The sequence below is a fragment of the Porphyrobacter sp. TH134 genome (genome assembly GCF_002855495.1).
Taxonomy (GTDB): domain Bacteria; phylum Pseudomonadota; class Alphaproteobacteria; order Sphingomonadales; family Sphingomonadaceae; genus Erythrobacter.
Genome location: NZ_PKRO01000002.1, coordinates 109,136 through 165,332, shown reverse-complemented (window position 1 = coordinate 165,332; position 56,197 = coordinate 109,136). Strand labels below are relative to the sequence as shown.

At 64.6% G+C, this 56,197-nt stretch carries 54 protein-coding genes and 1 tRNA gene (2 of these 55 cut by a window edge); 29 read left to right on the top strand and 26 right to left on the bottom strand.

All coding sequences use genetic code 11. From position 1 onward, the window contains the following. Positions 1 to 599 carry the 3' portion of a DUF418 domain-containing protein gene (locus tag C0V72_RS01895; protein ID WP_233999726.1) on the top strand. 598 nt of this gene lie to the left of the window's left edge, so only the last 599 of its 1,197 coding nucleotides appear in the window; its start codon lies beyond the left edge, outside the window; its stop codon occupies positions 597 to 599. On the opposite strand, the gene C0V72_RS01890 is transcribed toward C0V72_RS01895, so the two are convergent. From C0V72_RS01890 to C0V72_RS01870, 5 genes are read right to left on the bottom strand one after another with little or no spacing between them, the layout of a single operon-like run. After that, positions 596 to 1,753 carry a CaiB/BaiF CoA transferase family protein gene (locus tag C0V72_RS01890; RefSeq protein WP_101791514.1) on the bottom strand — a complete coding sequence of 386 codons (1,158 nt, stop codon included), beginning with the start codon at positions 1,751 to 1,753 and terminating at the stop codon, positions 596 to 598. The two genes, C0V72_RS01895 and C0V72_RS01890, sit on opposite strands and share 4 nt — an antisense overlap. Next, a complete protein-coding gene (locus C0V72_RS01885) occupies positions 1,750 to 2,220 on the bottom strand; it encodes a DUF2269 family protein (RefSeq protein WP_101791513.1) in 471 nt (156 codons plus the stop codon). Before C0V72_RS01885 ends, C0V72_RS01890 begins: the two co-directional genes overlap by 4 nt. Before the next feature lie 12 nt (positions 2,221 to 2,232). Beyond that, a complete protein-coding gene (locus C0V72_RS01880) occupies positions 2,233 to 2,898 on the bottom strand; it encodes a 3-oxoacid CoA-transferase subunit B (protein ID WP_101791512.1) in 666 nt (221 codons plus the stop codon). Beyond that, positions 2,895 to 3,848, bottom strand: a complete 954-nt coding sequence (locus C0V72_RS01875; RefSeq protein ID WP_143704500.1) for a hypothetical protein — start codon at positions 3,846 to 3,848, stop codon at positions 2,895 to 2,897. Before C0V72_RS01875 ends, C0V72_RS01880 begins: the two co-directional genes overlap by 4 nt. Next, positions 3,848 to 4,570 carry a CoA transferase subunit A gene (locus C0V72_RS01870; protein WP_101791510.1) on the bottom strand — a complete coding sequence of 241 codons (723 nt, stop codon included), beginning with the start codon at positions 4,568 to 4,570 and terminating at the stop codon, positions 3,848 to 3,850. The genes C0V72_RS01875 and C0V72_RS01870 overlap by 1 nt, the downstream gene beginning before the upstream one ends. Before the next feature lie 525 nt (positions 4,571 to 5,095). On the opposite strand from C0V72_RS01870, the gene C0V72_RS01865 reads away from it, so the two are divergent. Then, the gene (locus C0V72_RS01865; RefSeq protein WP_101791509.1) at positions 5,096 to 7,402 is read left to right on the top strand and encodes a CDC48 family AAA ATPase; all 2,307 of its coding nucleotides are present in this window, start codon (positions 5,096 to 5,098) and stop codon (positions 7,400 to 7,402) included. 141 nt (positions 7,403 to 7,543) lie between these two features. On the opposite strand, the gene polA is transcribed toward C0V72_RS01865, so the two are convergent. Continuing rightward, entirely contained in the window at positions 7,544 to 10,405 is a 2,862-nt protein-coding gene (gene polA, locus C0V72_RS01860; RefSeq protein ID WP_101791508.1) for a DNA polymerase I, read from the bottom strand. Positions 10,406 to 10,642: 237 nt separating this feature from the next. Between polA and C0V72_RS01855 the strand changes: the two genes are divergently transcribed. Beyond that, positions 10,643 to 10,930, top strand: a complete 288-nt coding sequence (locus C0V72_RS01855) for a hypothetical protein (RefSeq protein WP_101791507.1) — start codon at positions 10,643 to 10,645, stop codon at positions 10,928 to 10,930. Positions 10,931 to 11,032: 102 nt separating this feature from the next. On the opposite strand, the gene C0V72_RS01850 is transcribed toward C0V72_RS01855, so the two are convergent. Further along, on the bottom strand, positions 11,033 to 12,076 hold the full coding sequence (locus C0V72_RS01850; protein ID WP_101791506.1) for a serine hydrolase: 1,044 nt from the start codon (positions 12,074 to 12,076) through the stop codon (positions 11,033 to 11,035). A 271-nt stretch (positions 12,077 to 12,347) separates the two neighbouring features. Between C0V72_RS01850 and C0V72_RS01845 the strand changes: the two genes are divergently transcribed. Together C0V72_RS01845 and C0V72_RS01840 are read left to right on the top strand one after the other, a co-directional pair. Next, the gene (locus C0V72_RS01845) at positions 12,348 to 14,639 is read left to right on the top strand and encodes a DUF305 domain-containing protein (RefSeq protein ID WP_101791505.1); all 2,292 of its coding nucleotides are present in this window, start codon (positions 12,348 to 12,350) and stop codon (positions 14,637 to 14,639) included. 161 nt (positions 14,640 to 14,800) lie between these two features. After that, on the top strand, positions 14,801 to 15,433 hold the full coding sequence (locus tag C0V72_RS01840) for a class I SAM-dependent methyltransferase (protein WP_101791504.1): 633 nt from the start codon (positions 14,801 to 14,803) through the stop codon (positions 15,431 to 15,433). Here the strand turns inward: C0V72_RS01840 and C0V72_RS01835 are convergent. The 7 genes from C0V72_RS01835 to C0V72_RS01805 form a co-directional block, all read right to left on the bottom strand. Beyond that, complete coding sequence (locus C0V72_RS01835) at positions 15,430 to 16,305, bottom strand: sterol desaturase family protein (RefSeq protein ID WP_172438869.1); 876 nt, start codon at positions 16,303 to 16,305, stop codon at positions 15,430 to 15,432. The genes C0V72_RS01840 and C0V72_RS01835 overlap by 4 nt on opposite strands. Positions 16,306 to 16,394: 89 nt before the next feature. Then, complete coding sequence (locus tag C0V72_RS01830) at positions 16,395 to 17,267, bottom strand: MipA/OmpV family protein (protein WP_101791503.1); 873 nt, start codon at positions 17,265 to 17,267, stop codon at positions 16,395 to 16,397. A gap of 160 nt (positions 17,268 to 17,427) precedes the next feature. Beyond that, positions 17,428 to 17,796 (bottom strand): nuclear transport factor 2 family protein, encoded by a 369-nt coding sequence (locus C0V72_RS01825; protein WP_172438868.1) that lies wholly within the window; start codon positions 17,794 to 17,796, stop codon positions 17,428 to 17,430. Between the two features lie 74 nt (positions 17,797 to 17,870). Further along, positions 17,871 to 18,104 (bottom strand): biotin/lipoyl-containing protein, encoded by a 234-nt coding sequence (locus C0V72_RS01820; RefSeq protein WP_101791501.1) that lies wholly within the window; start codon positions 18,102 to 18,104, stop codon positions 17,871 to 17,873. A gap of 126 nt (positions 18,105 to 18,230) precedes the next feature. Then, on the bottom strand, positions 18,231 to 19,217 hold the full coding sequence (locus tag C0V72_RS01815) for an alpha-ketoacid dehydrogenase subunit beta (RefSeq protein ID WP_101791500.1): 987 nt from the start codon (positions 19,215 to 19,217) through the stop codon (positions 18,231 to 18,233). Continuing rightward, positions 19,217 to 20,185: a thiamine pyrophosphate-dependent dehydrogenase E1 component subunit alpha gene (locus tag C0V72_RS01810; protein ID WP_101791499.1), complete on the bottom strand. Its 969-nt coding sequence runs from the start codon at positions 20,183 to 20,185 to the stop codon at positions 19,217 to 19,219. The genes C0V72_RS01815 and C0V72_RS01810 overlap by 1 nt, the downstream gene beginning before the upstream one ends. A gap of 26 nt (positions 20,186 to 20,211) precedes the next feature. Beyond that, entirely contained in the window at positions 20,212 to 20,976 is a 765-nt protein-coding gene (locus tag C0V72_RS01805) for an SDR family NAD(P)-dependent oxidoreductase (RefSeq protein ID WP_101791498.1), read from the bottom strand. A gap of 337 nt (positions 20,977 to 21,313) precedes the next feature. Between C0V72_RS01805 and C0V72_RS01800 the strand changes: the two genes are divergently transcribed. Further along, on the top strand, positions 21,314 to 22,024 hold the full coding sequence (locus tag C0V72_RS01800; protein ID WP_101791497.1) for a hypothetical protein: 711 nt from the start codon (positions 21,314 to 21,316) through the stop codon (positions 22,022 to 22,024). Continuing rightward, positions 22,021 to 22,383, top strand: a complete 363-nt coding sequence (locus C0V72_RS01795; protein ID WP_101791496.1) for a hypothetical protein — start codon at positions 22,021 to 22,023, stop codon at positions 22,381 to 22,383. The genes C0V72_RS01800 and C0V72_RS01795 overlap by 4 nt, the downstream gene beginning before the upstream one ends. Positions 22,384 to 22,665: 282 nt before the next feature. Here the strand turns inward: C0V72_RS01795 and C0V72_RS01790 are convergent. Beyond that, positions 22,666 to 22,740, bottom strand: a tRNA-Thr gene (locus tag C0V72_RS01790). 88 nt (positions 22,741 to 22,828) lie between these two features. Here C0V72_RS01790 and C0V72_RS01785 point away from each other — a divergent pair. The 9 genes from C0V72_RS01785 (at position 22,829) to C0V72_RS01745 (ending at position 31,221) form a co-directional block, all read left to right on the top strand. Continuing rightward, a complete protein-coding gene (locus C0V72_RS01785; RefSeq protein WP_199797764.1) occupies positions 22,829 to 23,035 on the top strand; it encodes a hypothetical protein in 207 nt (68 codons plus the stop codon). A gap of 54 nt (positions 23,036 to 23,089) precedes the next feature. Then, on the top strand, positions 23,090 to 23,776 hold the full coding sequence (gene gpmA / locus C0V72_RS01780) for a 2,3-diphosphoglycerate-dependent phosphoglycerate mutase (protein ID WP_101791495.1): 687 nt from the start codon (positions 23,090 to 23,092) through the stop codon (positions 23,774 to 23,776). After that, positions 23,776 to 24,279 carry a 5-(carboxyamino)imidazole ribonucleotide mutase gene (purE, locus tag C0V72_RS01775; protein ID WP_101791494.1) on the top strand — a complete coding sequence of 168 codons (504 nt, stop codon included), beginning with the start codon at positions 23,776 to 23,778 and terminating at the stop codon, positions 24,277 to 24,279. Before gpmA ends, purE begins: the two co-directional genes overlap by 1 nt. Continuing rightward, the gene (locus C0V72_RS01770) at positions 24,279 to 25,346 is read left to right on the top strand and encodes a 5-(carboxyamino)imidazole ribonucleotide synthase (protein ID WP_101791493.1); all 1,068 of its coding nucleotides are present in this window, start codon (positions 24,279 to 24,281) and stop codon (positions 25,344 to 25,346) included. Before purE ends, C0V72_RS01770 begins: the two co-directional genes overlap by 1 nt. A 97-nt stretch (positions 25,347 to 25,443) precedes the next feature. Then, positions 25,444 to 26,109 carry a dihydrofolate reductase gene (locus C0V72_RS01765; RefSeq protein WP_101791552.1) on the top strand — a complete coding sequence of 222 codons (666 nt, stop codon included), beginning with the start codon at positions 25,444 to 25,446 and terminating at the stop codon, positions 26,107 to 26,109. Positions 26,110 to 26,149: 40 nt separating this feature from the next. Further along, complete coding sequence (locus tag C0V72_RS01760) at positions 26,150 to 27,091, top strand: bifunctional riboflavin kinase/FAD synthetase (protein ID WP_101791492.1); 942 nt, start codon at positions 26,150 to 26,152, stop codon at positions 27,089 to 27,091. A 110-nt stretch (positions 27,092 to 27,201) separates the two neighbouring features. Further along, a complete protein-coding gene (locus tag C0V72_RS01755) occupies positions 27,202 to 30,279 on the top strand; it encodes an isoleucine--tRNA ligase (protein ID WP_101791491.1) in 3,078 nt (1,025 codons plus the stop codon). Next, a complete protein-coding gene (gene lspA, locus C0V72_RS01750) occupies positions 30,276 to 30,812 on the top strand; it encodes a signal peptidase II (RefSeq protein WP_101791490.1) in 537 nt (178 codons plus the stop codon). The genes C0V72_RS01755 and lspA overlap by 4 nt, the downstream gene beginning before the upstream one ends. Beyond that, positions 30,805 to 31,221, top strand: a complete 417-nt coding sequence (locus C0V72_RS01745) for a DUF3035 domain-containing protein (RefSeq protein ID WP_101791489.1) — start codon at positions 30,805 to 30,807, stop codon at positions 31,219 to 31,221. Before lspA ends, C0V72_RS01745 begins: the two co-directional genes overlap by 8 nt. A 131-nt stretch (positions 31,222 to 31,352) precedes the next feature. Here C0V72_RS01745 and C0V72_RS01740 read toward each other — a convergent pair whose 3' ends face one another. Further along, entirely contained in the window at positions 31,353 to 32,657 is a 1,305-nt protein-coding gene (locus C0V72_RS01740; RefSeq protein WP_101791488.1) for a hemolysin family protein, read from the bottom strand. Between the two features lie 195 nt (positions 32,658 to 32,852). On the opposite strand from C0V72_RS01740, the gene C0V72_RS01735 reads away from it, so the two are divergent. Next, on the top strand, positions 32,853 to 33,548 hold the full coding sequence (locus tag C0V72_RS01735) for an OmpA family protein (protein ID WP_101791487.1): 696 nt from the start codon (positions 32,853 to 32,855) through the stop codon (positions 33,546 to 33,548). A 155-nt stretch (positions 33,549 to 33,703) separates the two neighbouring features. Here C0V72_RS01735 and C0V72_RS01730 read toward each other — a convergent pair whose 3' ends face one another. Beyond that, complete coding sequence (locus C0V72_RS01730; RefSeq protein ID WP_101791551.1) at positions 33,704 to 34,480, bottom strand: 3'(2'),5'-bisphosphate nucleotidase CysQ; 777 nt, start codon at positions 34,478 to 34,480, stop codon at positions 33,704 to 33,706. A gap of 113 nt (positions 34,481 to 34,593) precedes the next feature. On the opposite strand from C0V72_RS01730, the gene sucC reads away from it, so the two are divergent. The 5 genes from sucC (at position 34,594) to C0V72_RS01705 (ending at position 39,157) form a co-directional block, all read left to right on the top strand. Continuing rightward, positions 34,594 to 35,793, top strand: a complete 1,200-nt coding sequence (sucC, locus tag C0V72_RS01725) for an ADP-forming succinate--CoA ligase subunit beta (protein ID WP_101791486.1) — start codon at positions 34,594 to 34,596, stop codon at positions 35,791 to 35,793. A gap of 11 nt (positions 35,794 to 35,804) precedes the next feature. Next, entirely contained in the window at positions 35,805 to 36,380 is a 576-nt protein-coding gene (locus C0V72_RS01720; protein WP_101791485.1) for a DUF4274 domain-containing protein, read from the top strand. Between the two features lie 128 nt (positions 36,381 to 36,508). Further along, on the top strand, positions 36,509 to 37,255 hold the full coding sequence (locus tag C0V72_RS01715; protein ID WP_101791484.1) for an electron transfer flavoprotein subunit beta/FixA family protein: 747 nt from the start codon (positions 36,509 to 36,511) through the stop codon (positions 37,253 to 37,255). A gap of 28 nt (positions 37,256 to 37,283) precedes the next feature. Then, a complete protein-coding gene (locus tag C0V72_RS01710; protein WP_101791483.1) occupies positions 37,284 to 38,213 on the top strand; it encodes an electron transfer flavoprotein subunit alpha/FixB family protein in 930 nt (309 codons plus the stop codon). Positions 38,214 to 38,284: 71 nt separating this feature from the next. Then, complete coding sequence (locus C0V72_RS01705) at positions 38,285 to 39,157, top strand: energy transducer TonB (RefSeq protein ID WP_101791482.1); 873 nt, start codon at positions 38,285 to 38,287, stop codon at positions 39,155 to 39,157. Between the two features lie 12 nt (positions 39,158 to 39,169). On the opposite strand, the gene C0V72_RS01700 is transcribed toward C0V72_RS01705, so the two are convergent. The 5 genes from C0V72_RS01700 to C0V72_RS01680 form a co-directional block, all read right to left on the bottom strand. Continuing rightward, complete coding sequence (locus tag C0V72_RS01700) at positions 39,170 to 40,453, bottom strand: DUF445 domain-containing protein (RefSeq protein ID WP_442792541.1); 1,284 nt, start codon at positions 40,451 to 40,453, stop codon at positions 39,170 to 39,172. Positions 40,454 to 40,509: 56 nt separating this feature from the next. Further along, positions 40,510 to 44,061 (bottom strand): efflux RND transporter permease subunit, encoded by a 3,552-nt coding sequence (locus tag C0V72_RS01695; RefSeq protein WP_101791480.1) that lies wholly within the window; start codon positions 44,059 to 44,061, stop codon positions 40,510 to 40,512. 78 nt (positions 44,062 to 44,139) lie between these two features. Next, positions 44,140 to 45,330 (bottom strand): efflux RND transporter periplasmic adaptor subunit, encoded by a 1,191-nt coding sequence (locus C0V72_RS01690; RefSeq protein WP_172438866.1) that lies wholly within the window; start codon positions 45,328 to 45,330, stop codon positions 44,140 to 44,142. A gap of 247 nt (positions 45,331 to 45,577) precedes the next feature. After that, positions 45,578 to 45,877 (bottom strand): CtrA inhibitor SciP, encoded by a 300-nt coding sequence (gene sciP, locus C0V72_RS01685; protein ID WP_101791478.1) that lies wholly within the window; start codon positions 45,875 to 45,877, stop codon positions 45,578 to 45,580. Then, a complete protein-coding gene (locus C0V72_RS01680) occupies positions 45,874 to 46,368 on the bottom strand; it encodes a hypothetical protein (protein WP_143704499.1) in 495 nt (164 codons plus the stop codon). The genes sciP and C0V72_RS01680 overlap by 4 nt, the downstream gene beginning before the upstream one ends. Before the next feature lie 127 nt (positions 46,369 to 46,495). On the opposite strand from C0V72_RS01680, the gene mnmA reads away from it, so the two are divergent. Further along, positions 46,496 to 47,665, top strand: a complete 1,170-nt coding sequence (gene mnmA / locus C0V72_RS01675; RefSeq protein WP_101791476.1) for a tRNA 2-thiouridine(34) synthase MnmA — start codon at positions 46,496 to 46,498, stop codon at positions 47,663 to 47,665. On the opposite strand, the gene C0V72_RS01670 is transcribed toward mnmA, so the two are convergent. After that, the gene (locus C0V72_RS01670; protein WP_101791475.1) at positions 47,662 to 48,030 is read right to left on the bottom strand and encodes a hypothetical protein; all 369 of its coding nucleotides are present in this window, start codon (positions 48,028 to 48,030) and stop codon (positions 47,662 to 47,664) included. The genes mnmA and C0V72_RS01670 overlap by 4 nt on opposite strands. A gap of 35 nt (positions 48,031 to 48,065) precedes the next feature. Between C0V72_RS01670 and C0V72_RS01665 the strand changes: the two genes are divergently transcribed. After that, positions 48,066 to 49,211 (top strand): serine hydrolase domain-containing protein, encoded by a 1,146-nt coding sequence (locus C0V72_RS01665; RefSeq protein WP_101791474.1) that lies wholly within the window; start codon positions 48,066 to 48,068, stop codon positions 49,209 to 49,211. Between the two features lie 34 nt (positions 49,212 to 49,245). Here C0V72_RS01665 and C0V72_RS01660 read toward each other — a convergent pair whose 3' ends face one another. Together C0V72_RS01660 and pdxH are read right to left on the bottom strand one after the other, a co-directional pair. Then, a complete protein-coding gene (locus C0V72_RS01660; protein WP_101791473.1) occupies positions 49,246 to 50,073 on the bottom strand; it encodes a PhzF family phenazine biosynthesis protein in 828 nt (275 codons plus the stop codon). 11 nt (positions 50,074 to 50,084) lie between these two features. Next, entirely contained in the window at positions 50,085 to 50,741 is a 657-nt protein-coding gene (gene pdxH, locus C0V72_RS01655) for a pyridoxamine 5'-phosphate oxidase (protein ID WP_101791472.1), read from the bottom strand. 139 nt (positions 50,742 to 50,880) lie between these two features. Between pdxH and C0V72_RS01650 the strand changes: the two genes are divergently transcribed. The 4 genes from C0V72_RS01650 to C0V72_RS01635 are packed head-to-tail and all read left to right on the top strand — an operon-like array spanning position 50,881 to position 54,604. Then, entirely contained in the window at positions 50,881 to 51,873 is a 993-nt protein-coding gene (locus C0V72_RS01650; RefSeq protein WP_101791471.1) for a DnaJ C-terminal domain-containing protein, read from the top strand. A 15-nt stretch (positions 51,874 to 51,888) separates the two neighbouring features. Then, a complete protein-coding gene (locus C0V72_RS01645) occupies positions 51,889 to 52,758 on the top strand; it encodes a YihY/virulence factor BrkB family protein (protein WP_101791470.1) in 870 nt (289 codons plus the stop codon). After that, positions 52,759 to 53,565, top strand: coding sequence for an enoyl-ACP reductase FabI (fabI, locus tag C0V72_RS01640; protein WP_101791469.1), 807 nt, complete (start codon positions 52,759 to 52,761; stop codon positions 53,563 to 53,565). It abuts the gene before it with no gap. A gap of 25 nt (positions 53,566 to 53,590) precedes the next feature. Next, positions 53,591 to 54,604 carry an NAD-dependent epimerase/dehydratase family protein gene (locus C0V72_RS01635; protein ID WP_101791468.1) on the top strand — a complete coding sequence of 338 codons (1,014 nt, stop codon included), beginning with the start codon at positions 53,591 to 53,593 and terminating at the stop codon, positions 54,602 to 54,604. 6 nt (positions 54,605 to 54,610) lie between these two features. Here the strand turns inward: C0V72_RS01635 and C0V72_RS01630 are convergent, their stop codons facing one another. Continuing rightward, positions 54,611 to 55,177, bottom strand: coding sequence for a hypothetical protein (locus tag C0V72_RS01630; protein WP_101791467.1), 567 nt, complete (start codon positions 55,175 to 55,177; stop codon positions 54,611 to 54,613). 154 nt (positions 55,178 to 55,331) lie between these two features. On the opposite strand from C0V72_RS01630, the gene C0V72_RS01625 reads away from it, so the two are divergent. Further along, a protein-coding gene (locus C0V72_RS01625; protein ID WP_101791466.1) for a nucleotide sugar dehydrogenase crosses the window boundary here: on the top strand, positions 55,332 to 56,197 show its 5' portion. 424 nt of this gene lie beyond the right edge of the window; the window shows 866 of its 1,290 coding nt (coding positions 1–866); the start codon lies at positions 55,332 to 55,334; its stop codon lies off the right edge, out of view.

Below are 56,197 nucleotides of genomic sequence, written 5' to 3'. Positions count from 1 at the left end.
AGGGGTTGTCAGAGCGGGTCGCGCGGCGCGGTCTGGCGATACCGGCGCAGATGAAAGCCGTGGCGGCGTCCCTGCCGATCAATCTGTCGGCGATGGCGCTGGGCATGGCGCTGTGGCGGGGCGGGATGCTGAAGGGGGAATGGCGGACCTTTCACCTGCAACGGATCGCCGGATTCGGGGCGCTGGTGGCGCTGCCGGGGCTGCTAGGGCTGGCGGCATGGCTGGTGGCCGAGGGCTTTCCCGCCGCGCTGGTCGGCCCTGTCGCGCTAATACTGTCAGCCCCGTTCGACATGGCGCTGGCCGTGAGCTATGCCGCGCTGGGGATGGCATTTCTCAATCAGGACAGTGGCTTGACGCGGCGGCTGGCGATGGTGGGGCGGTTGTCGCTGACCAATTATCTGATGACCAGCGCGGTTCTCTCCGCGATCTTTGCCAGCTGGGGCCTCGGCCTGTTTGGCGAAGTTACCCGCTGGCAGGCCTTCGCGCTGGGACTGGTGCCGGTGGCCGCGATGCTGGCGTTGTCGCCCTTATGGGTGGAGCGCTTCGGCCAAGGCCCGTTCGAACGTCTGTGGCGCGCCGGCGCCAAAGCGCTTTCCTAACCATGTTCCCCGTGGATCGGAGAAGGCCGGTCCAGCGCCAGTTCTGCGTCCGAAAAGGTAAAGGGGCTGCGCACCCCAGCCATCCCGCCCAGTTCCACCCGCATCCCGCGCGCGATCACCTGCGGATCGGCAAACACCTCGTCCAGCCGGTTGATCGGCCCCGCCGGAACGCCCGCCGCATGGCATGCATCAAGCAAGCCCTGCTTGGTCCAGCCTGCCGCCGCAGCAGCGATTTCCGCGTCAAGCGCGGCGGCGTTCGCCGTCCGGTCGCCATTGGCGGCAAAACGCGGATCGCGCGTCAGATGGCCCAGCCCCAGCACCACCATCAGCTTGGCGAACAACCCGTCATTCGCCGGTGCAAGGATCACATGCCCGTCGCTCACCGCGAACACGCCGTAAGGTGCCACCTGCGCATGGGCATTGCCCATGCGGGGCGGATTGCCCCCGGTGGTAAAGAAATAGGTCGCCTGATTGGCGAGCAGCCCGACCGAACAATCGAGCAGGCTCATATCGACCTGCTGGCCGCGCCCCGTGCGCGCGCGCATCAGCAGCGCCGCCTGCACGCCATTCGCCGCCCACACGCCGGTCGCCAGATCGCTGATCGAGATGCCCATCTTGACCGGGTGGCCTTCAGGCTCACCCGTCAGCGACATCAGCCCGCTCATGCCTTGGGCGACGAAGTCATACCCCGCCTCGTGCGCGCGTGGCCCGGTCTGGCCGAAGCCGGTGATCGAGCAATAGACCAGCCCCGGATTGGCGGCCGCAAGGCTGGCATAATCGAGCCCGAATTTGGCAAGGCTGCCGGTCTTGAAATTCTCGATGACCACGTCGGCCCCGGCACACAGTTGGCGAACCCGCGCAAGGTCATCCGCCGCGCCGAAGTCGGCGATGATCGAGCGTTTGCCCCGGTTGCAGGCGTGGTAATAGGCCGCCTCGCGGTGAACCTTTCCAGTGGCGTCCACCCGCTCGACCCAAGGCGGCCCCCACAGCCGGGTGCCGTCGCCTTCGGGGCTTTCAACCTTGATGACGTCCGCACCCAGATCGGCAAGGATCTGCCCGCAAAACGGACCAGCCAGCACCCGCGCCAGTTCCACCACCTTGAGGCCCGCCAGCGGCGCCTTGGGGTTGCGCGGGGCGCTCAGCCAATCGGTCACGTTGGCTTCACCACCATCAGCACCAGCACCGCCACCATCGGCACCGTGCTGATGAGGCCCCACGTGATCCAGCGGCGCGACAAGGCGCGGTATTCCGCGGTGACGGTGCCGCCGTCTTCAAACCCGCGGGCCAGCCGGGCTTGCTGCACCTGAATAGGCACCAGAATACCCAGCCAGATCACGCCGGCTGCCACGAACAGCACCTGACTGGCGACCAGCCACACATCTTCAAACAGCGGATAATCCATCACGATCGCCGCGCCATAGCCGCCCAGCATGGTCAGTGCGATCCCCGGCACGGTCAGGCCGAAATCGGTGCCCGTCACCAGCCGCTGCCCGAAACCGATGATCCGCGCATCCTGCGTGCGGTTGGCAAACACCTTCCACACCGCCGTGACCGTGATGTTGCCGACCAGCAGGATCACCCCGGCATGATGCAGGAACAGAAAGGTATTGAAGGCCAGCATCGCCGCGGCAGCTTAGCTTTGCGCCAGCGCCGGGATGTAATGCGCGGTGGTGGTGGCCGCGATATCGGCTTCGGTAACGCCCGGCGCGGTCTCGATCAGGCGGAACGGCGAGGCGTGATCGGGGCGGGCAAACACGGCGAGATTGGTGATGACCATGTCGACCACGCCCGCCCCTGTCAGCGGCAGCGTGCAGGCCGGGATAAACTTCGGTGTCCCATCCTTGGCGGTGTGGTCCATCACCACGATGATCTTCTTGACGCCCGCGACCAGATCCATCGCGCCGCCCATGCCCTTGATCATCTTGCCGGGGATCATCCAGTTAGCGATGTCGCCGTTCTCGGCCACCTCCATCGCGCCCAGCACAGTGAGGTCGATATGACCGCCGCGGATCATCGCAAAGCTGGTCGCGCTGTCAAAATAGGCGCTGTGCGGCAATTCGCTGATGGTCTGCTTGCCCGCATTGATGAGGTCGGCGTCGACCTCGTCATCATAGGGGAAGGGCCCGATGCCCAGCATCCCGTTTTCGCTTTGCAGGGTCACCATCATCCCATCGGGAATGTGGTTGGCCACCAGCGTCGGGATGCCGATGCCGAGATTGACGTAATAGCCATCCTGCAATTCGCGGGCCGCGCGCGCGGCCATCTGGTCGCGGGTCCAGCCGGTCGGAAGTGGGGTCATTGGGCATTCATTCCTTCGGTCGCAAAGGGGGGCTCGATCAGGAACCAGCCTTTGCCAATCACAGGTTCCAGCCCGGCCCCGGCTTCGGGGCTGCGCAGATATTTGAACCGCTCGTCGAAATCGGGGCGTTCGTCCCCGGCGATCGCGATGATGCAGGTGGTGGCCGCAAGGCTCTCCATGCGCTGCTGCTTGGTATTGCTGGTATCAAGCCGGAGCGAGATGATGTCCTGCCCGCGCGGATCCAGCCCGGATTGCTCCAGCGCGCTGCGCATAGCGCCGGATTCGTCCGTCGAAAGGTTGGAAATCCACGCGATCACCACACCCGCCTCGCGCAGGGACGCAAGCGCCTGTGCAAAGCCGGGCGCGGCCCGCGGGGCAGGCGGCACTGCAAACACCCCTCCGACCGGGTCAAGGTCGATCACGGCAACCGTCTGTTCGCTGGCAGCGCAGCGGCGGCGCGCCCCATCAACGGCAACCGGATCGCTGAGCATGGCCGACAGCCTGCCTTCCTCGCCCTCGGCGGCCGTAGCGGCGGCAAGACGGGTGTAGCGGACAAATTCGCTGAATTCGGCAGGCGCGCTCACCGGGGCGGCGGATGGTCCGGGCGCGGTGAACACCGGCGGCAACGTCGTCACGGCAGCGGGGGCAGGTGCGGGTGCGGGCGCGGGCGGGAGTGCGGGCGGCGGCGGGAGCACTGCCGATGACGCTGCAACCGGCGCGGAAACCTGCGGCGGCACAGGCGCGGTCACAGGGGGCAAAACTGCCGTGCGCGCAGCCGGTTCAGCCTCTACTGCGGGCGTTGCTTCAGGCGCAGGATCAGCCGGATTGTCCGTCACCCGTGATCCCACCACCGCCGATCCGGCCAACGCCGGAATCGCGACCGCCACACAACCGGGCAGCGCTGTGCTTGCCAGTGCCAGCAAGGGAACGAATGCAAGCCTGCGATCCATTATGCCGCCTCCCTCTCCCGCACGGTCCGGAACTCGATCTTCTTATCGTAGGGTGCGCCGCAGACAATCCGGTTCACGAATACGCCGGCAAGGTGGATCTGATCGGGATCGAGGCTGCCAGCGGGTACCACTTCTTCCACCTCGGCCACGCAGATCTTGCCGCAGGTCGCGGCGGGCAGATTGAAATTGCGCGCCGTCTTGCGGAAAATCAGGTTGCCGGTGGTATCCGCCTTCCAGGCTTTCACGATGGCAAGGTCCGCCATGATCCCGTGTTCAAGGATGTAGGTCTGCATCACGCCATCGCGGTCGGGGAAGTCCTTGTGCTCCTTGCCCACCGCAACTTCGGTGCCGACCCCGGTGCGGGTGTAGAAGCCCGGGATGCCCGCGCCGCCTGCACGCATCCGCTCGGCCAGCGTGCCCTGCGGACAGAATTCCACCTCAAGCTCTCCGCTGAGATACTGCCGCTCGAACTCCTTGTTCTCGCCGACGTAGGAACTGATCATCTTCTTCACCTGCCGGGTGCGCAGCAGCTTGCCGATGCCTTCGTTGTCGATCCCGGCATTGTTGCTGGCAAAGGTCAGACCCGTAACCCCCGCATCGCGGATGGCGTCGAGCAAGCGTTCCGGCAGGCCGCACAGGCCAAAGCCCCCGGCGGCGATCAGCATGTTGTTGCGAAGAACGCCGTCAAGCGCGCTGGAAGCGTCAGGATAAAGCTTGGACATCGAAAATGGCCTGCATGCTGTGGGTGTTGGTCTCGCGACGAGAATCCCGTCTCCGGGATCTGGCGAGTGATTAGTGCGTTCATGGGGCGCTGTCACGCCCAAGCGAGTCGCCGAGTCGAATCGCCATTCATGTTGCGTCGCAAAACGGTAATAATCGCGAACTCTGCCTAAGATTTAGGCGATTGACTCCTTTTTGAGCAGTTCGGTGCGTCTTTGCGCACAAAATCACACCGTTCCGGACGTTAATTGCGTTCTTTGCAATCAAATGTGTTCCTTTCGCACTTGCACAATTGCACGCCTTGCGCCATTTAGGTCTCGCCTTTCAGGCATCCTCTCCCAAACTTTTCCAGCCCGGCACCTAGTGCCGGGCTTTTTTTATGTGCCGCGCATCCTCGGCAAACCCGCTGGTTGCGTGCCGAGATAGGGCCTTGCGCGGCTGCGGCATGGCTGATTGCATTCCGCCGCCCTGCTTCCTAGCTATCGGTTTCGTTCAAAAAATCGCAAGTTTGCAAGGAAGCGCCCCTAATGGCCGATGCCGAAACCCCCGCCCCGATCCGCACCGTGCGGCTGCAAGTGGCGCCCGCCCGACAGGAGGAATCCGGGGCCGGCATTGCCCGGATGCCGCGCGCCGCCTTCCAGAAACTCGGCATCACCGAAGGCGATGTGGTGGAAGTTCGCGGCAAGCGCACCACCGCCGCCATCGCGATGGCCGCCTATCCCGAAGACGATGCGCTTGACGTGGTGCGGTTGGACGGCCTCCAGCGCGGCAATGCGCAAGGCGGATCGGGTGAGCATGTCGAGATTGCCCGCGGCGAATCGCGCCCGGCCACCCGCGTGGTGTTTGCCCCCGCCCAGCGCGAGATGCGGCTGCAAGGGCCGACCCAGGCGTTGAAGCGCAACTTCTTCCGCCGCCCGCTGGTGGCCGGCGATCTGGTCGCCACCACCGGCCAGCAACCCGTGCAGAACATGCCCGCCGACGTGCGCCAATTGCTGCGTGCGCCGGCCTACGCGCTGACCCAGATCCGCCTCACCGTCGCCTCGACCAGCCCCAAGGGCATCGTCCATATCGACGAGAACACCGAGGTCGAACTGCGCGCCGAGTTTGAAGACCCCAGCCACGGCCGCGCGGTGGTGAACTATGACGATGTCGGCGGGATGGAGGAGACCATCCGGGCCTTGCGCGAAATGGTCGAACTGCCGCTGCGCTATCCCGAACTGTTCATCCGCCTCGGGGTTGAACCGCCCAAGGGCGTGCTGCTCCACGGCCCGCCGGGCACGGGCAAGACCCGCCTGGCGCAGGCCGTAGCGAACGAAAGCGACGCCGAATTCTTCATCATCAACGGCCCGGAAATCATGGGCTCGGGGTATGGCGAAAGCGAAAAGCGCCTGCGCGAGGTGTTCGAAGAAGCGACCCGCGCCGCGCCCGCGATCATCTTTATTGACGAGATCGATTCGATCGCCCCCAAACGCACCCAGGTGCCGGGTGAGGCGGAAAAGCGGCTCGTCGCCCAGCTGCTCACCCTGATGGACGGGCTGGAAAAGCGCGCCAACCTCGTCGTGATCGCGGCCACCAACCGCCCTGACGCCATCGACGAGGCGCTGCGACGTCCGGGCCGGTTCGACCGCGAGATCGTGATCGGCGTCCCCGACCAGCGCGGGCGGCGCGAGATTATCGGGATTCACACCCGCGGCATGCCGCTGGAAAGCGCCGTCGATCTGGATGAACTGGCGCGTGTCACCCACGGCTTTGTCGGCGCGGATATTGCCGCGCTGGCGCGCGAAGCCGCGATCGAGGCCGTGCGCCGGATCATGCCGCGGCTCGATCTGGATGAACGCACCGTCCCGCCCGAAGTGCTCGAAGACCTGTGCGTCAGCCGCGACGATTTCCTCAGCGCCCTGAAGCGCGTTCAGCCTTCGGCGATGCGCGAGGTGATGGTGCAGGTGCCCAATGTGGGCTGGGACGATATCGGCGGTGCGGGCGAGGCGACCGACAAGCTGAAGGAGGGGATCGAGCTGCCGCTCAAAAACCCCGAGGCCTTCCGCCGTCTGGGCATCCGCCCGGCCAAGGGCTTTCTGCTTTATGGCCCGCCCGGCACCGGCAAGACCCTGCTGGCAAAAGCCGTCGCCAAGGAGGCCGAGGCGAATTTCATCTCGATGAAATCCAGCGACCTCCTGTCCAAATGGTACGGCGAAAGCGAACAGCAGATCGCCCGCCTATTCGCCCGCGCCCGCGCGGTGGCACCCTGCGTGCTGTTCATCGACGAGATCGACAGCCTTGTCCCGGCCCGCGGATCAGGCCAGGGCGAGCCGCAGGTGACGGGGCGCGTGGTCAACACCATCCTTGCCGAAATGGACGGGCTGGAGGAACTGCAATCGGTGGTCGTGATCGGCGCGACCAACCGCCCGACGCTGGTGGACCCTGCCCTGCTGCGCCCCGGCCGGTTCGATGAGCTGGTCTATGTCGGCACCCCCGACAAGGCCGGACGCGAGCATATTCTGGGCATTCACACAGGCAAGATGCCGCTGGCCAATGATGTCGATCTGGGAAGCCTCGCGGCGCAGACCGAGCGCTTCACCGGCGCCGATCTCGAAGACCTCGTGCGCCGCGCCGGGCTTGCTGCGCTGCGGCGTCTGGGCGGCGATGTCAGCGAAGTCGCGGCGCAGGACTTCGACGCCGCGCTCAAGGATTCGCGCGCGACGGTGACGGTCGAGATGGAGGACGAGTACAAGAAGATGCGCGGCGAGCTGAAGAAGCGCGCGGCGGCGGTGCAGCCGATCGGGTTCTTCTCGCCCGACATGCTCAAGCCGACGCGGGAGAAGAAGCACGATTGAGCGGGGGTGCTTCGTTCCTGAAATGTTTCACGTGAAACATTGGCCATCGTTCGTCATCCCAGCGAAAGCTGGGACCTAGGGCCTCATAGTGCAGCGCTTGCTGCTCTAGGCCCCAGCGTCTGCTGGGGTGACGATAAACGCCTAATGCGCCGCGTCCCAGCTCATCCCCGTGCCGATGTCCACGCCCAGCGGCACGGTGAGTTCAACCGCGGGCAAGGCCGCCTCGGCCATCACCTGCCGGATGATCGGCGTCGCCGCCTCGACGCGGGCTTCGGGCAGTTCGAACACCAGTTCGTCGTGCACCTGCAACAGCATCCGCACGTCATGCAGCCCGGCATCCGCCAGCGCGGGCAGCATCCGCACCATCGCGCGCTTGATGATGTCGGCGCTGGTGCCCTGAATCGGCGCGTTGATCGCCGCGCGCTCTGACCCCTGCCGTTCGGCCTGGTTCTTGGAATTGATCCGCGGGAACCACGTCTTGCGGCCAAACAAAGTCTCGGAATAGCCCTTGGCCCGCACGCTTTCGAGCGTTTCGTGGATATAGCGCTGGATGCCGGGGAAGCGCTGGAAATAGGTGTCGATCATCGCCTGCGCCTCGTCCGACGACACTTCGAGCCGCCCGGCGAGGCCCCAGCGGCTGATGCCGTAGAGGATCGCGAAGTTGATGGTCTTGGCCCGCGCGCGGGTGTCACGCGTCACCTCGCCGAACATTTCGCGCGCGGTGCGGGCGTGGATGTCCTCGCCTTGGGCGAAGGCTTCTTTCAGGCTGTCGACATCAGCCATATGCGCGGCGAGGCGCAGTTCGATCTGCGAATAGTCCGCCGCCAGCAGCACGTTGCCGGGTTCGGGCACAAAGGCCTCGCGGATCTGCCGGCCGATGGCCGTGCGCACGGGTATGTTCTGCAAGTTGGGATCGGTCGATGACAGCCGCCCGGTCTGCGCGCCGACCAGAGAATAGCTGGTGTGCACCCGCCCCGTTGCGGGGTTGATCGCTTCCTGCAAGGCATCGGTATAGGTCGACTTCAGCTTGGCCAGCTGACGCCATTCCAACACCTTTCGGGCAATCGGCGCGCCCTCGACTGCGAGCTTTTCCAGCACCGAAACGTCGGTCGAATATTGCCCGCTCTTGCCTTTCTTGCCGCCTTTGTAACCCAGCTTGTCAAACAGGACATCGCCCAGCTGCTTGGGGCTGCCGACGGTGAATTCCTGCCCGGCGAGCGCATGGATTTCGCCTTCCAGCCGGCCGATTTCGATGGCGAATTCCTCTGACAATTTTGCCAGCCGCGCCCGGTCGACCCGGATACCTTCACGCTCCATCGCGGCGACCACGGGGATCAGCGGGCGGTCCACCCGTTCGTAAACCTTGCTGCCGCCCTCGATGGCGAGGCGCGGTTTCAGATGCGCATGGAGCCGCCAGGTGACGTCCGCATCCTCGGCGGCATAAGCAGTCGCGCGGTCCAGCGGGACTTCGGCGAAGCCGATCGCCTTTTTGCCGGTGCCGCACAGGTCCTTGAACGGGATCGGGGTATGGCCAAGGTGGCGCTGGGAGAGTTCGTCCATCCCGTGGCCGCCCCCCATGCCATCCTCACCGCGCCCCGCATCCAGATCGAAGCTGATGACCATGGTGTCGTCGATGGGCGCGACCATGATCCCCTGCCGCGCCAGCACGTTCATATCATACTTGCCGTTCTGGAAGATCTTGAGGACCGCCTCATCCTCCAGCAGCGGTTTCAGCGCGGCAATGGCTGCGGCCATCGGCACCTGCTCGGGCTTTTCGGCGAACATGTCGCTGCCGCCCCCCCCGATATTATGGTGACCCAAGGGGATGTAGCACGCATCATTGGGGCCAAGCGCGAGGCTGACCCCGACCAGATCGGCCCGGATCGCATCGAGCGAGCTTGTTTCGGTATCCACCGCGACCGCCTGCGCGGCGCGCGCGCGGGCGACCCAGGCTTCCAGCCGTTCGAGGGTCTGTACCGTTTCATAGGCGGCGTGATCGACAGCGGGAAAATCGGGCAGGGCCTGCCGATTGGCCTCGGCATTACCTTTCGTCCCCGCCGTGCTCGGCTTGGGCGGATTGAGATCGGTGGTGCGCGACGGGCTGCCCGCACCGGCATCCAGCCGCCGCAAGAGCGAGGTAAAGCCATGCTGCGAAAGGAACGCGGCCAGCGGTTCGGGCGGCACCGGGCCGAGTTTCATTTCGTCCAGCGGCTGCGGCAGATCGCAATCCTCTTTCAGCGTGACCAGCACCTTGCTGAGTTCGGCATCGGCCCGGCCTTCGATCAGGCGGTCTTTCAGCTTCGACGGTTTCATTGCAGGCGCCGCATCCAGCGCCGCGGTGAGCGAGCCATGTTCGGCGATCAGCTTCGAGGCTGTCTTGGGCCCGATCCCGTAAATGCCGGGCACATTGTCGACCGCATCACCCATCAGCGCCAGCACGTCACCCACCAGTTCGGGGCCGACGCCGAATTTCTCCTCGACCTCCTCCAGCCAGATGCGCTGGTTCTTCATCGTGTCGAGCATGTCGATGCGCCCACGCCCTTGGGCGCCGTTCACCTCGCCGATCAGCTGCATCAGATCCTTGTCGGACGATACGATGGTGACATCCCACCCCCGTTCCTGCGCGCGGCGGGCATAGGTGGCGATCAGATCGTCCGCCTCCAGCCCCGGCACTTCGATGCAGGGCAGACTGAAGGCGCGGGTGGCATCGCGGATCAGCGGGAATTGCGGGACGAGATCCTCGGGCGGCTCGGGCCGGTTGGCCTTGTAATGTTCATAGAGATCGTTGCGAAAGCTGACCCCGCTCGCATCCAGAATAACCGCAAGATGCGTCGGCCCGTCCGCCGCATCGAGATCGGCGGCCAGCTTCCACAGCATCGTGGTGTAGCCATAGACCGCGCCGACCGGCGTGCCTTCCGGGTTCGTCAGCGGCGGCAGCCGGTGATAGGCCCTGAAGATATAGGACGAGCCATCGACGAGATAGAGGTGCTGCTTTTCCGACATGCCAGCCTGCTAGCAGGCACAAGCCAGCGCGGGTAGAGGCTTGGCGCAGCGAAGGCACCCCCGAGGTGCCGATCAAAATGTGGCAGAATTACGGCAAAATTACGGCTCGGCGCCCTAATTCACTTGTCACCCCTGCGATGTGCCCCTAGATTCAGGTTCGAACCGGGCAAACGCCAGAACCCGGTCGGCGCAGCTTTAACGCTGCGTGTTTTTCGCACACGGAAGGGAAAATATACCATGCGCAAGATCATCCTCGCTGCCTCCATCGCCACCTCGGCTCTCGGCCTTGCTGCCTGCAGCGAAACCACCGAAACCGAAACCGAAGAAGCCGTCGACGCGATGGCCGCCGATGCCGAAGCCAACGCTGACAGCGCGGGCGCAGCCATCGAAGGCGCTGCCACCGACACTGCCGAAAGCGTTGAAGCTGCCGCTGACAGCGCTGCCGACGCCGCCGAAAAGACTGCCGACGACATCGGTGACGCAGCGGCCGACGTTGCTGCCGAAGCCGAAAAGGCTGCCGAATAAGCTAGGGGCGCGCTCTCGCCGGTGCGGCGGGACAGCGCAAAACAAAAAGGGCGGTGCCGCGCGGTGCCGCCCTTTTTGCTGTCCGACCCATTACGCGGCCAATCAGCCGCCAGTGCCGTAAGGCGCGCTGGCCCAGTTGCGGGTTGGGTTTTGCGCCTGAAGGGTTTGGGCGCGCACGGCAAAGCCATCATACAGCGCGCGGGCAATCGCGGCGATCCGCTCCTCGCGGGCAAGCTTGGTGCCCTGCCCGGTGACATAGATCGCCACCGCGATGACGCGGCCATCCGGGCATTCGATCAGGCCGATATCGCTCGACGTGTTGTTCAATGATCCGGTCTTGTGGCTGACCCGCGCTTCCAGCGGGATATGCGCAGGGATCCGGCGCTTGCCCGTGACGGTGCGGCTCATCGCCGATAGCAGCACTTGCCGGCTTTGGTCCGACAGGAAATCACCGCGGTACAGCCCTGCCAGCAGGCGCACCATGGCGCGCGGGGTGGCGGCATCGCGGGTGTCGATATGGACGGCCGGGTTATGCTCGCCGTCATCGCGCACCAGCGTGGCGATGTCGCGGTTGATCGAGAACTCGGCAATTCCCTGACGCCGGATCCAGTCATTGACGACCGCCGGGCCGCCAACCGCCGCCAGCAGCGCATCGGTTGCCGGGTTGGAGGAACGCGTAATCATGATCTCGATCAGATCGATCGCGGGCAGATACTGGCCGGGGCGCACGGGCGCCTTGGCCGACGAATACTTGGCCGAGGCGACCGGCAGCATCAGCGGGAATTCGGAGGTGAGCGAAAAGCGTCCCTGCTCGACCATTTCGAGGAAGGTGCCTGCCACGGCGATCTTGCTGGTCGAAGCCATGGGGAACAGCTGGTCGCCCAGCACCATCACCTCCTCGCCCGTGGCAAGGTCAATCGCGGCCACACCGATGCGTCCCATCGCCGGGTTGGCGAGATCCGCGATGCGCTGTTCAAAGCTGGAGGCGTAGACCGCCTCGAAGCTTTGCGGGCTGCGCGCCTGGGTGCCGAAGGTGTTGTCGAATGTCGCCTGAAGCTCGTCCGGACTGGCTGCCGCCGGGCTGGCAATAGCCGCGAAGGAGGCCGCAAGGCCGGTGAGCGTGACGAGGATGCGAGGGCGTGCCATGCGACGAGGCTACTCCAACAGGGTTGCGGCGAGCTTAACGATGCACTTATCCACGCCTGAATGGCCGCGGCAAGCAGGCAATTGGCCCCATGCGGTGAACGGTGCGCCGCACAAGACCGGGGCGGGCCAGCCGATGGCGAAGGCAGGATGCGGCTGCTCGGCTGATATCGTGGTTTCGTCGAATGGGCCCGCGTCATGGCACCGGCGGGGTTGACTGCGCGGGTTGACGCGGCACTCTAGCGGTCAAGCGTACAACCTAGGGGACTTTACCATGACCGATGCTTTCGCTGCGCGCGCCTCGCGCGGTGTTCTTGCCGCTTTGCTGCTATCCGCCTCGGGCGTGGCCTATGCCCAAAGCGTGCAAATCGTGCAGCCGGGCGCGCCCGGTCAGGCGAGCAAGACCCTGACCGCCGAAGACGCGACCAAGCTGGCGCAGGCAAGCTACACCGCGTCCGATGTCGCCTTCATGCAGCACATGATCGTGCACCACACCCAGGCGCTGGAGATGGCCGTGCTGGTCAAGGAGCGCACCAACACCAAGGAACTGGTGGATATCGCCGGGCGGATCGAATCCAGTCAGGCGGACGAAATCGCCTTCATGAAGGGCTGGCTGGCCGAGCGGGGGGAGCCAGCGGAAGACCCCAAGATGGCAGGCCACGGCGCGCATATGCATCACATGATGGCGGGCATGGCGAGCCCAGATCAGATGGCAGCGCTGGCAGCGGCCAAGGGCGTGGAGTTCGACCGCCAGTTCCTCACCCTGATGATCGCCCACCACGAAGGCGCGGTCGAGATGGTCGAAAAGCTGCTGGATGAAGACGGCACCGCCGCCGATCCGGTGCTGTACCAGTTCGTCGGCGATATCGACAGCGAGCAGACCGGCGAGATCGAACGGATGGACAAGCTGCTCGCCGGCCTGTCCGCCGATCCGCGTTCGGGCCTTGCAGCGGGCTTCGACAATGCGGGCGAGGCGATCCTGAACCTCACCAAGGTCGCGAGCCTCGGCAAGCCTGCGGGCTTCTTCAACCCCGCCAACCCCGCCGACCTGCGCCCGCCCGTCCCGCCCAAGAAAGACGCCAAGAAGGACGGGGACGCCAAGGATGAGGCCAAGCCCGAAGCCGCACCAGCCGTAGCGGCCGCGCCGGATGCAGCCGCAGCCACCCCGCCCGAGCGTGAGGAAGAAGACCTCACCGAATATGCGGAGCGCTCTCCGCTGCTCGATTTCGCCAATACGGACATTGCCTTCTTTAGCGATGTGATGGTCGCAGGCTCGTATCACGGGTTCAACCTCTACAAGCTGGGCGCTGATGGCGTGCCAGCGCTGATGAGCAGCGTGGTCTGCCCCGGCGGGCAGGGCGATGTCTCGGTGGTGGGCAATATCCTTGTGATGAGCGTCGAGCAGACCCGCGGCCGGGTCGATTGCGGGCTGGAAGGCGCGCCGGGCAAGGTCAATGAAGACCGTTTCCGCGGCCTGCGCATCTTCGACATCTCCGATCTTTCGCGTCCGCGTCAGGTCGGCGGAGTGCAGACCTGCCGGGGCAGTCACACCCATTCCATCGTCAGTGCCGATGACACGCGCCTGATCGTCTACAATTCCGGCACCGCCGGGATCCGCGAGACCGAGGAACTGGCCGGTTGCATCGGCGAGGTCCCCGGCGACACCCGCACCGCGCTGTTTTCGGTCGATGTGATCGAGATCCCGCTGGCCGACCCCTCCAAGGCCCGCATCGTCAAATCCCCGCGCGTCTTTGCCGACACCGCGACCGGCGAAATCGCCGGTCTGTGGCGCGGCGGCGACCATGGCGACAACACACAGCGCACCGCGCCGACCGATCACTGCCACGACATCACCGTCTTCCCCGCATTGAAGCTGGCGGCAGGCGCGTGTTCGGGCAATGGCATCCTGTTCGACATCGCCGACCCGCTGAACCCCAAGCGGATCGACGCGGTGACCGACACCACCTTTGCCTATTGGCATTCGGCCACCTTCAACAATGATGGCACCAAGGTGATCTTCACCGACGAATGGGGCGGCGGCGGGCGGCCGCGCTGCAAGGCGTCCGACCCCAAGACCTGGGGCGCCAATGCGGTCTATGACATTGTCGACGGCAAGCTCGTCTTCCGCGCCCATTACAAGATGCCCGCGCCGCAATCCGACAAGGAAAACTGCGTCGCGCACAATGGCTCGATCATCCCGGTGCCGGGCCGCGATCTGTTTGCGCAGGCCTGGTATCAGGGCGGGCTCAGCGTGATGGACTTCACCGACAGCGCCAATCCGAAGGAAATCGCCTATTTCGATCGCGGGCCGATCAACGACAAGCAGATGGTGCTGGGCGGTTACTGGTCGGTCTACTGGTACAATGGCCACATCTACGGCACCGAGATCAGCCGCGGGATCGATGTCTTCGCCCTCGCGCCGAGCGAGCACATGACCGAGGCCGAAATCGCCGCCGCGAAGGCCGCGAAGTACGAAGACAACCGCTTCAATCCGCAAACCCAGACCCGCGTAACGTGGGACGCGGGCGTGATCGAAGCCGCCGAAGCCAGCCGCAAGGGCGGCTGATCCGCCCCTGCTGTCCGCCCACGCGCCATATCGGGGCGTGGGCGCGACAGGGCGCAATTCCGGCCCGTGCAGGTGCTTGCCTATTGGCGGCGAATTTGCGAGTCGGCAGGTTTGCAAATCGGCTCTCATGGCCGGGGCGCGGCGAGAGGTGCTGAACCAGAATGACCGGTTTCAAGCTTGCAAAGGAACGCCGCTCGGTTGTTCTCAAGCGCAAAGCGCAACAGTTTTTCGGGGCCTGGGGCGTCTTCTTTCAGGGGTTCGTGGAAGAGCCGGTGATGGTCGGATCGATCATCCCGTCCTCGCGCTTCACGATCCGCAAGATGCTCGCCCCCGTCGATTGGGACCGGTGCCAGCTGTTTGTCGAATATGGCCCGGGCGTTGGCACCTTCTGCCAGCCGGTGCTCGACCGCTTGCGGCGCGACGGCACGCTGATCGTGATCGACACCAACAAGCTGTTCATCGACTATCTCAACCGCCACATCCGCGACAGCCGCTTCATCGCGGTGCACGGATCGGCTGAGGACGTGGAAGACATCATCCGCGCCCACGGGCACGAGCGGGCCGATTACATCCTGTCAGGCCTGCCGTTTTCCACCCTGCCCGACGGCGTCGGCCCGCGCATCGCCGCCGCCACGCACCGCGCAATCCGTCCGGGCGGGGCGTTTCTGACCTACCAGTTCAGCAAATCGGCCCAGACCTTCACCGAAAAGCATTTCGACCGGATCGAGTGCGGGTTCGAATGGCTCAATATCCTGCCCTGCCGTCTGGTGTGGGGCTGGAAAGAGAAAGATTAGGGCTGCACCTCGGCCCCTGCCCCGGCGCGCTTGTCCAGCCAGGGGCGCAGCGGGAACAGCCACTGCTCCCTGATCGACAAGCGCTTGCGATCATCCTGCCCCACCACTTCGCTCTCGCCCTCCTTGTAGGTGCCGAACACGCGGTCCCACAAAATCACGCTGTTGCCGTAATTGCAGCGCGTGTCCTCGTAAGACAGCGCGGTGTGATGCAGCGAGTGGTTGCGGATGGTGGTGAAGAAATAGCCGTACCAGATCGGCGGATCGGCGCGGACATTGGCATGGGCAAAAGCCGCAATCGCACCTGACGCGGTGATGGCGGCGAACAGGGCGTTGAGGTCCACATCCAGCAGTGCAATCACGCCCAAGCTGATGAGGAACAGCTCGATCGGATTGCCGATGAAACCCTTCATCGCATTCAGCTGTGTGATGTGATGATGCGGCGCATGGGTCAGCCACAGCGGCGTCCAGTTGTGCATCGCCCGGTGCATCCAGTACTGGCCGAATTCAAAGGTGAACATCACCACCAGCACCTGCACCATGAAGGGGCTGTCCGCGAGCCAGGGGGTGGCGATGCCCCAGGCCTGCTTCAGCTCGCCCAGCGGGCCGTTGACCACCGTATCTGTGAAAAACCCGATCACGCCGTAACCGAAGGCGACATAGAACACATCGGTCGCCAGCTCGCGCCGATTGATGCGCCAGCCCTTGTGGCGTTCAAACAGCAGTTCCAGCACCTGCACAAACGCCAGCGTGCCAAGGCCCACCGCCATGATCGCCCAGCCGCCCTCGACCCACGCAGCCGGCGCCAAGGCCCAGAAGGCCCAGATCGCCGCAACGGTTGCGGGCGGCAGCAGGTTGATAAGCGATTGTCTCACCGGATCGGCCCCTATGACTGGCCACCGCTCTATGGCGGCGTCCCGGGCCGTGAGAATACGCCATTGTGCGTAAGCGGTCGAGGGGGCCGCTAGAACGTATAGGTCAGCCCCAGCCCGGCGATGAACTGGTCAGCGCTGCCCGCTTCGGCGACGATCGGGGAGCGCTTGAAATCGCCCAATATCCGGTAATATCCCACCACCGCCACCGCAGTCAGACCCTTGGTGAGATCGCCGGTCAGCGCATGGGTCGCCAGCAGGTTGACCCCGGCACGTTTGAACCCGTCGCCAGCCTCGCCATAGGTGGACAGGCCGCTTGCCGCTGCCGCATCGGGATCGATGTTGAAATAATAATCGCCGAAATCATTGCCGACATATTCGGCCAGCACCGATGCGCCGACAAAGGTCTTGGTGGACAGCGGCGTGCCATATTCGATGGTGGGGGTGACGATATAGCTGCCATGCGCGCCCGCCACATCCCAGCGCGCGTCCACGCGCAGGCTCAACAGATCGTAATCGCTGGTCATCACGCCGGTTTTGGTAATCCCGGCCCAGCCGCCTACCTCTATCGCGGTATCAAGCTTGCCAAGCGCCTTGACCTGCGGGTCCTTGATCAGCGCGGTTCGATCAAGGCGCACCGCGGCCACGGGGCCAAATCCCACATCGATGCTGCGTCCCGGCGCTTCATCACGGATCACATCGGCATAGATCGCCGGCCCCCGCGAGAAAAAGTTGAAACCCGACACCTTCCCGCGCACGACCACTTCAGGGATGATGATGTTCTCGTCCGCACCCTCGTAGCTCGGGACAGAAATGACCCCGGTGCCCAGCGTGAGGAAATCGCCCCCGTCTTCTGCCGAAGTTTCAACCTCCGCCGGCGCACCCTGCGCTTGCAGTTGGGCGGGGATCGCCAGCAACAGAGCCAGGCCAGCGGTGGCCGGGGCCGTCTTTGAGGGGCGTCGCATTCATTCGTCTCCAGTCGCATTAAGGGGACGAGCGAACCCGCGCCGGGCCAACAAGTTGCCGGCCCTGCGCTGATGCGTGCCGGGCGTCGGATCAAATCACAGGGTGACGGCAATAACGGGACGCAAGCGGGGAAAAGGGTTGTCCCGTAGGTCCAACGCATCACGCCCGCGCGGCAACCTCGGCGGCGTCGAAATAGTGGATGCGCAATTCGCGCAGCAGGCCGTCCTCAAAGGTCCCGGCCTCGCAGATGGTCTGGGTGAAGGGGGCGCTGCCGTCCTTGGGGTGCATGGTCAGGCGGATCACCATCACCGCATGGGTCTCGCCCCCGGTGCAATCGAGAATTTCGAGATCGGTGCTGCCCCAAGTGCCATACATGGCGGCGGCGCAGCGTTGCAGCGCGTCACGCCCGCGCCATTCGCCTGCAAAGGGGAGCGAGTTCGCCTCGTAGAGCACGAAATCGGGGTGGATCAGCGCCGCGACCGCGTCCCAATCACGGGTGCCGGCGGTGGCGTAGACGTTAGCCAGCAACTCTCTGGGGGTGAGTCCTTGTTGTCCTACCGGTTCAGCCTGCGGCTGTGCTTCGCGTCCGCTACTTGAGGGCATTACTCGTCGATCGTCCCGATCAAATCGCCGACCTTGTAGACCGCGCCTTCCTCGCCGGTCGGGCGGATGATCCCGCTGGCCTGCGCCTCGATCTCGGTGGTGCTCTTGTCGGTTTCGACGGTGTAGATGATGTCGCCCTTCTCGACGCGTTCGCCGGGGCCGAACATCCATTCGACGAGGGTCATTTCGACAGCGCTCATGCCGAGCTTGGGGATGCGGATTTCCGATGCCATTCTACGCCTGTCCTGCTTGGTTTGAGCTGCAATTAGCCCTTCCCCGTGGGGAAGGGTTGGGATGGGGGTTCCACACCCGCTGATGCCGTACCCCCACCCCCAACCCCTCCCCAAGGGGAGGGGGATTTATGGCTTGCCTACCGATGCCTTGATCTGGGCGACGATGTCCGACTTCTGCGGGATCCACGCCTGTTCGAGGTGGCTGGCGAAGGGCACCGCCGAGAAGGTCCCGCCGATGCGCCGCACCGGGCCCTTGAGGCTGTCCCAGCACTTTTCCTGAATGTTGGCGGCGAGTTCCGCGCCGGTGCCGAAGGGGCGGACGGCCTCGTGCAGGGTCAGCGCGCGGCCGGTCTTGCGGACCGATGCGAGCACGGTCGCCTCGTCGTAAGGGGCGATGGTGCGCAGGTCGATCACCTCGACGCTGATGCCTTCCTTCGCCAGATCATCGGCCACCGCCAGCGCATCCAATACGGTGCGGCCATAGGTGATGATCGAGATATCGGTGCCCTCGCGCGCAATCGCGGCCTTGCCGAGCGGCACGCGGTAGCCCGGGCCCGGGTCCTCGGCCTTGAGGCCATAGCACAGGATGTTCTCGATGAAGATCACCGGGTCATTGGCGTCGATGCTCGCCCGCATCAGCCCGCGCGCATCGGCGGGGTTCGACGGGGTGACGACATGGATGCCGGCGACATGAGCGAACCACGCCTCCAGCATATCCGAGTGCTGCCCGCCGAAGCCGACGCCGACCCCGGTGGTGGTGCGGATCACCATCGGGCACGGGGTCTGCCCGCCGCTCATGAAGCGCAGCTTGGCGGCGTGGTTGACGATCTGGTCCATGCACACGCCGACGAAGTTCATCAGCATGATCTCGGCAATCGGGCGTTGGCCCGCGAGTGCCGCGCCCACCGCCGCGCCGATGATTGCGGTCTCCGAGATCGGCGTGGCGCGGATGCGGTGTTCGCCATACTTCTCGGTGAGGCCCGCAGTGACCTTGAACACGCCCCCGCCCTGCTTGGCGGAAACGTCCTCGCCAAGGCAGAACACGCCCGGATCGTCGGCCATCGCCTCGTCGATTGCGAGGTTCAGCGCCTGGGTCATGGTGATCTGGGCCATCAGGCGGTCTCCTCCAGCACGTCCTTGTAGATTTCGTCGGTATCCGGCAGCGGCGCGGCGAGCGCGCGTTCGACCGCCGCGTTGATCTGGGCGTCGATGTCGGCGACGATCGTGTCCAATTCTTCCTCGGTGAACTGGTGCTCCAGCATCACCTTCCTGAGCTTGGGCAGCGGGTCTTCGGCCTTCATTTCGGCGATGTGTTCGGGCGGCATGTAGCTGAAGTCCGCGCCGAAGAAGTGGCCCATCATGCGGTAGCACATGGCCTCGACCAGCGTGGGCCCTTCGCCCCGGCGGGCGCGGTCGACCGCCTCTTTCACGGCGGGGTAGATCTGGTGGACATCATTGCCGTCAACCGTCACGCCCGGCATCCCGTAGCCCGCCGCGCGCGTGGCGATGCTGGGGCTGTCGGTGTGATCAGCGTAAGCCGTGTGCTCGCCGTAGCGGTTGTTCTGGCACAGGAATATTACGGGGAGCTTATACAGCTGGGCCATGTTCATCGCTTCGTGGAAGCCGCCGATATTGGCCGCGCCGTCGCCGAAGCTCACCAGCGTCACGCGCCCATCGCCGTTGTTCTGGCTCGCCATCGCAAGGCCGTTGGCGATGGGGAGGCCCGAGCCGACCACGCCGGTCGTCACCATAATCCCCGTCTCGGGATCGGTGATGTGCATGGTGCCGCCCTTGCCCTTGCAGGTGCCGGTCGCCTTGCCGAGGCATTCGCCCCACCACTTTTCCATCGGGATGCCCTTGGCGGTCTGTTCGCCCTGCCCGCGATAGGTGCAGACGACGTAGTCCTCTTTCTCCAAGGCCGCCATCGCCGCAGCCGAGACCAGTTCCTGCCCGCGCACGCAGTAATACATCACCGCGACCTTGCCGCCCATCAGCAGCTCGCGGAACTTCTCGTCGGTGCGGTTCACCTTCATCGTGCGGGTGTAGATGTCGAGCAGCGTGTCGCGATCGATTTCGGCCATGGTTTATCGCCTTGCTTGGGGGGAGTTTAGAACTGGACGCGCTGGGTGAACCCGCCATCGACCACGATGTTCGCGCCGGTCATGTAGGGCACCGCGGGGCTCGCCACGAAGACGATCGCCTTGGCGACCTCGACCGGCTCGCCGAAGCGGCCCGTCGGCATCTTGGCGAGGGTCGCATCGTAGAGCGGCTTCATGTGCTCCTCGATGATCTCCCAGTTGCCGCCCTTGTAATAGATCGCGCCCGGCGAAACGGTGTTCACGCGGATGCCCTTGGCCGCATAGGCCTGGCTGAGCTGCGAGGCATAGGTGATCAGCGCGGCCTTCAGCGCGTTGAAGGGGTTGGGCGCGATGAAGGTTTCGAGCGCGGCGGTGGATGACAGCATCACGATGGAACCGGTGCCGGATGCCTCGAGGTAAGGCGTCAGCGTCTCGACCGCGAAGGCCGCGCCCTTCAGGTCCATGTCGAGACACGCCTGCCAGTCCCCGGCCCCGCCGGTGCCCGAGGCGCTCGCGGTGTGAACGAAGATGTCGCACCCGCCCAGTTCCTTCGCGGCCTTTTCGAGCCACGCCTGATAGGCCTCGGTCCCGCTCGCCATGTCGAACACTTCGGCGAACACCTTGCCCGGCCCTGCCGCGTCGATTTCAGCGACGGCGGCGGCGATCTTGTCTTCCTTGCGGGAGAAGAAGGCGACGTCAGCACCCTCAGCCGCGAACAGCTTGAGCGATTGCAGCCCGAGGCCATGCGCCCCGCCGTTCATGATGACCTTCTTGCCCTTCAATCCCAGATCCATCGCGCCTCTCCCCGGCTTATCGTGTTGGGACGAGGGGATAGCCGAGGCAGGGGGCGGGGCGTATCGTCAATTTTGGGGGGTGGGGGGAGTCTTTGTGTTCCGCACGCCGTTCGGCGCGCGAAATCCTCGCTCACACGCCCTGCGGTCGCTGCGCGATCGATGGTCACCGTTGGGGCTGTCTGGTTTTGGGCGACCCGCGCTCGGTTTTTTATGGCTGGAGCTGGGTGGTTTTCTGCCATCCCGCCGCCCCGGGCCGCCCCGGGGCCCCGCTGCTGATTGTTTCTTCATCAAATCATGAGATTACTGCCGTGTCTAGGTTATGGGACGGAGAAACGACATGGCGCGCATTATTCAGGCAGCATGGCTGGCACTCGCCGCGCTTCTGCTACCCGGCTGCTCCTTCGCTGAGAACAAAGCCCCCGACTATCGCTACCGCCTCACAGTCGAGGTCGAGACGCCTGACGGTTTGAAAACCGGGTCAAGCGTCATCGAGGTGCAGCAAACTCTTGTGCGCGCCGGGTCGGTCCCGGCGAACCAGGCGGTCCAGCGGCGGGTGCGCGGGGAAGCGGCGGCGGTTGATCTACCGGGTGACAAGACGCTGTTTGCGCTGCTGCGGTCGGACAATGATCCGAATTGGGCAAGCATGGTTTATGTCCTTCTGGCGCCGCAGGAGAACAAGCCATTCGAAGACGCGCTGGACGATGTCCTCGAAGTCACGGGCAAGCGGACGCTTCCGCGCACATGGCCCGCAGACTTGTGGATCCAAGAACGGTCGGCCTATCCGATGCTGGTGACCTTCGGCGATCCCGCCGATCCGACCAGCGTTGCCAAGGTCGATCCCGATAATCTGGCGGCAACCTTTGGCGAGGGGGTGAAGCTCAAGCGCATCACCGTCGAGCTGACCGATGACCCGGTGACAACCGGGATTGAGGCTCGGCTTCCGCCACCCTCACCCAAAGGATTCTATGTGATGCGGATGGAAGTAGATGGTGAGCAAAGAACAATGCTCCTCGGTCGGTCAGCCTTTTCGAAAGGTACTCAAAAATGAATCGCGACGTCTTCCTCTCGCTTCTGGCCCTCGACGCTTACAACCGCAGTTATGGCCAAACACTAAACGATCTTGAAGTTCCGAATTTCGATACAAATGGCCAGCCCCTCCAAAATGTTCGGATCGGTAACGCCAGAATTATCTCGGATTCCTCATTACTTGGAGAAACCGCTGATGGACGTATCGACGAAGCCGCAGGCTTTTACGCCATCGCCTACGAGTGGAACAACAACGGCATCAATGAGACGGTCATTTCCTATCGGGGAACCAACTTTCCCGACCTGAGCAATTTGACCTCCGAAGCTGCGGAGGCCGCATGGGACGACTCCTCGGCCCGAAACGCATCCTTAGCTTGCTGAACCGCCAAACGGGCAAAGGCAGCGGGACGCCGGGTCAGGCCCGAGGCGGCGATGATGTTGATGTCTTAAACGGGGTCGCAAGCCGAACGGCAGCTATTATTCTGATATCGGCTTAAGCAGACTGCCCAGCGCGCGCGGTCGCCCGCGACCGCAAGCGCGACTGCGCGCCCGCAGGTGCCCGGAACGTCGCGCAGCGATGTGGAGGAATAGCACCGGAGGACGCTCGCACGGAGGTCCGAGCGAAACCGCAAGGACTCCATTCTCGCCCCGCAAGGGCGAGAATGGTGCTGCTGGGGAGGATTGAACTCCCGACCTCACCCTTACCAAGGGTGCGCTCTACCACTGAGCTACAGCAGCGCCGGACAAGGCGCGCCCTATTGTCGCGCGGCCTCGTCTTGTCAAGCAAGGCTTGAAGCACAGCGTTAATAAGGCCAATGCGTTGCCCATGAGTGAACATGCTCGCAAGAATATGTCCCCGGGGAACGACCGTGCAGAACGTCTCGCGGCCAAGCTGCGCGAAAATCTGCGTCGGCGAAAGGCGCAGGCCCGCGCGGCGGCTGGGCCGGGAGCAGGGCCGGAAGCAGGGGCGGCGGGCGATTCGGATGCGCCGGATGCAACGCAGGGCCTTCCCAATTCGTCCGGCGAAAGCTAACCCCCGCGCTCTGTTTGCGTAAAGGGAGCAGGGGCTCGGAACCCCGGAGACAAAATGCCCAAGCTGATCCTTGTCCGCCACGGCCAAAGCCAGTGGAACCTCGAAAACCGCTTCACCGGCTGGTGGGATGTGGACCTGACCGATCAGGGCGTGGCCGAGGCCCGCGCCGCGGGCGCGTTGATGAAGGCCAAAGGCGTGCTGCCGACCGTGGGCTTCACCTCGCTCCAGACCCGCGCGATTCGGACGCTGAACCTCGCACTGGAAGAAGCCGGACGGCTGTGGATCCCGGTGACCAAGGACTGGCATCTGAACGAACGCCACTACGGCGGGCTGACGGGCCTCGACAAGCAGGAAACCCGCGACAAGCACGGCGACGAACAGGTGCTGATCTGGCGCCGCAGCTTCGATGTGCCGCCGCCGGTGCTGGAAGCAGGCAGCGCATTCGATCTGGCCGCAGACCCGCGCTATTCCGGAATTGCGATCCCGAATACCGAAAGCCTCAAGCTGACGATTGAACGCGTGCTGCCCTATTGGGAGAGCGACATCCTGCCGGTGCTCCTCCGCGGCGAGACCGTGATCATCTCGGCCCACGGCAACAGCTTGCGGGCGCTGGTCAAGCACCTGTCGAACATCTCGGACGCGGACATCACCGATCTGGAGATTCCCACCGGCCAGCCGATCATCTACGACTTTGACGGCAGCACAGTGACGGGTGAGCGTTACTATCTGAAGGACGCATGATGGAACAGGCTGGGGGCAAGGTTGCGATCGTGATGGGCAGCCAGTCCGACTGGCCGACCATGAAGGCCGCCGCCGATGTGCTGGACGAGCTGGAAGTGGCCTACGAGGCGCGCATCACCTCGGCCCACCGCACGCCTGACCGGATGGTGGCGTTCGCCAAGGGCGCAGAAGGCGAAGGCTTCAGCGTCATCATCGCAGGGGCCGGCGGCGCGGCGCATCTGCCCGGCATGATCGCCAGCATGACCCACCTGCCGGTGCTGGGCGTGCCGGTGCAATCGAAGGCACTGTCGGGGATGGATAGCCTGCTCTCGATCGTGCAGATGCCCGGCGGCATTCCCGTCGGCACGCTGGCCATCGGCGAGGCGGGCGCGAAGAACGCCGGGCTGCTGGCCGCCGCGATCCTCGCGCTGGGAGACGAGGCGCTGTCGGAACGGTTGCAGGACTGGCGCGCCGCCAAAAGCGCTGCCGTGGCCGAGGTGCCGGCCGGGGAACCTGGCCGTTGATGTTGCCCCCCGGCTCCACCATCGGCATTCTGGGCGGCGGACAGCTGGGCCGGATGATGGCTGTCGCGGCCGTGCAGCTGGGCTACAAGGTCATCGGCTTTGCGCCTGCCGGCGATAATGTCGCGGGCGATGTTTGCGCCGATTTCATCACCGCCGCGTGGGACGATGCCGCTGCGCTCGCCGCCTTTGCGGGGCGCTGTGCTGTGGTGACCTGGGAGTTTGAAAACGTCCCGCTCGGCACGGTTTCCGCGATCCCCCAGCACTTGCTTGCCTGCCCCTCGCGCGCTTTGGAGGTGGCACAGGACCGGCTGAACGAGAAAAACTTCGCTGCCGAGTTCGGCGGCACGCCTGCGCCCTACGCGCGGGTCGAAAGCCCGGCTGACTTCGCGGCGGCCCTGACCAGCATCGGCACCCCCGGCATCCTCAAGACCGCGCGCGATGGCTACGATGGCAAGGGGCAGTGGCGGGTGCGCTCGGCGCTGGAAGCGGGCGGGGTGCCGTTCCCCGGCGTCACCTGCATCTACGAAGGCTTCGTGACCTACGAAACCGAGTTTTCGGTGATCCTGGTGCGCGGTCGGGACGGAACGATTAAATTCTGGGATTCCACGGCAAATCTTCATGAAGGCGGGATGCTCACGCAGTCGATCCTGCCCGCAGGCGCGCTGGTCGAAGCGCAGGTCCCCGCCGCCCGCCAGCTCGCCGCAAAGGTCGCCGATACGCTCGGCTATGTGGGTGTGCTGACCCTCGAGTTCTTCGCCACGCGCGAAGGCCCGGTGTTCAATGAAATGGCGCCGCGGGTCCACAATTCGGGCCACTGGACCATCGAGGGCGCGGCCACCAGCCAGTTCGAAAACCACATCCGCGCGATCTGCGGCCTGCCGCTGGGCGGCACGGCGACCCGCTTTGCCAGCATCGAAATGCGCAATATCGTCGGCGAGGATGCGCTGAAAGCGCATGCGATCCTGAATGAACCGGGCGAGCCGCACCTGCATCTTTACGGCAAGGCCGAAGCGCGCGAGGGGCGCAAGATGGGCCATGTCACCCGTGTCGGGCACGCGCTCAAGTGATTTCCACAGTCTCTCGACACCTTATCACCGACGTCACTCATCGCATTTTCACGAGCTGACTCTTGAAACGAGATTCGAAATAGATTCTATGTCGATAATGTCGGGGAAAAACACAGTGCGCCAACTCACTTCGATTGTCGCGATTGACCTGCGTGGAGCGATCGGGTGTGACAACACTCTACCGTGGCGGCTGAAGAATGACATGGCCTTTTTCCGAGAGAAAACAATCGGAAACACGGTGATTATGGGTCGAAAGACCTACAATTCAATTGGTTCCAAGCCACTCCCTCGCCGCAACAACATTGTGCTATCGCACAACTCAGTGCTTTTTGAGGCAGTGCCAACATGCCAGTTAGTGCTGTCCGTGGACGAAGCTCTGTATCGAGCCGAGCAGAATGCTGACGAAGAGATTTTCGTAATCGGTGGCGCGCAGACTTATGAGCAGTTCGACAGTCTCGTTGATCGCTATCTCGTGACGATTGTTGATCATGAAGTCCCAGACACCGACGCTTTTCTGTCCAGTAGCGTCCTTGAATCGTTTCGCGAGTGGCGTCGTGTAGAAGTAGCAAGCTTCCAAGCCTCTGCAGATCAAGATGAATTTGCCTTTTCAATCTTTGAAGTATCGGCACCCGATGGTGAGGCACGGCGCCGTGCCCGTGAACAAATAATAGAGCGTTATGCGGCGAAGGTGGTGGCTCGTAAGGCACAGCCTAAAAACCCAAAGGCAGCATTGACGATTTCCCAGGACGCATTTGCTTTTTAGAAGCTGCACCAGTGGGTTCCTCTCGGAATAGCAACGTCTAATGCGCTGGCTTGACCACCGCGATCCCGTGCCTGAGCCCTTGCGCGGCGCGATCATCGCGCTTGGCAATTTCGACGGGTTCCACCTTGGCCATCAGGCCGTGGCGGGTGAGGCGATCCGCTGGGCACAAGCCGAGGGCCGCCCCTCGATCATCGCCACCTTCGATCCTCACCCGGTGCGCTTCTTCCGCCCCGATGTGCCGCCCTTCCGGCTGACGACACTCGAACAGCGGCAGGAATTGTATCTTGCCGCAGGCGCGACCGCGATGCTGGTGTTCCATTTCGATGCCGCGCTGGCGGGGACGAGCGCGGAAGATTTCATCACCGCGATCCTGATCGAGCGCTTCGGCGCGCATGGGGTGGTGACGGGCGGCGATTTCACCTTCGGCAGGCAAGCGAAGGGGAACGTCGATCTGCTGCGCCGCCTTGGCGGCGAACTGGGGCTGCAATCGCGCGTGATCGACGCGGTCAGCGAAGGCGGCGAGGTGGTCTCCTCCAGCCGCATCCGGCAGGCCCTGCGCGAAGGCGACCCGCAGCAAGCCGCGCGCCTGCTCACCCGCCCCTTCGCGATCCGCGGCATTGTCGAACATGGCGACAAGCGCGGGCGGACGATCGGCTATCCCACCGCGAACCTCGGGGTCGAGAATTACCTCCGCCCCAAATACGGCATCTACGCCGTGACGGGCCGCATCCTGGCCACCGGCCAAGTGCTCCACGGCGCGGCCAATATCGGCATCCGCCCGCAGTTCGAGCCGCCCAAAGAGCTGCTGGAGCCTTATTTCTTCGATTTCTCGGGCGATCTGTACGGGCAGGAAATCGAAATCGCCTTCCACCACTTCCTGCGCGGCGAGGCCAAGTTCGACAGCCTTGAGGCACTGATCGAGCAAATGGACAAGGATTGCGAAGAGGCGCGGCGGTTGCTCTCTTCGTCATTGCGAGCGTAGCGCAGCAATCCAGGGCGGCACGCGATGCGCTCTGGATTGCCGCGCGGCTGCGCCGCTCGCAATGACGAGTCTTTGCACTGGCAGCACTTACCGCTAAGGCCGCCCGCACCATGAGCGACGACACAGCAAAGCGCGATTACCGGGACACCGTCTTCCTGCCGAAGACCGATTTCCCGATGAAGGCCGGCCTCCCCCAAAAGGAGCCGGGCATTGCCGCGCGCTGGGAGCAGATCGGGCTCTATGACGCCTTGCGCAAGGCGCGCCGAGGCCGCGAGAAGTTCATCCTCCATGATGGCCCGCCCTACGCCAACGGCGATATCCATGTGGGCCATGCGCTGAACCACATCCTGAAAGACATGGTGTGCAGGACACAGAACCTGCTGGGCCGCGATGCGCCTTACGTGCCCGGCTGGGACTGCCACGGCCTCCCCATCGAATGGAAGGTCGAGGAGCAGTACCGCAAGGAGAAGAAGGCCAAGCCCGTCCTCACCGGCAAGGATCGCGATGAAGCGGCGGTCATGGCGTTCCGCAACGAGTGCCGCGCCTATGCGCAACGCTGGGTCGATGTGCAGCGCGGGCAGCTGAAGCGCCTCGGCATCATGGGCGACTGGGACCACCCCTACCTCACCATGCAGAAGGAGAGCGAGGCGGTGATCGTCGCCGAGCTGCTGAAGCTGGCCGAGGCGGGGAACCTCTACCGCGGCTCGAAGCCGGTGATGTGGTCCCCCGTCGAACAGACCGCGCTGGCCGAGGCGGAGGTCGAATACGAGGACATCACCTCGACCCAGATCGACGTGGCGTTCGAGATTGTTGAATCGCCCATCCCCGAACTGGTCGGCGCGCACGCGGTGATCTGGACGACGACGCCGTGGACGATCCCGGTCAATCAGGCTTTGGCCTATGGGCCGGAGGTTGAGTATGAACTGCTCGGCTTCGGTGTCGCTTGCATGGGGCCTTCGAATGCTGATGGGAGCGCCGAGGAGAACTTGGCGGCAACTGCCCATCTGAAGTCTGCTCTCGGAGACGTGGTTGGCCGAAGCTTCCTCGTGGCTGCGGCATTGAAAGATGATTTCGAGGATCGCCTTCGCAAGGAAGTCGCAAAGGTCGACCTAAGTTCATTCGAGGTTTCGGAAGTCCTGATCTTCCTTGATGAAGTGCGATTTGAAAGCACCGGACGAGCAGACTATCCTTATGATCTGAAGGGCGCAGACCTCGCTGGCACCCTCGCCCGCCATCCGATGCACCACCTCGGCGGGTTCTATGCGGCCCCGCGCCCGTTGCTGCCCGGCGACTTCGTCACCACCGATAGCGGCACCGGCCTCGTCCACATGGCGCCCGATCATGGCGAGGACGACTTTGACCTGTGCAAGGCGAACGGCATCAACCCCGTCTTCGCGGTGATGGACGACGGGCGCTACCGCGACGACTGGGGCTGGCTCGGCGCTGCCGACGAGCGGCGCATGAGCGTCATCAATCCCAAGTTCAACGCGCCCGACGGGCCGATCTGCTCGGACCTGCGCGAAGCGGGCGCGCTGCTCGCTGCCAGCGCGGACTACGCGCACTCCTACCCGCATTCGTGGCGCTCCAAGGCCAAGGTGATCTTCCGCTGCACCCCGCAGTGGTTCGTGCCGATGGACAAGGCCCTTCCCGTCACCCCAGCGAAAGCTGGGGCCTCGGGCGGCAGTGACCATACGCCCGAGGTGCCAGCTTCCGCTGGCATGACGTTGAGAGAGATCGCGACGCAGGAAATCGCCCGCGTCCAGTTCATCCCCGAAAAGGGCCGCAACCGCATTGGCGCAATGGTCGAGGGGCGGCCCGACTGGGTGCTCAGCCGCCAGCGCGCGTGGGGCGTGCCGATCACGCTGTTCGTGCGGCCTGATGGTTCGTATCTGCAAGACGCCGCCGTCAACGCCCGCATCGTCGCCGCCGTGAACGCGGATGGCATGGACGCGTGGAACAGCGCCAACAAGGCGGCCTTCCTCGGCCCCGATTACGACTTTGCCGAGTTCGAGATGGTCACCGACATTCTCGACGTGTGGTTCGATAGCGGCTGCACCCACGCCTTCGTGCTCGATTCGGGGCGCTGGCCGGACCTGCAATGGCCCGCCAACCTCTACCTTGAAGGCAGCGACCAGCACCGCGGCTGGTTCCAGTCCTCGCTGCTGCAATCCTGCGCCACGCGGGGCCGCGCGCCCTATGACCAGATCCTCACCCACGGCTTCACGATGGACGCCAAGGGCAAGAAGATGTCGAAGAGCGAAGGCAACACGATCGACCCGCTGAAGGTGATGGAAACCTACGGCGCGGACATCATCCGGCTGTGGGCGCTGTCGGTCGACTTCACCGAGGATCACCGCATCGGCGAGGAGATCCTCAAGGGCGTCGGCGACCAGTATCGCAAGCTGCGCAACACCTTCCGCTACCTTCTGGGCGCGCTCGACGGGTTCGTGGGCGACATGGGCGATGCGGGCGAGCTGCCGGAGCTGGAGGTCTATATCCTTGCGCTGCTGGCGGAACTCGACGGCAAGCTGAAAGCAGCGGCGGAGGCTTACGACTTCAACACCTACACCCGCCTGCTGGTCGATTTCTGCAACGAGGACCTCTCGGCCTTCTTCTTCGATATCCGCAAGGACAGCCTCTACTGCGACGGGCCGGATTCGAACACGCGCAACGCATACCGCACCGTGCTCGACCTGCTGTTCCACGCGCTGGTGCGCTATGCCGCGCCGGTGCTGGTGTTCACGGCGGAGGAAGTGTGGCTATCGCGCTATCCCGAGGACGGCGAGGCGGATGAGAGCGGGCAGCGCGGCAGCGTCCACCTGCTCGAATGGCCCAGCGTGCCCGGCGTGGTGACCGAAAGAGCCCGGTGGGAGGCGCTGCGGGCGCTGCGCACACAGGTCAACGAAGCGATCGAGCCGCTGCGGCGCGACAAGACCATCCGCTCCAGCCTCGAAGCCGAGGTTGTCGTCCCCGCCAGCGCGGTGCCCGAAGGCGTTTCGGACGAGGCTCTTGCTGAATTGTTCATCACAGCGACAGTCACGCGCGGGCAGGGCGACGGGGTGATTGTCTCGAAAACCGCCCACCACAAATGCGGCCGCTGCTGGCGCCATCTGCCCGATGTGGCAGACGAGGGCGCGCTGTGCGGTCGCTGTGATGCGGTCGTCGGCCCTGTGGACGGCGCCGCGTGACCGCGCCTGTGACCCGCAACCGGCTGATCGGCCTTGCGCTCGCCGTCGCCGTGGCGGTGATCGATCAGGCGGTGAAGATGTATGTGATCGGCCCGCTGGCTTTGCGCGAAGTGGGGCGGATCGACCTGCTGCCGTTCTTCGACCTGACCTACACCGAAAACCGCGGCGTTTCGCTCGGCATGTTCCAGGCCAATGATATGGAAACCCGCTGGCTGCTGGTGCTGGTGACAGCGGCGATTGCGCTGGTGGTGCTGGTGTGGATGATGCGCGAGCGGCTGCTGGCTGACATTATTGGCCTTGCGCTGATCCTCGGCGGCGCGATTGGCAATATCCGCGATCGCTATGATCTGGGCTATGTCATCGACTATGCCGACTTTCATATCGGGACATTCCGCCCGTTCCTGATCTTCAACATCGCCGACGCCGCCATCACCATCGGCGTTGTCATTATCCTTGCCCGCAGCCTGCTGGTGCGCGACAAGGACGAGACCAAAACCGGGGACACGCCCCGTGGAGAGCCTTCAGATGCGTAAATTCACACCCCTGATCCTGCTGGCGGGAACCTCGGCGATGCTGGCGGCCTGCGGCGGCGGCGGCGGCGGCGTGTTCAATCGCGAACGGCCGGACGAATTCGCTGTGCAGCGGCAGGCGCCGCTGGTGGTGCCGCCTGATTTCACGCTCACCCCGCCCGCCCCCGGCGCGCCGCGCCCGGCCGAAGGCAGCGCGTCCGAACAGGCGCTCGAAGCCCTGTTCGGCGGCCCCGCGCCGCGCAGCCGGGTTGAAGCGAGCGTGATCGACCGGGCCGGCAGCGCTGCACCCGGCATCCGCAGCCAGGTGGGCGATACCGGAACCAATACGGTCGCCAAGGGCCGGACGACCCGCGACATTATCGCCGCCCCCGAAGGCGATGGCCAGTCGGCCACGACGGTTATTCCTTCTTGATTTGATCCTCAAACGCCGGGCGGCGGACGTCCGTCCGCCTTGGCTTTCGCGGCATAGGCCGCGGCGCGCGGTCGCGCTTGCGGTCGCTGTGCGACCGATACCTGCGCAGTCTGTGAGCGGGCGGGAAGCCTTTAATCCCCGTCGGCGACCTTGCTCACCAGCAGCTTGTCGATCCGGCGGCCATCCATGTCGACCACTTCAAAGCGCCAGCCCTGATCGGTGAAGTGCTCGCCCTCGCCCGGCAGCTTCTTCATCACTGACAGCGCATAGCCCGCTGCCGTGCCGAATTCGCGGTCTTCGCCGTAATCAAGACCCAGCCGGTCAGCCAAGGCGTCAGCCGAAAGCGAGCCTGACACCAGCAGCGATCCGTCCTCGCGCTCGACCACCGAGGGCAGGTCGCCATCATCGCTGTCGCTGGCGAAATTGCCGACGATCGCGGTGAGCAGATCGACCGGCGTGACGATGCCTTCGAAATGGCCGTATTCGTCAGTGACGGCCGCCATGGCCACTTCGGCGGATTGCAGCACCCGCAGCGCGTCCATCGCATCCAGCTGATCGGGCACCACCTCAACCCGGCGCATCATGCCCCGGATCGACACCGGCTCTCCTGCCACCAATGCGGCGAGCACATCGCGCACCTTGACCACACCAAGGATCGTATCGGGCGAACCTTCGGCCACCGGCAGCAGCGAATGCGAGGTTTCGTTGATCGTCTCGCGGATTTCGTCCGCATCGGCATCCGCCTCGATCCAGTCGATATCGGTGCGCGGCGTCATCATCTCGCGCACCGGGCGTTCGGCAAGGCGGACGACTCCGGTCAGGATCTGGCGCTGTTCGTCCTCGATCACGCCCGACCGGGTCGCTTCGGCAAAGATCATCTGGAGTTCTTCGGCGGTGACCGAGGCTTCGTCTGTCCGGCGGATGCCGAACAACCGAATGATCGACGCCGAGCTTGAATCGAGCAGCCACACCAGCGGCGCCGCCGCGCGCGACAGAAACGCCATCGGCCGCGCCATGATCAGCGCCAGCGGCACGGCATTGCGCAGCGCCAGCTGCTTGGGCACCAGCTCGCCCACCACCACACTGAGATAGGTGGTCAGCGCGATCACCACCGCAAAGCCCGCCTCATCAGCATATTCGAGCGGCAGCCCCAGCATCGCCAGACGCTCACCCACCGGCCCGCCAAGGCTCGACCCGGAATAGGCGCCCGCGACAATGCCGATCAGGGTAATGCCGATCTGGACGGTCGACAGGAATTTGCCCGGGTGTTCTGCCAGCGCGATGGCGATGCGCGCGCTTTTCGATCCGGCGTCGGCCTTGGCCTCCAGCGTATTGGTCTTGGCTGAAACGATGGCCAGTTCGGACATCGCAAACACGCCATTGATAACGACCAGCAGGATAATGATCAGCAGGTCAGTGACAGGAAATGGAGCCATAGCGCCCTCGCTAGCACAATCGCGGTGCCTTGCCAGCCAAACGCTTTGGCGATGGAACATATGCCGCCGCGCGCGACTTTGCGTTCATGAGTGGTGAAGGTGACGCACGCCATGGCCAATTCGCATCGCGCCATTTTCCTTATCGCCAGAGGGGGTGTCATGCTATCAGTGGCGAGATATTCAGGGAGTTCAGACATGACCATTTCACGGATTTTGATGGCGGGCACCGCCGCACTGGCACTGCTGGGCACAACCGCCTGCGTGACCGATCCCAACACCGGCGAGAAGAAAGTCTCGCGCACGGCAATTGGCACCGGCCTTGGTGGGACGCTCGGCTATCTGCTGGGCGGCGTCATTGGCGGCGACACCGGACGCATCATCGGCGCCGGCATCGGCGGTTCGGCCGGCGCAGTGCTGGGCAAGCAGTATGATGACCAGATCAGGGAATTGAAGGAACAGACTGCCGGGACCGGCGTCGATGTCGAAGAAATCGGCGATCAGGACGCCATTCTGGTGCGTCTGCCCGATGGCGTGACCTTCGCCACGGGTTCGGCGGCGATCAATCCGGGCTTTCTCGACACGCTCAACAACGTGGCGGAAAGCATGATCCGCTATCCCAACAGCCTGATCGACGTCTACGGCTTCACCGACACCACCGGATCGCCGGCCACCAACCAGCGCCTGTCCGAACAGCGCGCCCAGGCGGTCGCCGATTATCTGGCAGCCCGCGGCGTGGCACGGTCGCGCATGGCGACCCAGGGCTTTGGCGAGCAGTATGACTATCTGCGCGTCAAGACCGGCGACAATGTCAACGAGCCGCTGAACCGCCGGGTCGAAATCAAGATCACCCCGATCAGCCAGGACGATGTGAACGCGGCACGCGGGAATTAAGGTTTTCGGGGGCGCCTCGGCGCTCCCGATCCTCGGTCGCTGCGAGCGGCCGTGCAGGTGTGCTCAGCACGTCTGCGCCTTCGGCTTCGACTCCGGCCTTGCGGGCCGCCCTTAGGGGCGGCCCGTTTGCGTTCTGTCTTGCCAGGCTATGCTGATCAGCGCAGCGCTGCGGCCCGCTGCGCAAGCCGCTCCACCGCTGCCGCGTGGATTGCGGGCGAGCACACCAGCAACCCGAAATCGCGCGGGTCGTGCTTGTTGTAGGCCAGCGGCCCGCCAAACGCATCGGTCACTTCCGCCCCGGCCTCACGCGCGATCAGCGTGGCGGCGGCGATGTCCCATTCGTATCCCCAGCGCAGGGTCGCCACCAGATCGGCCCTGTCGGCCGCCACCATCGCGATGCGCAGGGCGATGGAATTGGGCTGATCGACCGCGACCAGATCGCTGTCATCCTTGGGCAAGGCGTGGGTGGGAACCCGTGCGCCAGCAAATTCGGTCCGTTGGCTGGCGCGAATGGGCGCGCCGTTCAGTGTCGCCCCCTGCCCCGCAACCGCCACCCACTCCTCGCCGCGGGCCGGCGCCGCCAGCATCCCGATGAGCGGACGTCCCGCACTCACCAGCGCCACCGATACCGCCCAGCCCGGCCGTCCGGCCACGAAATCGCGGGTGCCGTCAATCGGATCGACCAGCCAGATCAGCCCGCTCTGCGTGCGCACCTTGTCATCGGCGGTTTCCTCGGACAGCCACGCCGCCGATGGCAGCAATCGCCCCAGCTCGCGCTTCAGGAACCGGTCGACCTCCAGATCGGCTTCGCTCACCGGATTGCCGGGGGTCTTGTCCCAGCTGTGCAGATCATGCCCTGACCCCGGCCAGCGCGAATGGGCGATCCTGCCCGCCTCGCGGACGATTGCTTCAAGGTGCGACCTGTCAATCATGAGAGCCATCCGTGTTGGCCGTGCCGCAAGCACTTTTCAAGAGGGTCGATCCGTGCTTAGGCCCCGCGTGGACGAACCTCTCCCCAGGAATGCATTGAAGGGATCGATACGCAATGAACGTTCACGAATATCAGGCCAAGGAACTGCTCGCCAAGCACGGAATCGCCGTGCCCGCAGGCCATGCCGCCCTCAGCGTCGAAGAAGCGGTCGAAGCCGCCAAGAAGCTGCCCGGGCCGCTCTATGTGGTGAAGGCACAGATCCACGCTGGGGGGCGTGGCAAGGGCAAGTTCAAGGAACTCCCGGCTGATGCCAAGGGCGGCGTGCGCCTCGCCAAAAGCCTTGAGGAAGTGGAAGCCCACGCCAAGGAAATGCTCGGCAACACGCTGGTCACCATCCAGACGGGGGATGCGGGCAAGCAGGTCAACCGCCTCTACATCACCGACGGCGTCGATATCGCCAAGGAATACTACCTCTCGCTGCTGGTGGACCGCGCTTCGGGCCGCGTCGCCTTTGTCGTTTCGACCGAAGGCGGGATGGACATCGAGACCGTGGCGCATGACACGCCCGAGCTCATCACCAGCTTCAGCGTCGACCCCGCGCAGGGCTTCCAGCCGCACCACGGCCGCGCTGTCGCCTTCGCGCTGAAGCTGACCGGCGATCTCAACAAGCAGGCACAGAAGCTCGCCAAGCAGCTTTATGACGCCTTCATCGCCACCGATTGCGAGATGCTGGAGATCAACCCGCTGGTCGAAAGCGAAGACGGCAAGCTGCTGGTGCTCGACGCCAAGATGAGCTTCGACGGCAATGCGCTGTACCGCCACAAGGACATCGAAGCGCTGCGCGACGAGACCGAGGAAGACCCGGCCGAAGTCGAAGCATCGGAATACGACCTCGCCTACATCAAGCTCGACGGCAACATCGGCTGCATGGTCAACGGCGCCGGTCTCGCCATGGCGACGATGGACATCATCAAGCTCAACGGCGCCTTCCCCGCCAACTTCCTCGACGTGGGCGGCGGCGCCACCACCGAAAAGGTGACCGCAGCCTTCAAGATCATCCTCAAGGATCCGGCGGTCGAAGGTATTCTGGTGAACATCTTCGGCGGGATCATGAAGTGCGACGTGATCGCCAACGGGATCGTGCAGGCGGCGAAGGACGTAAACCTTCAGGTTCCGCTGGTCGTGCGCCTGGAAGGCACCAACGTGGCCGAAGGCAAGGCGATCCTGAACAATTCGGGCCTCGCCATCGTCAGCGCCGACAACCTCGGCGATGCCGCGCAGAAGATCGTGGCCGAGGTCAAGAAGGCCGCTTAGGATTTAAACAAATGCCAGTCGTGCCGGATTACAGCGCCTACTATTCATGTCTTCGAGAGAAGACGCTTGAATGGCTAGCCGAAAGGGGTCCGGACGACTGGCATCGCTTGGTTATGAATCTCAACTGGGACCACGGATCCCATAGTCCCCGCTGGATCATATCCCAGGATGCCTGCGACGCTGGTACTGCCCAGCACATCTTCTGGTTGGCCCAGCCGGATTATTACACAGATGATGCACTGAAGCGCCGCGACGAAGGAAAGTACTTCGAACCTGAAATCTACGAGATGCTCTTAGAGATCGCGAGGCGATGGAAAGCCGGAGCCTACAAAACGTGGAACAAACACGTATTTCTGGACACGAAACAGTGTGTTGAGCGATCTGGATTGCGAGGAGGCGATCGCGTGAACCACGAGTTCACCATCCCACTCGGGATCGACAAGCCAGCGGTCGGAGAAAGTCTGGAGCCTCGTCCATGGCCGACCCTCGAAGAGGCCTTGGCAATGGACGCGTTGAACGAGGATTTGGCCGAAGGCATTCCCGATGAAGCAGGTCGGCAATGCGCGATATACTGGCCGACGTTATGATCCGTCCGCTGTGGTTCATTCTTTCTCGCTTTGCTTGACGTTTACGTAAACGCAAGCTAGGTGCGCAACCAAGGCCGACGGACTAGCGTATCTCGGCTAGTGATTTATTGAGAGGAAGGACAAACCCCATGAAGATCCTCGTCCCCGTCAAGCGGGTGATCGATTATAACGTCAAGCCACGGGTCAAATCCGACGGCACGGGCGTTGATCTTGCCAACGTCAAGATGAGCATGAACCCGTTCGACGAGATCGCGGTGGAAGAAGCCATCCGCCTCAAGGAAAAGGGCGCGGCCACTGAAATCGTCGCTGTCAGCGTCGGCCCGGCCAAGGCGCAGGAAACGCTCCGCACCGCGCTTGCGATGGGCGCCGACCGGGCGATCCTGATCGAAACCGATGAAGACGTGGAGCCGCTCGCAGTCGCCAAGCTGCTCAACGCGATTGCCGATGAAGAAGCCCCCGGCCTCGTCATCCTCGGCAAGCAGTCGATCTCGGACGATTCGAACCAGACCGGCCAGATGCTTGCCGCGCTGATGGGCCGTCCGCAGGGCACCTTCGCCAACACCGTCGCTGTTGAAGGCGATTCGGTCGTGGTGAAGCGCGAAGTCGATGGCGGCTTGCAGACCGTGAAGCTCGCCCTGCCCGCGATCGTTACCACCGACCTGCGCCTCAACGAGCCGCGTTATGCCTCGCTGCCCAACATCATGAAGGCCAAGCAAAAGCCGCTCAGCGTCAAGACTGCCGCCGATTACGGCGTCGATCTGACCCCGCGCCTCAAGACCCTCAAGGTCGCCGAGCCGCCGGTGCGTCAGGCGGGCGAAAAGGTCGCCGACGTCGCCGCGTTGGTCGAAAAGGTCAAGGCGCTCGGCATCGCCTGAGCCCCCCGGTATTTGAAGGGATATTGAGATGAAGACTCTGGTTCTCGTCGAACATGACAACACCAAGGTGCAGGATGCCACGCTGGCCGTGGTGACCGCCGCGTCGAAGCTGGGCGAAGTGCACCTGCTGGTCGCCGGCCACAACTGCGGCTCGGTCGCCGAGGCTGCCGCCAAGATCGCCGGCGTTGCCAAGGTCCACGTTGCGGATGATGCGGCCTATGCCAACGGGTTGGCCGAAAACGTCGCCCCGCTCGCGGCCGCGCTGATGGCCGATCACGACGCCTTCCTCGCCGCTGCCACCACGCAGGGCAAGAACGTCGCCCCGCGCGTTGCCGCACACCTCGACGTGATGCAGGTCAGCGAGATCCTGTCGGTCGAAGGCCCCAAGACCTTCACCCGCCCGATCTATGCCGGCAACGCCATCGCCACCGTCGAATCGACCGATGCCAAGCTGGTGATCACCGTGCGCGGCACCGCCTTTGAAAAGGCGGCCACGGAAGGCGGCTCGGGCACCGTCGAAGCCGTGAGCGGCGCGGGCGATGCGGGCACCTCCAGCTTCGTCAGCTCGGAAATCGCCAAGAGCGAGCGTCCCGAACTGACCAGCGCCAAGATCATCGTCTCGGGTGGCCGTGCGCTGAAGGACGCGGAAACCTTCGATGCCACCATCACCCCGCTCGCCGACAAGCTCGGCGCCGCCATCGGCGCGAGCCGTGCGGCGGTCGATGCGGGCTATGTGCCCAATGACTATCAGGTCGGCCAGACCGGCAAGATCGTCGCCCCCGAGTTCTATTTTGCCATCGGCATTTCGGGCGCGATCCAGCACTTGGCCGGGATGAAGGACTCCAAGGTCATCATCGCCATCAACAAGGACGAGGACGCCCCGATCTTCCAGGTCGCCGATATCGGCCTGGTCGCGGACCTTTACACCGCGGTGCCAGAGTTGACCGACGCGCTGTAAACGCTTCATCGCAAGAGACTTTATTCTGCAAAAAACCTCCGACAGTCTCTCGGGATTGTCGGAGGTTTTTTATGCGTCGCACCCTGATTTCCCTCACTGCCCTGTCCGTCCTCGCCGCCGCCGCCCCTGCGCAGGCCGATGTCGTCACGCTCAAGCCCAGCAGCCCGTGGAATGCCGATTTCGGCGAGGACCGGTGCAGGCTGGCGGGGTATTTCGGCGAGGGTGAAGACCGGCACTTGCTGTTTTTCGAGCAATACTGGCCCGCCCCCGGCGCTGGCCTGACGGCAGCGGGCAAATCCTTCAACCGTTTCAACAATGGCGCAGCCACGGCGCTGCACACTGCCGAAGGGCGCCCCCCGCTTGAAACCCGGCCATTCAAGGGGGATGTCGAGGGGATCGGCGACGCGCTCGTCTATTCCGGCATCAATCTGGCCTATGGCCAAGCCGAGCCGGAGCAAACGGCTGGGGCGGGCGGCCTCCCCGCGCTCGACACGCGCTATGCGGCGGGCGTGGAATATCTCTCGTTCCGTCAGCGCGGGCAGGAAGTCCGCTTTGATACCGGGTCGCTGGGCAAGGCCTTCGAGGTTCTCAACCAGTGCACGGCGGGCCTGCTGACCGCTTGGGGGCTTGATGCCGAGCAGCACAAGACAGCGCAGCGGCTGCCGCAATGGACAAATGGGCAGGACGTGGTCCGCAAGATCATGGCCCGCTATCCGCGCAGCGCGAGCGCCATCGGCGAGCAGGGGATCACGCGGCTGCGGGTTATCGTGAACGAGGCGGGCGCGGTGGAAAGCTGTGTGGTGTTGAAGGCGACGACCACCAAGAAACTGGAAAGCCCGGCCTGCGATCTGATGCAGGAAGCCCGGTTCGAGCCCGCGCTGGACGCTTCGGGCAAGCCGATGCGGTCCTATTATGTGACGTCGATCACGTACAAGATGCCGTAACGCGCCCCGCCCTTACATGACGGTGGTGAGGAAATGCAGCGTCATCCCCACCAACCCGCCCACCAGCGTCCCGTTGATGCGGATGAACTGCAAGTCGCGGCCCACGGCGCCTTCGACGCGGTCGGTGATGGTGCGGGCGTCCCAGCGCTTCACCGTCTCTGACACCAGCCGCACGATCTGGTCGCCGTAGCGGGTGGCGACGCCCACTGCGGTGCGGCGGGCGAAACGGTTGATCTGGAGTTGCAGCCGGGTGTCGGCTTGCAGGGCCCCGCCCAGTTCGGCGAGCATGCCGCGCATGTCCGCGCCCATGCTGCTGTCAGGATCGCGCGCGCGGGCGATCAGGGACCGGCGGATGCGTTCCCACACGCCGGTCCACCAGACGGCAACGGCCGGGTTGGCGATCAGGTCGCGCTTCATGTCTTCGACCTTGGCGCGTGTCTCGGGGTCGTGCTGCAAGTCCTGCCCCAGTTTCGCAAGGCCTTCCTCGATCTTCGCGCGCAAGGGGTGATCGGGGTTCACCAGCACCTCGGCCAGCAGCTTGTACAGCCCGTCGAGCACATTGGACGAGATCGTCTTGTCGATCCCCGCCCAGCGCAGCACGCCCGCCACCCGCTGGTGGATGATGTCGCGGATGGTATCCTCGTTGTCCTCCAGCGTCAGCCCGGCCCAGCGCACAAAGCCATCGATCAGCGGCTGGTGGCGTTTGTCGGCCATCGTGGTTTCGATCATCCGGCCCGCCAGCGGGGCGATGTCGAGTTTCGCAAGCTGGCTCGCAAGGCCCGATCGCACCTGATTGCCAAGCCGGTCGGGATCCAGGCTTTCGAGCACTTCGGCCAGCAATTCAGCCGCGCCGCTGGTGATCCGGGAGCGTTGGTCGATGCCCCCCCGGTCAGGGGAGGCCGCCAGAAATTCGCCTGCCGCCTTGGCGACATTCATCACCGCCATGCGGCGCGCCACCACGGCGGGGGTGAGGAAGTTTTCGCGCAGGAAGGCCGCCATCGTGTCGGCGATGCGGTCCTTGTTTTCGGGGATGATCGCCGTGTGCGGGATCGGCAGGCCGAGGGGGCGGCGGAACAGGGCGGTGACTGCAAACCAATCAGCCAGACCGCCGACCATCGCGGCCTCGGCAAAGGCGTTGACATAGCCCCAGGCGGGGTGCGCGGCGACAAGGCCGTGGGTCGCGATGAAGACCAGCGCCATGGCGGCGAGCATCCCCGTCGCGGTCCAGCGCATGCGCCGTGCACGATCAACCGTCAGCGGCTGGCCGCCGAAGGTCAGAGGCCGTGGGGAACGCATCGCCATGCCGTAGCCTTAGCGCGATCAGGGCGTCGCAGTCACGCCCTGATCGCGGGTTACTCAGCCGGTTCCCGGCCCGGTGGCAATTTGCCGAAGCCCGCATAGGGCCGATCAGGGATGGTATCGGCCGCGCCAAGTTCATCGCCCGGCTTGTACGTCAGCATCCGCGACCGCAACCAGGGGCCGACCCGCTTTTCGAGCCCGTCCGCCAGACTGAAACCGGCGGGCACGATCAGCAGCGTCAGCAGGGTGGACAGCACCAACCCGCCGATCACCACGATGCCCATCGGCTGGCGCCATGCCCCGTCACCCGACAGTGACAGCGCCACCGGCACCATGCCCGCCGTCATCGCCACGGTGGTCATCACGATCGGCTGGGCGCGCTTGTGCCCGGCATCGAGGATCGCATCGAGCTTGCCCACGCCCTTGTTCATTTCCTCGATCGCAAAGTCGATCAGCAGGATCGAGTTCTTGGACACGATGCCCAGCAGCAGCAGGATCCCGATATAGACCGGCATCGAATTGGGCTGGCCCAGGAGCCAGATCAGCAGGATGCCGCCCAGCGGTGCCAGCAGTAGCGAGGTCATGTTGACCAGCGGGCTCATCAACCGCTTGTAGAGCAACACCAGCACCGCAAACACCAGGCCGAACCCGGCGAAGATCGCTATGATGAGGTTGGCGATCAGCTCGGCCTGCCATTCTTCCTCGCCCACCACATCGCGGATGACGCCGACAGGCAGGTCTTGCAGCACCGGCAGTGCATCGATCTGCGTCTGGGCATCGCCCTTCAGCACGCCCGCAGCAAGGTCAGCGCCCACCAGCACGCGGCGGTTCTGGTTGTAACGCTGGATCGCGGTCGGGCCGGAGCCGAAGGTGATGTCCGCAACCCGGCTCAGCGGGACCGAACCGCCATTGGCGAGCGGAACCGGCAGGTTTTCGATCGTGCGATAGTCCGTGCGCGCGGCCTCCGACAGGCGCACCACGATCGGGATCTGGCGATCCGACAGCGAGAAGCGCGCGGCGTTCTGTTCAATCTCGCCCAGCGTTGCGATGCGGATCGTCTGCGACAGGGCGGCGGTGGTGACGCCCAGTTCGGCGGCGATCTTGTCACGCGGGGTGATGATGATTTCCGGGCGGTTGAGATCGGCACTGATGCGCGGGGCGACCAGCGATTTCAGGCCTTTCATCTCCTCGACCAGCCGGGTCGCGGTCTGATCGAGCAGCACCGGATCGGACCCGGCGAGCATCACGGTCATATCGCGGCCCGACCCGAACCCGCCCGACTGCGACTGGAAGCGCACGCGGGCATCGGGGAACTTCGCCAGCTCGGGCGCCAACTCACGCTCAAACTCAACCGAGGTGCGCGCGCGGTCTTCCTTCAGCTTGACGAAGATCGACGAGGTTTCGCCCAGCCGGATCCGTTCGAGCAAGCGCTCAACCTCAGGCTCGTCGCGCAGGATATCGCCAACGGCATTCACCACCCGGCGGGTTTCCGCCAGCGTGGTGCCGGGCACCATCTCGATTTCGACGCGGCTGTTTTCATCGTCGATGGTCGGCTGGAACTGGCCGGGGATCAGGCCGAACAGCAGGATCGTGACGAGGAAGGAAAACCAGCCAATGCCAACCATCCAGATGCGGTGATCGTAAAACCGCGCGGTCAGCCAGCGCGTGCCCTGTCCAAACCGGCTGTCGCCGTTCCCGGGCAGCTCGATCAGCTTGAAGGTGGCGAAAGCCGCAAGGAAGGACAGCAGCGACACCAGCAGAACCAGCGCCACTTCAAATACCTTGGCGACAACCTTGTAGAGCGCCGCGTTGGTATCGGCCGAAACCGCAAGGGCGATCTGCTTGTGGACCTCAAGCCCAAGGATACCCTTCCACGGCGGCAGCGCGCCGGCGCCCGCAGCAATGCTGGCCGACACGGAGCCATTGGCGAATTCGAACATCGCCAGCGCCGAGACCAGCAGCAACGCGATCACACTGAGCAGCAGCGAGGGGACATACAGCATCCGGCGGCGCGGGCCAGTGAGCCCGGCGCGGCGCACGGCCATGCGGCCGGTATCCAGCGTCCAGGCCAGCACGCGCATATAGGCATCGATCAGCGGGCCTTCGCCGTGTTCGGCATGGCCCTTGGCCTTGAGGAAATAGGCCGCCATCAGCGGCGTCAACATCCGCGCCACAGCCAGGCTCATCAGCACCGCGATCACCACGGTGATACCGAAATTCTGGAAAAACTGACCCGACACGCCCGGCATCAGGCCGACCGGCAGGAACACCGCGACAATGCAGAAACTGGTGGCGACCACCGGCAGGCCGATTTCGTCAGCCGCGTCGATACTCGCCTGATAGGCCGATTTGCCCATCCGCATATGCCGCACGATATTCTCGATCTCCACGATCGCATCGTCGACCAGCACCCCTGCCACCAGCGCCAGCGCCAGCAGCGACAGGAAATTGAGGTTGAAGCCGAGGTAATCCATGAAGAAGAAGGTGGGGATCGCCGACAGCGGAATGGCGACCGCACTGATAAAGGTCGCGCGCCAATCGCGCAGAAAGATAAAGACCACCACCACGGCCAGCACCGCGCCTTCGACCAGCGCCCACATCGACGATTTGTACTGGCCGCGGGTGTAGGTGGTGCTGGTGGAAAACTTGATGAATTTGACGCCGGGGTTTTCCGCCTCGATCTTGTCCATCTCTGCCAGCGCCGCATCATAGACCGTGAGGTCGGATGCGCCGCGCGCGCGGTTCATGAGGAAGTTCACGACCTCCTTGCCGCCGACTTCGGAGATCGAGGTGCGTTCCGAAAAACCGTCGCGCACCTGCGCGATATCGGCCAGGCGCACCGTCCGGCCACCGCCGAGCTGCACCTGGGTTTGCGACAGCGCAAAGGCCGTGTCGGAATTGCCCAGCACCCGCAGCGACTGCCGGGTGCCGCCGATCTCGGCAAGGCCGCCTGCGGCATCGAGGTTGCTCTGGCGCAGCGCGGCGTTGATCTGCGAGGCGGTGACGCCGAAGGACTGCATCCGCGTCGGATCGAGGATCACCTCGATCTGCCGGTCGACCCCGCCGATCCGCTCGACCTCGGCCATGCCTTCGATCTTGAGCAGCCGCTTGGCAACCGTGTCATCGACAAACCAGCTGAGCTGTTCCAGCGTCATGTCATTGGCTTCGACCCCGACATAGCCGATCGGTTCGCCCACAACGTCGACCTTGGATACCTGCGGCTCCAGAATGCCGTCGGGCAAGCTGCCGCGCACCCCGTCAATCGCGGTTTCCACCTCGTTGACCGCTTCGATCAGGTTGGTGCCGATCTCGAATTCGACAAAGGTGTTGGAACTGCCTTCGCGCGCGGTCGACTGGATCGAATTGACCCCGCTGATCGACCGCAGTGCGCTTTCGACGCGCTGGGTGATCTGGTTCTCGATCTCGGTCGGCGAGGCACCGGGCTGGGCAATGTTGACGATGACAGCGGGGAAGTCGACATCGGGGTTATTGGTCACGTCCATCCGCATGAAACTGATGATCCCGGCGAACAACAGGCCGGTGAACAGCACCAGCGGGATCACCGGGTTGCGGATTGACCAGGCCGAGATGTCGCGAAGTGCCATGATATTCCTGCCTGTATTGTGCCGGTCTGTGGCCTGCCCCCCCAAGTTACGCGCCGCGCGCTTGCGGGGATGAATGCGTTACTTTTTGAAGGGTTGCGGGTTGACGGTTTCGCCCGGATTGAGGAACCCGCCGGCCCGCAGCACCACCCGCTCGGTCCCGTTCAGGCCTTCGGTGATGGCGATCCCGTTGGCCGTCACCGCGCCCGTCTTGACCGCGCGCCGCATGGCCTTGTTGTCCGATCCCACCACATAGACAAAGCTGCCCTCCGCATCGGCCAGCACCGCGCTTTCGGGAAGCACCGTAGCGCTGAAGCTGCCGCTGTTGATGCGGGCTGTGGCAAAGCCGCCGGGCCGCAATTCGGGCGCGAAGGACAAGGCGATCCGCGCTGTGCCCTGACGGCTGGTCTGGTCGATGACAGGGGCGATCTGCCAGACCTGCCCGGAAAATTGCTGGGTCGATCCGGTCGGAATGATCGTTGCCATCGTGCCGACCGACAGCTTGGCGAGCTGTTCTTCCGAAAGCTGGGCGAGCATTTCCATCTCGCCGCCGCTGGCGATGGTGAACAGGGCTGTCGAGCCGGCGCCAACGGTCTGACCAGGCTCGACATTGCGGGCAAGGACATAGCCGGTGGCGGGCGCATAGATATTCAGCCGTTCGTTGCGCGCGCGTTGTTCGGCCAACTGCGCCTGCGCCACCTTGACGCGGGCAACAGCTGCATCGCGGGTCGCGGTCAGCCGGTCGACATCGGCCTTGGAGACAAAGCCGCGCGCCACCAGTTGCGCGGCGCGGTCAAGGTTGGCCTGCGCCAGATTGGCATCGGCGCGCGCGACTTCGATCTGCGCGGCCTGCGCTTCGGCTTGCTGGACCTGCACCGAACGGTCGATCACCGCCAGCACCTGACCCTGCTGCACCCAATCACCCGCATCAACGGTCACGCGCAGCACCTGCCCGCCTTCGCCCACCACGCCCACCGGCATGGGGCGCCGCGCCGCCAGCGTGCCGGGCGCTTCGATTTCACCGGCAACGGTGGTCTTCCCCGGCGTTACGACCGTGACAGAGGGCGCCTGCGAGTTGTCATCATCCACCGCGACCGGCTCGCCGCCGGCCAAAGCGAAATAGGCGGCAATCGCCAGCAACAGCCCGAACACGCCCAACCCGCCGAGGGTGAGCCAGCGCGGGATCGCAGGCGCACGCAGGCCGCGCGCACCCGTCAATTCGGTGCTGACGCCGTCGGCAGCCTCGGCCCTGATCGTTGTCTCGTAATTCATCGCCATTCCCTCACTCGGGGCAAAGCCGCGCCGCACGCAGGCGTTATGCCGAGTGTATTACTCGTCTAAGTCACCAACTGCAATGCCTGATAGAATGTCAGGCGCTTGGCCGCAATGCGCGCATCGACCGATGACTTGCTGCCTAGACGAAAGGCTGGAAAGCAGAAGCGCCGCAAACGACCGAGGCCCCGCACCGCAGCGCGGGCGAGGCCATGGGATCATGGATAAGGCGGCAATCGCCGCCGCGTCAGTATTTGAGCTGGCGTTCGTAGAGGTCGCGGTAATGCTGGATCTTGGTGACGCGCAGGCCGTGCATGCCCGATCGATCGACCGCGCGTTGCCACGAGGCGAACTCCTCCAGCGTCAGACCATAGCGCGCCAGCGCCTCGTCCAGCGTCAGCAACCCGCCGTTCACCGCTGCCACAACCTCGGCTTTGCGGCGCACCACCCAGCGCTTGGTTGCAGGAGAAGGCAGGTCAGCAAGGGTCAGGGGCTCGCCAAGCGGGCCAATAACCTGTGCGGGGCGGATGTCCTGGTTCTCAATCATTGTGTGTCTCTCGCCGCGCCGCGGACCGCGTCGGATGAAAATCCGGCCGCGTCACCATGGCGGTTTGCTTTGCTCGTTCCGACCATCGCATCCAGAGCTTTAGATTGCTCTAAAGTAGTATGGTTAATGCCAGGTTCGCTATCATCCAGAAGCGCAAAGTAACTGGCGGCTGCATCGCCAAAGCTGGCTGCGACCGCTTCGATCGGGGCCTGCGATTCGGTGCGCAGCAGCAAGCGCAAGTCGCGCGCGGCGTTGAGGCGGGCGGTCAATTCGCTCCATTCCACCGCGCGCAGCGCGTCCCCTGCCCGCCGCGCCGCGCTGCCGGCGAATCGGTCGTCTGCGCTGACCGCCACGGCAGCGGACAAATGTGACCGGCCCTCGACCGGATAACCCGTTCCCGGCGCGCCTTGGATGGCACTGCGTGGCTTTGCTTTTTCGAACATCATCCCCTTGTCTAACCCGAGTGCGTCAAAATCCGGTAAAACCGGCATTTACCCTAGCTTAGGAATAGTGCTGGACGGGCAGGCAAGATCAGGGGGCAAGATCGGGCCCAGGATCGGGGCGCAGATTTGGCCCCACTGGCGAAGCGGGCGCAGCATCGCTATAGGCGCAGCATCCATGGAAACGCCCGACCTTCTTGCCGCCAGCCCGATCACCGGGCCCGATGCCGCCGCGCTGTTCGATCTGCCGCGCCCTGCGGCCGATTGCCGGATCGTCGTGGCGATGAGCGGCGGGGTCGACAGCTCGGTGGTCGCCGCGCTTGCCCATGCCAGCGGGGCGGAGGTGATCGGCATCACGCTCCAGCTTTATGATTATGGCGCGGCAACAGGCCGCAAGGGCGCGTGCTGCGCGGGCGACGATATCCGCGATGCGCGCGCCGTGGCCGACCGGCTGGGCATTGCGCATTACGTCTTCGACCACGAAAGCGCCTTTCGCGAGGACGTGGTCGAACAGTTCGCCGACGAATATCTTGCCGGGCGCACGCCGGTGCCCTGCATCCGCTGCAATATGGGCCCCAAGTTCACCGACCTGTTCCGCATGGCGCGCGAACTGGGCGCGGATTGTCTGGCGACCGGGCATTATGTCCGGCGGGTGATGACGGCGGACGGCCCGCAATTGCACCGCGCCTTCGATCCGGCGCGCGATCAGTCGTATTTTCTCTACGGCACCACCGAAGCCCAGCTTGATTACCTGCGCTTTCCCTTGGGCGGAATGCCCAAGCCGCAGGTGCGCGAACTGGCCGAGGCAGCAGGCCTCAGGAACGCGGCCAAGCCCGATTCGCAGGACATCTGCTTTGTGCCCGATGGCAATTATGCGAAGATCGTCACCAAGGTTCGCCCCGAGGGCGCGGCCCCCGGCGCCATCGTCCACGCCGCCACCGGCGAGCCGCTCGGCACGCACAAGGGCATCGTCCACTTCACCGTGGGCCAGCGCAAGGGCCTCGAAATCGGCGGACAGCCTGAACCGCTCTATGTGATCGGCCTTGATGCCGCTGCGCGCGAGGTTCGGGTCGGGCCGAAGCGGATGCTGGCAGTGAACGCCGCGCGCGTGACCGAAACCAACCGTATCGGCCTGCTGGATGGCGAGCCGCTGACCGCCAAGGTGCGCAGCCTCGCCAAGCCGGTGCCCGTGACGCTCGAAGGCGCGCTGGGCGACGGCGCGGCGGTTACGATCCGGTTCGAGACCCCCGAATATGGCGTCGCCCCCGGACAGGCGGCGGTGATCTATGCCGGAGAGCGTGTTGTCGGCGGCGGATGGATCGATTCGACCGAAAGGGTTGAAGCCTAACCCTCGTAAGGCTCAAGCACGCAGCCATATCCCTTGCGGTAGGTCGCGGTGGCTTCGGCCACCAGCGGGAAGCGGGCGGTGACGCTTTTGGCCTCGGGATCGTCGCGCAGGGTCACGGCCTCCATCCCTGCCAGCTTGTCCTTGCGGCAATCTTCAAGGCTGCGTCCGGCGACAAACCGGCACGAACAGCCCACCCGCGCCGAATAGGCCGACGCAATGCTGGCATAGCCGTTGATCGGTTCGCGAAACGCCCACGCCGCCCCACTGATGCCCACGGCGACGATCGCCAGCACCCACAGCCCCCAGCGTCTGGACCGACCCGCCTGAGGTCGCGGCGCACTGCGCGCAGCGGGTGATTTCGCCATTGCCAAGCCTTCATGCTTCAGGGAATGAGGGCGCGATGACCCTCAACGAAGCTGTCCTTAACCGCGCGTTTCCCCTCGCGCCAGTCCTGCTGATGCTCGCCAGCTGCGGGGCCGCGCCGACCGCCGAACAGCCGCTTTCGCCCGAAGCGCTGGCGGCGGTGACGCCCGACGCCGGCGCACCCAAGGACCAGCTGGCCCGCCAGATCGACGACCTGTTTACGCAAGCCGGCCTTGGCGAAACGCGCGCGGTGGTGGTGATGGCGGGGGGCAAGCTGGCCGCCGAACGCTATGGCCCCGGCTATGATCCGGACACCCGCTTTGTCAGCTGGTCGATGGCCAAGACCGTCACCGGCGTCTTGATCGGGATGCTGGTGGCCGATGGCCTGCTGGCGCTGGACGAGCCCGCCCCTGTCCCCCTGTGGCAGCGGCAGGGCGATCCGCGCGGGGAAATCACGCTGCGCCACCTGCTCCAGATGCGCAGCGGTTTGCGCCACACCGAAGCCGGCGATCCGCCCTACGAATCCTCCGAAGTGCGGATGCTGTTCCTCGATGGGCGCGACAACATGGCCAAGTGGGCCGAAGAACAGCCGCTGGAAGCCGAGCCGGGCAAGGTGTTCGAATATTCCTCCAACACCAGCGTGATTCTGGCCGACATCGCCGCGCGCGCCCTGACCAGCAGCGACAAGCCGGAAGCGCGGCGCAAGGCGGTCGCGGATTACTTGCAGGAACGGCTGCTGGGCCCGCTCGGCATGACCAGCATGGTGCCCGAATTCGATGCGAGCGGCACCTTGATCGGCGGCAGTCTGATGCACGCGAGTGCGCGCGACTGGGCCAAGCTGGGCGAAATGCTGCGCCTCAAAGGCCGCGCGCCGGGCGGCGAGCAATTGGTGCCGCAGCGCTGGGTTGAAGCGATGATCTCGCCCTCGCCCGCCAGTCCGCATTACGGGTTCCAGACCTGGCTGAACCGTCCGATCCCCGGCACCGATCCGTCGGCGCACCCGCTGTTTCCCGACCGGGCGCCGCAAAGCGTGTTCAGCCTGATCGGGCATATGGGGCAATATGTGCTGGTGTCGCCCAGCCAGCGCGTGACGTTGGTCAGGCTTGGCCATTCGGACAGCAAGGAACGTCCGCCGATGTTGCAGCAGGCGGCGGATATTCTCGAACTTTATCCGGTCAGGTAGCGCCCCTTCGCTCTCCTCTTGAGAGGAGGGGGGGTCAGAGGTAAAATGCACCCTCGACCACGGTCACGCAGGGCCCGCCGAGCCATGCGCGGCCGCCGTCTTCGTCTTTGGCAAGCCGCAAGGTCAGATCACCGCCGCGGGTGCTGGCCTGATGCGCGGTAAAGCTGCTCCGCCCCAGCCGCGCGGCCCAATAGGGCGTCAGCACGGCATGGGCCGATCCGGTGACGCTATCCTCGTCGACCCCGCCGCCCGGCACGAACACGCGGCTGACGATATCGGTCTTGTCGCCCGGGGCCGTCACGATGAACTGGTCGCTGCCGAGCCGTTCCAGACCCCGTATATCAGGCGTCAACGCGCGGATGGTGGCTTCGCTGTCATAGAGGTAGATGTTGTAGCCCAGCGGCGAGCGGGCAATGTCCAGCGGCTCGGCCCCAAGCAGGCGGATCGCCTCGGCCTGATGGGCCGCGGTGTCTAGCTGGGTGGCAATCGCGGGAAGCGCCAGTTCATAGCCATCCCCGGCGCGCACCACCTCAAGGATACCTGACTTGCGGGTCCGGAACGTCACGCGCTGGCGCGCCTGCCCTTCACCATCGCGGGTCAGCAGCACATGCCCGCTGGCAAGGGTGGCATGGCCGCACAGCGCGATTTCATAGGTGGGGGTGCACCAGCGCAGCTCCCAGTCTGCGGCGCCGGTGGCATCGCGCACGACGAAGGCGGTTTCGGCAAACAGGTTTTCCGCCCCGATGGCCACCAGCACATCATCCGGCAGCCATTCGTCCAGCACCATCACCGCCGCCTGATTGCCGCCAAATGGCCGGGCGCTGAAGGCGTCGACGTGCCAGTAGGGGATTTTCTGCGGCATGTTCGCGAACCTCAAGGGTAAAGCAGCGTGTCGGACCACGGCGCATCGGCATCGGCGCGGATGAATTCGCGGCGGTCGTGCAGGCGGTTGTCGCGGTCGATCCAGAACTCGATCCGGCGGGGCGAGAGCGTGAAGCCGGTCCAATGGGCGGGCCGGGGAACCTTGCCTTGCGCCTCATGCTCGGCCCACAAATCCTGCACGCGGTCGAGATAGGTCTGGCGGTCGGGCAAGGGACGCGACTGGTCGCTCGCCGCGCTGCCGACCTGGCTGGTGTAGGGGCGCGAGTGGAAATAGGCGTCGGCGCGTTCGGGGCTGACCTCGATCAGCGGGCCTTCGATGCGGATCTGGCGGCGCAGGCTCTTCCAGTGGAACAGCAGCGCGGCCTGCATATTGGCGCGGATCTGCCCGCCCTTGCGGCTGTCGGCATTGGTGAAGAAGGTGAAGCCGCCGCCTGCGATTTCAGCCTTGCCATGCCCCTTCAGCAGCACCATCCGCACCGACGGCGCCGCATCGGCGGTGGCGGTCGCGAGCGCCATCGCGTTGGGATCATTGATCTCGCCCACCTGAGCGGCGGCAAACCATTCCTCGAACAGAACGAACGGATCGGCGCCGGCAGGCAGCACGCTGTCGGCCAGTTGCGTGTCGTCGAGAGGGGGGGCGTCGTGCATGAAAAGGTGTCCTTGCTGAACCGGAGCGGGACATAGGGGGCCGCTGGCACGGTGAAAAGTGCGTCTCTTGCAATTTCGCGCCAGCCTTGCGCCCAGCATCGGCTTGCGCAGCCGCGCTGTCTCACCTAGCTAATACGCCATGCGCGATCCCTACAGCACTCTTGGCATTGCCCGCACGGCGTCCGAGGCGGACATCAAGAGCGCCTATCGCAAGCTCGCCAAGGAACTCCACCCCGATCGCAACAAGGATAATCCCAAGGCATCGGAGAAGTTTTCCGACGCGACCCGCGCCTATGATCTGCTGTCCGACAAGGCCAAGCGCGCGCAGTATGACCGGGGCGAGATCGACGGCGATGGCAACCCGGCCAATCCTTTCGCGGGCATGGGCGCGCGGCCCGGCTATGGCCGCGGCGGCACCTATGGCGCTGGCGGTGGCGGCGCACCGGGCGGCGGCGACTTTGGCGGGTTTGGCGCGGATGATGTCGATCTGGGCGACCTGTTCGAAGGCCTGTTCGGCGGCCGCGCGCGCCAGCAGCAACAGCCGCCCCCGCGGCGCGGCTTTGGCCGCCAGCCCCCGCCGCCCCCGCCCAAGCGCGGCGCAGACATCCAGTACCGGCTCGCCGTACCTTTCGTCGATGCCGCCGCCGGACGCGACCAGCGCATCACGCTGGCCGATGGCAAGGCGATCAATCTGAAGCTGCCGCCGGGGGTTGAAGACGGCACGATGATGCGCCTGAAGGACAAGGGCCACCCCGGCACCGGCGGCAATGGCGATGGCATCGTGATGGTCGAAGTGGGCACCCACCCCTTCTTCCGGCGCGAGGGCGACAATATCCGCATGGACCTGCCGATCACCCTTGATGAGGCGGTGCGCGGGGCCAAGGTCAAATGCCCGACAGTGGACGGCGCGGTCATGCTGACGATCAAGCCGGGCAGCAGCAGCGGCACGGTGCTGCGACTGGCGGGCAAGGGTTGGACGCGCAAGAATGGCAAGCTGACCGACGGCAAGGCCGAGCGCGGCGATCAGCTGGTCACGATCGAAATCCAGCTGCCGGCCGATCTCGCCGCGCTGGAACAGCGGCTTGATGGCTGGCTTGATCCGGCGCGCCCGCGGGAGAAGTTCGGCCTGTAGCCGGGCGATTTGGCCATGCTGGCGCGTCTTACCCAAGAACCCCGTCTTCGCCATGCTGGCAGGGTCGCCCGCCGCGTTGTGATCGATACCGTCAACGACGGCTTCATCCACGCGGGCAATCTGGCCTATCTGTCGATGGTTGCCATCTTCCCCTTCTTCATCGTCGGGGCAGCGCTGTTCGATCTGATCGGCGGCCGCGACAATGCCGAAACGCTGGTGCTGACCGTCGCCCGCGCGATGCCCGATTCGGTGGCGGCGGTGATTACCCCCGTGGCCGAGACAGTCATCTATTCCCGCTCGGGCTGGCTGCTGTGGGTGGGGGCGCTGCTGGGTCTGTGGACGGTGAGCAGCCTGATCGAAAGCATCCGCGATATCCTGCGCCGGGCCTATGATACCAAGACCGGTCGCACGTTCTGGCAGAAACGGCTGGTCTCGGCCGGACTGATCCTGGGGGCGGTGCTGCTGATGATGCTGTCGCTGTTTGCGCAGGTGCTGATCGGCGGCGCGCAGGAAGTGATCGGCGCGGCGTTCCCGCAGCTCAGCCAATGGATCGGCGCGCTCAGATTGTCCCGGATTGTCCCGGCGCTGGGGCTGGCCGGATCGCTGTGGGTGCTGTTTGTCACCCTCACGCCGCTGTCGTTCCGCGGGCGGCAGTGGCCCAAGTGGCCCGGCGCGCTGTTCACGACCGTGTGGTGGCTGGCGGTTGCTGCGGCGCTGCCAGTGGTGCTGCGCAGTGTCTTCGCCTATGATCTCACCTATGGCAGCCTTGCAGGCAGCATGGTGACCTTGCTGTTTTTCTGGCTCGTCGGGCTTGGGCTGGTTATCGGGGCAGAATTGAATGCGGCGCTGGCGCATGAACGTGCGCAGGCCAAGGAGAATGCATAAATGACCGGACTGATGCAGGGTAAGCGCGGCTTGATCATGGGCCTGGCCAACGACAAGTCGCTGGCCTGGGGCATTGCGAAACAGCTGGCCGAGCACGGGGCCGAACTGGCCTTTTCCTATCAGGGGGATGCGCTGGCCAAGCGGGTGAAGCCGCTCGCGGCCGAGCTGGGCAGCGATTTCACCTTCGAGTGCGACGTGTCGAGCATGGAATCGCTCGACGCGGCCTTTGCCGCCCTGAAGGAACGCTGGGACAGCATCGATTTCGTGGTTCACGCCATCGGCTATTCGGACAAGAACGAACTGCGCGGGGCCTATGTCGATACCAGTCTCGACAACTTCCTGATGACCATGAACATTTCGGCCTATTCGCTGGTGGCGATCAGCCAGCGCGCGGCCGCGATGATGCCGGAAAGCGGCGGCACGATCCTGACGCTGAGCTATTACGGCGCGGAAAAGGTGATCCCGCACTACAATGTGATGGGCGTGGCCAAGGCCGCGCTGGAAACCAGCGTCAAATACCTTGCCAATGACCTGGGACCGCGCGGCATCCGGGTGAACGCGATCAGCGCCGGGCCGATCAAGACGCTGGCAGCAAGCGGGATCGGCGATTTCCGCTACATCCTCAAGTGGAACGAGCTGAACGCGCCGCTGCGCCGCAATGTCACCATCGACGATGTCGGCGGGGCGGGTCTGTATCTCCTGTCCGACCTGTCTTCGGGCGTGACCGGAGAGACGCATCATGTCGATGCGGGTTATCACATTGTCGGCATGAAGCAGGAAGACGCGCCGGATATTGCGCTTTCTTAAGGGTGGCGCGTTAAGGAGCGCACCCATGCGCACCGTACTTGTCACTGGCTCTGCCGGGTTCATCGGCTTCCACCTCTCGCAGCTTTTGCTGGAAGAGGGTTTCCGCGTCGTCGGCTTTGACGGGATGACCGATTACTATGACGTGCGGATCAAGCAGCGGCGGCACCAGATGCTGCTGCAACACCCGCATTTCACCTGCACCGAGGGGATGCTGGAGGATTTCGAGACGCTCCACGCCCTCGCGCTGGCGGAAAAGCCCGATGTGATCGTGCATCTGGCGGCGCAGGCGGGGGTGCGATACTCGCTCGAAAACCCGCGCGCTTACGTGAACGCCAACCTGGTCGGCACCTTCAACGTGATGGAATGCGCCCGCGAACTGGGCGTGGATCATCTGCTGATGGCGTCCACCTCATCAGTCTATGGCGCGAACACCGAAATGCCCTTCGGTGAAGACCAGAAGGTCGACACCCCGCTCACCTTCTACGCCGCGACCAAGAAGGCGAACGAGGCGATGGCGCATTCCTATGCCCATCTGTGGAACCTGCCGACCACGATGTTCCGGTTCTTCACCGTCTACGGCCCGTGGGGGCGGCCCGACATGGCGCTGTTCAAGTTCACCAAGGGCGTGCTCGAAGGCACCCCGATCGACATCTACAATGATGGCGAGATGTACCGCGATTTCACCTATGTCGCCGATCTGGTGCGCGGCATCCGCCTGCTGATCGACGCCGCCCCGGTGCGGCCCGGCAGCCCTGAGGACATCGCGCCGGGCGACAGCCTGTCGCCGGTCGCGCCGTTCCGCGTCGTGAATATCGGCAATGGCGACAAGGTGCGGCTGATGGATTTCGTCGAGGCGATCGAGGGCGAATGCGGGCGCGCGGCGGTGAAAAACTTCATGCCGATGCAGCAGGGCGATGTGCCCGCGACCTGGGCCGATGCCAGCTTGCTCAAAGCGCTCACCGGGTACGCGCCGCAAACCCCGTTCCGCGAAGGGGTCGCGCGGTTTGTGGCGTGGTACCGGGAGTATTACCGGGCTTAAGGTCGCCTATTCGGGCTGGGGCGTCGAGGCTGGGGCCGGCAAAGCACCTTCGCTCGGCAGTTCGCCCGCCCGTTCGCGTTCAAGCCGCTGCATATATTCGCGCTCGATCATCTCGACCCGCTCTTGTTCCGCAGCAGCGTCAGCGTCGATGGTGGAAAGGCGTTCCGCCCGCGCCTTTTCGATCAGCTGGCCAAAGCGGACCCCGTCTTCCTCGGCCTTGTCCTTGTAGGCGGCTTCGATGAACTTCTGGGTGCAGCCCGTAAACCCGCCCGCGCCGGCGGGGGAGCAGCTCATCGCGCCAAAATCGCCGACATACTTGATCTGGTCGACCCGGCTTGCCGGCGATTTGTTCGCGGGATTATCACTGTAACGCAGGTTCGACGGGATGCGATACCGCTCTTCCTCGACCAGAATTTCGCACACCACGACTTCGCCGGGCTGAGCGACGGGGCATTCGGCTTCGCTATAAGCGATCACCATGTTGATCTTTTCATCCGCGCTCTGGGCGGCGGCAGGGCCCGCGGCGGCGCACATGGCGATCACAACGGCGGCGGAGGCGAACAGGTGCTTCATGGCGCGTCATCCTTTGTCGGGGCGCAAGGTCATGCAGCCAGCCATGCCTGCGACCGAGGGCATTTGTCTAGTGCGCAAGGGCTGAACCCGGGCTGAAGCCGGTGTGCTGGGCCGGTTTAGCGAAATGTTGAAACCTTGCCCGCTATGCCGGAGCATGGATCGGAAGATTGCAGTGGTGGGCTTGGGCTATGTCGGCCTGCCGGTCGCCGTGGCGCTGGCTGAACGACTTGCGCCGCAGGGCGTTGCGGTAACCGGTTTCGACATCGCCGCCGGGCGGATCGCCCAATTGCGCGCCGGTCATGATGCGACCTGCGAGATCGACGATGCACGGCTGACGTCATGCGGCCTTGCCGTCTCGGATGATCCGGCGGTGCTGGAAGGCGCGAGCCTGATTATCGTCACGGTGCCCACCCCGATCACCGATGAACGCCGCCCCGACCTCACCCCCTTGCAGCGCGCCTGCGAAACCATCGGCCCGCGCCTTTCCAGGGGCGCGCTGGTGGTGTTCGAATCGACCGTCTTCCCCGGTGTGACCGAGGATATCTGCGGCCCCTGGCTGGCGCAGCATTCCGGCCTTGTGCAGGGGCAGGATTTCGCGCTCGGCTATAGCCCGGAACGCATCAATCCCGGTGACACGGTGCATCGGCTGGAAACGATCACCAAGATCATCGCTGCCGATAGCCCTGCGGCGCTTGCCCGGATGCGCGCCGTCTATGGCGCGGTGGTGGATGCGGGGCTGCACGAAGCGCCTTCGATCAAGGTGGCCGAGGCCGCCAAGGTGATCGAGAACACCCAGCGCGATCTCAACATCGCGCTGATGAACGAAATCGCGCTGATCTTCGACCGCATGGGCCTTGCCACCCGCGACGTGCTGGCGGCGGCGGGAACGAAGTGGAACTTTCTACCCTTCACCCCCGGCCTTGTCGGCGGGCATTGCATCGGGGTCGATCCCTTTTATCTGACGGCCGCAGCGGAAAAGCTTGGCTACCGGCCTGAGGTGATCCTCGCCGGGCGGCGGAT

Coding starts and splice junctions, on each gene's coding strand:
- C0V72_RS01885 (WP_101791513.1), bottom strand. CDS start 2,220: ATGCTGGCCTTCAATACCTTTCTGTTCCTGCATCATGCCGGGGTGATC.
- C0V72_RS01880 (WP_101791512.1), bottom strand. CDS start 2,898: ATGACCCCACTTCCGACCGGCTGGACCCGCGACCAGATGGCCGCGCGC.
- C0V72_RS01875 (WP_143704500.1), bottom strand. CDS start 3,848: ATGGATCGCAGGCTTGCATTCGTTCCCTTGCTGGCACTGGCAAGCACA.
- C0V72_RS01870 (WP_101791510.1), bottom strand. CDS start 4,570: ATGTCCAAGCTTTATCCTGACGCTTCCAGCGCGCTTGACGGCGTTCTT.
- C0V72_RS01865 (WP_101791509.1), top strand. CDS start 5,096: ATGGCCGATGCCGAAACCCCCGCCCCGATCCGCACCGTGCGGCTGCAA.
- polA (WP_101791508.1), bottom strand. CDS start 10,405: ATGTCGGAAAAGCAGCACCTCTATCTCGTCGATGGCTCGTCCTATATC.
- C0V72_RS01855 (WP_101791507.1), top strand. CDS start 10,643: ATGCGCAAGATCATCCTCGCTGCCTCCATCGCCACCTCGGCTCTCGGC.
- C0V72_RS01850 (WP_101791506.1), bottom strand. CDS start 12,076: ATGGCACGCCCTCGCATCCTCGTCACGCTCACCGGCCTTGCGGCCTCC.
- C0V72_RS01845 (WP_101791505.1), top strand. CDS start 12,348: ATGACCGATGCTTTCGCTGCGCGCGCCTCGCGCGGTGTTCTTGCCGCT.
- C0V72_RS01840 (WP_101791504.1), top strand. CDS start 14,801: ATGACCGGTTTCAAGCTTGCAAAGGAACGCCGCTCGGTTGTTCTCAAG.
- C0V72_RS01830 (WP_101791503.1), bottom strand. CDS start 17,267: ATGCGACGCCCCTCAAAGACGGCCCCGGCCACCGCTGGCCTGGCTCTG.
- C0V72_RS01820 (WP_101791501.1), bottom strand. CDS start 18,104: ATGGCATCGGAAATCCGCATCCCCAAGCTCGGCATGAGCGCTGTCGAA.
- C0V72_RS01815 (WP_101791500.1), bottom strand. CDS start 19,217: ATGGCCCAGATCACCATGACCCAGGCGCTGAACCTCGCAATCGACGAG.
- C0V72_RS01810 (WP_101791499.1), bottom strand. CDS start 20,185: ATGGCCGAAATCGATCGCGACACGCTGCTCGACATCTACACCCGCACG.
- C0V72_RS01805 (WP_101791498.1), bottom strand. CDS start 20,976: ATGGATCTGGGATTGAAGGGCAAGAAGGTCATCATGAACGGCGGGGCG.
- C0V72_RS01800 (WP_101791497.1), top strand. CDS start 21,314: ATGGCGCGCATTATTCAGGCAGCATGGCTGGCACTCGCCGCGCTTCTG.
- C0V72_RS01795 (WP_101791496.1), top strand. CDS start 22,021: ATGAATCGCGACGTCTTCCTCTCGCTTCTGGCCCTCGACGCTTACAAC.
- C0V72_RS01785 (WP_199797764.1), top strand. CDS start 22,829: ATGAGTGAACATGCTCGCAAGAATATGTCCCCGGGGAACGACCGTGCA.
- gpmA (WP_101791495.1), top strand. CDS start 23,090: ATGCCCAAGCTGATCCTTGTCCGCCACGGCCAAAGCCAGTGGAACCTC.
- purE (WP_101791494.1), top strand. CDS start 23,776: ATGGAACAGGCTGGGGGCAAGGTTGCGATCGTGATGGGCAGCCAGTCC.
- C0V72_RS01770 (WP_101791493.1), top strand. CDS start 24,279: ATGTTGCCCCCCGGCTCCACCATCGGCATTCTGGGCGGCGGACAGCTG.
- C0V72_RS01765 (WP_101791552.1), top strand. CDS start 25,444: ATGTCGGGGAAAAACACAGTGCGCCAACTCACTTCGATTGTCGCGATT.
- C0V72_RS01760 (WP_101791492.1), top strand. CDS start 26,150: ATGCGCTGGCTTGACCACCGCGATCCCGTGCCTGAGCCCTTGCGCGGC.
- C0V72_RS01755 (WP_101791491.1), top strand. CDS start 27,202: ATGAGCGACGACACAGCAAAGCGCGATTACCGGGACACCGTCTTCCTG.
- C0V72_RS01745 (WP_101791489.1), top strand. CDS start 30,805: ATGCGTAAATTCACACCCCTGATCCTGCTGGCGGGAACCTCGGCGATG.
- C0V72_RS01740 (WP_101791488.1), bottom strand. CDS start 32,657: ATGGCTCCATTTCCTGTCACTGACCTGCTGATCATTATCCTGCTGGTC.
- C0V72_RS01735 (WP_101791487.1), top strand. CDS start 32,853: ATGACCATTTCACGGATTTTGATGGCGGGCACCGCCGCACTGGCACTG.
- C0V72_RS01730 (WP_101791551.1), bottom strand. CDS start 34,480: ATGATTGACAGGTCGCACCTTGAAGCAATCGTCCGCGAGGCGGGCAGG.
- sucC (WP_101791486.1), top strand. CDS start 34,594: ATGAACGTTCACGAATATCAGGCCAAGGAACTGCTCGCCAAGCACGGA.
- C0V72_RS01720 (WP_101791485.1), top strand. CDS start 35,805: ATGCCAGTCGTGCCGGATTACAGCGCCTACTATTCATGTCTTCGAGAG.
- C0V72_RS01715 (WP_101791484.1), top strand. CDS start 36,509: ATGAAGATCCTCGTCCCCGTCAAGCGGGTGATCGATTATAACGTCAAG.
- C0V72_RS01710 (WP_101791483.1), top strand. CDS start 37,284: ATGAAGACTCTGGTTCTCGTCGAACATGACAACACCAAGGTGCAGGAT.
- C0V72_RS01705 (WP_101791482.1), top strand. CDS start 38,285: ATGCGTCGCACCCTGATTTCCCTCACTGCCCTGTCCGTCCTCGCCGCC.
- C0V72_RS01700 (WP_442792541.1), bottom strand. CDS start 40,453: ATGCGTTCCCCACGGCCTCTGACCTTCGGCGGCCAGCCGCTGACGGTT.
- C0V72_RS01695 (WP_101791480.1), bottom strand. CDS start 44,061: ATGGCACTTCGCGACATCTCGGCCTGGTCAATCCGCAACCCGGTGATC.
- C0V72_RS01690 (WP_172438866.1), bottom strand. CDS start 45,330: ATGAATTACGAGACAACGATCAGGGCCGAGGCTGCCGACGGCGTCAGC.
- sciP (WP_101791478.1), bottom strand. CDS start 45,877: ATGATTGAGAACCAGGACATCCGCCCCGCACAGGTTATTGGCCCGCTT.
- C0V72_RS01680 (WP_143704499.1), bottom strand. CDS start 46,368: ATGCCGGTTTTACCGGATTTTGACGCACTCGGGTTAGACAAGGGGATG.
- mnmA (WP_101791476.1), top strand. CDS start 46,496: ATGGAAACGCCCGACCTTCTTGCCGCCAGCCCGATCACCGGGCCCGAT.
- C0V72_RS01670 (WP_101791475.1), bottom strand. CDS start 48,030: ATGGCGAAATCACCCGCTGCGCGCAGTGCGCCGCGACCTCAGGCGGGT.
- C0V72_RS01665 (WP_101791474.1), top strand. CDS start 48,066: ATGACCCTCAACGAAGCTGTCCTTAACCGCGCGTTTCCCCTCGCGCCA.
- C0V72_RS01660 (WP_101791473.1), bottom strand. CDS start 50,073: ATGCCGCAGAAAATCCCCTACTGGCACGTCGACGCCTTCAGCGCCCGG.
- pdxH (WP_101791472.1), bottom strand. CDS start 50,741: ATGCACGACGCCCCCCCTCTCGACGACACGCAACTGGCCGACAGCGTG.
- C0V72_RS01650 (WP_101791471.1), top strand. CDS start 50,881: ATGCGCGATCCCTACAGCACTCTTGGCATTGCCCGCACGGCGTCCGAG.
- C0V72_RS01645 (WP_101791470.1), top strand. CDS start 51,889: ATGCTGGCGCGTCTTACCCAAGAACCCCGTCTTCGCCATGCTGGCAGG.
- fabI (WP_101791469.1), top strand. CDS start 52,759: ATGACCGGACTGATGCAGGGTAAGCGCGGCTTGATCATGGGCCTGGCC.
- C0V72_RS01635 (WP_101791468.1), top strand. CDS start 53,591: ATGCGCACCGTACTTGTCACTGGCTCTGCCGGGTTCATCGGCTTCCAC.
- C0V72_RS01630 (WP_101791467.1), bottom strand. CDS start 55,177: ATGAAGCACCTGTTCGCCTCCGCCGCCGTTGTGATCGCCATGTGCGCC.